This window comes from Micromonospora salmantinae, from assembly GCF_022230905.1.
GTDB lineage: Bacteria > Actinomycetota > Actinomycetes > Mycobacteriales > Micromonosporaceae > Micromonospora > Micromonospora salmantinae.
The window spans coordinates 625,837-682,226 of record NZ_JAKKFG010000045.1; the positions used below are offsets into that span (position 1 = coordinate 625,837).

A 56,390-nucleotide genomic window follows, 5' to 3' on the forward strand; every position below is an offset into this window, starting at 1 on the left:
CGGCGAGCTCACCAACCCGGTGGTGCCCGTCGCCTGATCCGTCTGATGCCCCTGTTTCCGCAGCTCACGGGTGGTTCGGGGGGATCGGATTTGGCCTGCCGGCACCGGGAGGGTAAAGTTCACTCCCGGCGCCGCAAGGGGCCAATGGGGTATGGGGTAATTGGCAGCCCGACTGATTCTGGTTCAGTTAGTCTAGGTTCGAGTCCTGGTACCCCAGCGCTGCTGGAATTCGCGAGAATTTCCAGACGCTGGATTCTGACGGAGTTCGACTCCGCCCCTTCGGGGGCGGAGGGTGGTCTTCGGTAGAGTGCAGCTCCTCCACCGGTAAGGTGGGGGAGCAAAAGTTGTTCTGGCCCCGTCGTCTAGCGGCCCAGGACGCCGCCCTCTCAAGGCGGTAGCGCCGGTTCGAATCCGGTCGGGGCTACAGCGTGCACAGCCCGTCTCACCTCGTGAGGCGGGCTGTTTCGTGTCCGCCGCCGGACCCTCGGGTGAGAGCGCACCCCGCGCTCGTGCCCGGGTGCGGTGCCGCTAGACTACATTCGCACCGCCCGCGAGGGTGGTGAACGGAAAAGTTCTGGCCCCGTCGTCTAGCGGCCCAGGACGCCGCCCTCTCAAGGCGGTAGCGCCGGTTCGAATCCGGTCGGGGCTACAACCAAAGGCTCATCTCGCGACGCGAGATGAGCCTTTCTCGTCCCCACCCACCCCTCGCCTTGGTGATCAAGAGCTTTGCGTCACGACACGCGGCAGGCGGTGACGCAAAGCTCTTGATCACCGGGAGCGGTCGGGTTGGGGCGGGAGGGCGCGGCGCGGGCAGGGTGGGAGGACGGGGGAGGGGCAGGGGTTGGGCAGGGGTGGGGGTTAGAGGCCGGATAGGCGTTGGCCGGCTCTTACTACGGCCATGGCGTGGCGTTCGCCGGGGCGGCGGCCCAGGCGCTCGATCGGGCCGGAGATGCTGACCGAGGCGATGACCCGGCCGGTGCGGTCGCGGATCGGGGCGGAGACGCTCGCCACACCGGCCTCCCGCTCGGCGACGCTCTGCGCCCACCCGCGTCGGCGTACCTCGGCGAGGGTGCGGCCGGTGAACTTGCTGCGCGGCAGCAGCGGCATCACCGCCTCCGGCGGCTCCCAGGCGAGCAGGATCTGGGCTGCGGAGCCGGCGGTCATCGGCAGTACCGAGCCGACCGGGACGGTGTCCCGTAGACCGCTGGCGCGTTCCGCCGCCGCCACGCAGATCCGCTCGTCGGCGCGGCGCAGATAGAGCTGTGCGCTCTCACCGGTGGCGTCGCGCAGCGCGGCCAGCAGCGGCTCGGCGGCGGTCAGGAGAACGTCCGGCGCGGCGTTGGCCAACTCGCCCAGGCGAGGGCCGGGCCGCCATCTGCCCTGGGTGTCACGCACCAGCATTCGGTGGATCTCCAGGGCCTGGGCCAGGCGATGTGCTGTGGCCCGGGGCAGCTTGGTGCGTTCGACGAGTTCGGCCAGGCTGGCGCCGTCCACGCAGGCGGCCAGGATGACCACCGCCTTGTCGAGAACGCCGACACCGCTCATACTGTGTCCCACAAGCCGAAACTTACCTCCCAGAATTTAGGATGTCCAGATGGTGGGAGTCACTCCTGAGCCGAGGACCCTGGCCGAGAAGGTCTGGGACGCGCACGTCGTACGGTCCGCCGCTGGTGAGCCGGACCTGCTCTTCATCGACCTGCACCTGCTGCACGAGGTGACCAGCCCGCAGGCCTTCGACGGGCTGCGGCTCGCCGGGCGCCGGGTGCGTCGTACCGACCTGACCCTCGCGACCGAGGACCACAACACCCCGACCGGGTACGCCGACCCGGCGTTCCGCCTCCGCCGTGGTGACCTGCTCACCATCGCGGACCCCACGTCGCGTACGCAGATCGAGACGTTGCGCCGCAACTGCGCCGAGTTCGGCGTGCGGCTGCACCCGCTCGGCGACGACAACCAGGGCATCGTGCACGTGATCGGCCCGCAGCTCGGTCTCACCCAGCCGGGCCTGACGATCGTCTGTGGCGACTCGCACACCGCCACCCACGGCGCCTTCGGCGCGCTCGCCTTCGGCATCGGCACCAGCGAGGTGGAGCACGTGCTGGCCACCCAGACGCTGCCGCAGAGCCGGCCGAAGACGATGGCCGTGAACGTCACCGGCCGGCTCGCGCCCGGCGTGACCGCCAAGGACCTGGTGCTCGCGCTGATCACGCAGGTCGGCACGGGTGGGGGTCGCGGGCACATCGTCGAGTACCGCGGCGAGGCTATCCGCGCCCTCTCCATGGAGGGGCGGATGACCATCGCCAACATGTCCATCGAGTGGGGCGCCAAGGCCGGCATGATCGCGCCGGACGAGACCACCTTCGCGTACCTCAAGGGTCGACCGAACGCGCCGCAGGGCGCGGACTGGGACGCGGCGGTGACGTGGTGGCGGACGCTGCCCACCGACGAGGGCGCGCGCTTCGACGCCGAGGTGACCCTGGACGCCAGCCAGATCACCCCGTTCGTCACCTGGGGCACCAACCCCGGGCAGGGTGCGCCGCTGAGCGCCCCGGTGCCGGACCCTGAGGAGTTCACCACCGACTCGGAGCGCACCGCCGCCCGCCGGGCCCTGGAGTACATGGACCTGCGCCCCGGCACCCCGCTACGGGAGCTGCCCATCGACGTGGTCTTCGTGGGGTCCTGCACGAACGGCCGCCTGGAGGACCTACGGGCCGCCGCCGACGTGCTGCGTGGCCACCGGGTCGCCGACGGCGTCCGCATGCTCGTGGTGCCCGGCTCCGCCGCCGTGCGCGAGGCCGCCGAGGCCGAGGGGCTGGACAAGGTCTTCGCCGACGCCGGGGCCGAGTGGCGGTTCGCCGGCTGCTCCATGTGTCTGGGGATGAACCCCGACACGCTGAAGCCGGGCGAGCGCTCCGCCTCCACCTCGAACCGCAACTTCGAGGGCCGTCAGGGCCGGGGCGGGCGTACCCACCTGGTCTCCCCGCCGGTGGCCGCCGCCACCGCAGTGGTCGGCCGGCTGGCCGCCCCCGCCGACCTGTAGAAGGGACCGACGAGATGGACAAGTTCACCACCCACACCGGCACCGCCGTGCCGCTGCGCCGGTCCAACGTGGACACCGATCAGATCATCCCCGCCGTGTACCTCAAGCGGGTGACGCGGACGGGCTTCGCCGACGGGCTGTTCAGCGCCTGGCGGGAAGATCCGGCATTCGTACTCAACGATGAAAACTATTCTGGGGCGTCGATCCTCATCGCCGGCCCGGAGTTCGGCACCGGCTCCTCCCGGGAGCACGCCGTCTGGGCGCTACGGGACTGGGGCTTCCGTGCCGTGGTGGCCCCGCGCTTCGGTGACATCTTCCGCGGCAACGCCCTCAAGGAAGGTCTGTTGCCGGTCGAGTTGGAATTGAAAGCCGTCGAAGAGTTGTGGGACCTGGTCGAGGCGGATCCCACCACTGCGCTGACCGTCGACCTGACCGCCCGCCAGCTCAGGGCGGGGGACGCGAGCTGGTCGTTCCCGCTGGACGACTTCAGCCGTTGGCGGCTCCTGGAAGGCCTCGACGACATTGGACTCACCCTCCGCCACGCCGGCGACATCGACTCCTACGAGGCGCGCAGACTGCCGTTCCTGCCCTCGGTTGCATAGCCGTTAGGCCGCCCGCGCAGCGGATTTCACCCCCATCGGTCCATCCGGTGGGGGTGAATCCGTTACGACACAAGGGCTTTTTTCTACCGAATGTTTGTGTCCCGGCAGCACAGGGCATACCGTGCGCGCAGAATGGCTCGCGACGAGTCAGTTGCACAATCGGGAGGAAGTCGTGAACAAGGCCGAGCTCATCGAGGCGCTCGCCGTTCGCCTGGGGGACCGGAAGATGGCGACGGCCGCGCTCGACGCGGTCCTCACCGAGGTCCAGGCGGCGGTCACCAAGGGCGAGAAGGTGGCGATCACCGGATTCGGAGCATTCGAAAAGCGTGTGCGTGGCGCGCGAACAGCGCGCAACCCGCGTACCGGCGAGGCGGTGAAGGTCAAGAAGACGTCAGTCCCGACCTTCCGCCCCGGCGCCGGGTTCAAGGAGATGGTGGCCAGCGGCAAGGTGCCGAAGGCCACGGTGGCGACGAAGAAGACCGCCACCAGCACCGCCACGGCCAAGGCGGCGGGCACGAAGGCGACCGGCACCAAGGCGGCCACCGCCAAGGCGGCGGGCACCAAGACGACCACGGCGAAGGCGGCCAGCAAGAAGACCGCCCCGGCCAAGGCGAGCAAGACCGCCACGGCGACCAAGACGGCCGCCAGCAAGAAGACCGCCCCGGCCAAGGCGAGCAAGACCACCACGGCGACCAAGACGGCCGCCAGCAAGAAGACCACCGCGGCGAAGAAGACCACCGCCGCGACCCGGTCGACCGCGGCGAAGAAGACCACCGCGGCGGCGAGCAAGAGCACGGCGGCCAAGAAGGCGCCGGCGAAGAAGGCTCCGGCCAAGAAGGCGGCCAGCAAGCGCTGACCGACCCGTACCGCAAGGGCGTCCACCAGTGGGTGGGCGCCCTTTCGGCGTACCGGGACGGATTTTCGGCGTACGGCGACCCGTTGACCCTGTTGGTTCGCTCGCGCAGAATCGCCGTGCCGGCCACCCCTGGGCCGGCCCGTCGACGGGAAATGGGGCGCCGGTGCGCTACCGCCAGCTCACCACCGGCACGCTCGTGCTGGGCGTGGTCCTCCTCATCGACGTGCTGCGGGTCTGGCTGCCCGGCATCATCACCATCTTCGGTCAGGCGGCGTCCACCCCGGCCGAGCTGATGGGGGCGTTCGCCCTCGGCTGGTTCGTGCTCGCGATGGGCGCACCCGCCGTGGTCCGCCGAGTCGGAGCCCGCCCGGTCACTGTCGTCGCCGCTGTCGCGCTCGCCGTCGCCCGGCTCGCGCTCACCGCCGCTCCCGGCGGGCGTACGCAGCTCTGGTTGGCCACCGCCGGGTTGCTCGCCGGGCTGGTCTGGCTGGTCGGCGTCGCCACCGTCACCGACCGCCCGGTCCCGGGGCTGGCGCTGGGGTTCGCTGTCAACGCGGCAGTGCACGCGGGGCTGGACACCGTCGACCTGGTCTGGCGGGGTGACTGGGTGGCCTGGCTGCTCAGCGCCGTCGCGGTGGCGGTGTTCCTGGTCGGCACGGCGCGATCCGGCCGGCGCGGTGGTGCAGGTGACGCCCTCGCTGGCCCCGCTGACGCCCCTGTCGGCCCCGCTGACGCCGCTGCCGGCCCTGGTGGTGGCCGAGCCTGGCTGCTGGCCGGTCCGGCGCTGCTGCTGGCCGGAATGGTGGCGCTCTCCCCGGCGCTGGCCCGGACCGGGATGTCGTACCTGGTCGCCGGGGACGGGGTGGCTCGTTCGCCGCTGTTCGGCCTGGCGCCGGTGCCGGTGGCGGTCGCCGGGTTCCTGTGCGCCGCGTTGACCCGGCCACCGGTTGGGTGGGGCCGGGCGTACGGTCCGGTGGCGCTGCTCGGCGGCGCCGTGCTGTTCGCCCTCGACCGGGGCGACCTGCTCGTGCCGGCCATCCTCCTCGCCGCGGTCGGCCTCGGCGCCTGCCTCGCGCTGACCGACGACGCCAGCCAGCCAACCAGCGACACCGCCAGCACCAGCGCCTCCCGACGGGGGCACGCGGTCGCCGCCGGGATGCTCGTCTTCGCGCTGGGAGCGGTCGGCTACTACTCGGCCTACGACCTCGGCTACCCCAACGCGGCGGTGCCGGTGGTGGTGGCCGTGCTGATCGCCGCCGTGGCGTTCACCGCCCGCCCCGTCGTCCACCGGCTTCCCGGGCCGTTTCCGCCGCTCCGGGCCGCCGCCGCGGTCACCGCGCTGGCCCTGCTGGCCCCGGTGCTCGCCGACGAGGTGCCGGTGGCCAGCAACCGGGACGGCCCACCGGAACGGTTGACGGTGGTGGCGTACAACATCCGGATGGGGTTCGGGCTGGACGGCCGCTTCGACCTGACCGGCCTCGCCCAGGTCGTCGACCGGCAACGGCCCGACGTGGTGCTGCTCAGCGAGGTGGACCGGGCGTGGTTGCTCAACGGCGGGCACGACACCCTGGACCTGTTGGCCGACCGGCTCGCCATGCCGTACGTCTTCGGGCCGGCCGCCGACCCGGTCTGGGGTGACGCGGTGCTCAGCCGTTGGCCGGTACGCGATCCGCGAACCCTGCCGCTGGCCGCCGTCGGCGCACCCACCGGAGCGCAGGCCCTCGCCGTCACGCTGGACCTCGGTGACGGTGTCCGTACCGCAGTGGTGAGCACCCACCTGCAACCGCCGCCCGGCAAGGGTCCGGTGGTCCAGGCCCGCGCGGTCGCCGACTTCGCCACCCGGTACGCGGCCGGTCGGCCGTTGGTGGTGGCGGGTGACCTGAACACCGAGCCGGGTGACGAGGCGTTCGCGGAGTTCACCAGGGCCGGCCTGGTCGACGCGCTGGCCGCCGCCCGACCGCTGGCGACCAGCCCGGCGGACGATCCGCGCCAGCAGATCGACCACATCTTCGTCTCGCCCGGCCTGACCCCGAGTGATCCGGTCGCGCCGCGCAGCACCGCCAGCGACCACCTGCCGGTCGCGGTGACAGTGACACTGCCGCCCCGCTGACCAGGCCGCGCCCGTCGAACGTGGGCCCTACAGGCGATCGGCGGCGAGCAGCCGGTCGGCGGCGAAGGCGAGCAGCCAGCCGCCGCCCTTCGGGGTGGTGAAGTCCTCATCGGTGCGGCCGGTCAGGCGCTCCAGGGCGCCCGGCAGGACCTTGCCCTGGCCGCACACCGCCGACTGGCCACCGGTGCCGGCCAGCTCCAGCAGTCGGGCGGCGGTGGCCAGGACCTGCTCGTCGCTCTGCTGGCCGGGTTGTGGCTCGTCCAGGTCGCCGCAGACCTCGATCGGCAGGTCGAGCAACGCGGCGGCCGGGTCGAGTGTCTGCACGCACCGTCTCGGCGACGCCGACACCAGTCGGGCCGGCCGGATCAGGGCGATCAGCTCGGCCAGCGTGCTCGCCTGGGCCCACCCCTCGGCGTCCAGCGGCCGCCCGACGTCCGGGCCGGACCAGGTGGCCCGCTTACCGGCGTGCGCGTGCCGGACCAGCGCGACCGTCGCCGTGACCGACGGCAGCGCGGCGAACGCCGCCAGCACCTCGGCGTCGTGCGGGTAGCTGACCAACCGGATCGCGTCGTCCACAGCGAGCCAGCGAATGTCGTCCACCTCGGTGTCCGGTTGGAAACCGCCGCTGGCCACCGCGAGCATCGACCAGTAGTCGACCAGCTTGGGTTGCCCCTCGCTGCGGTACCGCACCGACGGCAGCCGCACCTGCGGCACGCCCCGCACGTCGGCCTCCTCGGCCACCTCACGGACCGCCGCGGCCAGCGCGCGCTCGCCCGGTTCCAGCTTGCCCTTCGGCAGCGTCCAGTCGCCGTAGCGGGGACGGTGCACCACGCAGACGTGGACGCCGTCGTCGGTCGGCCGCCAGGCCACCCCGCCGGCCGCCCGGATGCCCGTCACGGCAGCCAACTGGTGCGCCGTCGCCGGGTGGCCCGGTGCCAGGCAGCCGGCAGCAGACCCCGCATCCGGCGTACCGACTGGCGTTCCCGCTCGGCCAGCCGTCCGGCGGTGACCGCCAGCTCGTGGTCGTCCGGTCGCTCGGCGGCGATCTCCAACCAGGTGTCCGCCGCCACCGCCGCGTCCTGGTGCTCGCCGAGCACGTCCTGCACCCGGGCGAGCGCGCGGGCCAGCCGCCGTGCGCCCCTGCCGACCGTCGGTGCCACAACGTTTGCCGCGTACCGGGCCTGCTTGGCCTCCTTGCGGACGGCGTGCCAGCGGTCGTCCGGCGACTGCGGGTCGAGCCCGCCGACGCCGCCCGGCCCGGTCAACCGCTGCCAGGGGCGGGCCACCAGCGCGGGTAGCGCCTGCGCGGCGGGCGCTGCCGCCCGGCGGGTGAACCGGGGCGCGCCGGCGGCCAGCACCAGGGAGTCCACCAGGGCCAGGTAGCGCGCGGAGCGCAGCACCTCGTCGATCGCGGTGAGCGCCCGCCCCTGCCGTTCGGCGAGCACCTCGTCGAGCCGGCTCACAGCGCCACTGTCGAGCGGGCTCAGCGGATCGGCGTCGGCGGTACGGCGCAGCCGCGCGCGGAGCACCTCGGCGTCGCGGGCCGCGCCGAGCACGTCGGCCAGCCAGCGCAACTCGCTGCGCAGCGGGCGGGACCAGGTCTTCCGCAGCAACGGTTTGAAGGTGCGCAGATCACTGCGCAGGCGTCGACAGGCCACCCGCATCTGGTGCACGGCGGTGTCACCACCGGCGGCCGGGGCCCGCAGCCGGACCAGCGGGTCGTGCGCCAACAGCCGGCGGATCTCCTTGCGTAGCGCCTCGGTCACCACGTCACCGGCGCTCGGCTCGGCGGTCAGCCCGGCCGGCGCGACCAGATCAGGATCGGCCTGCGCCGTCGCGCCCAGCGCCCGTACGTGCTTCGGCGTGAACGACCCGCCCTGGGCACCAGCCTCGCGCAGCACCCCGCCGACCAGGTCGAGCAGCTTCCGGTCGCCGGCCCTCAGCTCCACCTCCACCTCGCGGAACGTGTCGGTGGTGGCGCCGGCGTCGTCGAGCACTGTCACCCGGTCGTCCACCACCTCGGCCAGGACAGTGCCGGCCCGGTCGCACACCTCGTAGGCGTGCCGCACCGTCCGCACCACCGTCACCGGAGCCAGCGGCGCCCCCCGGTGCAGGACGGTGACGAACTCCACCAGCTCCGCAGGCGGCTGCCCCTTCGGCCCGGGACGGGAGATCTCGTGCCGGACGCCCGGCGTCCCGGTCGGCAGCTTCACCGTCCACGGCAGCTCGTCGCCCCGGCGGTGGCGCAGCGAGGCACCGGCCCGGGCCAGCCGCAGGTCGACAGTGTCGAGGTAGCGGGCGACCAGCGTCACCGGTGGCAGTGCCCGGACCCGACCACCGGCCGGGGCCGTGCCGGCCAGGTCCGGCAGCACGTAGGCGTCGTCCACCTCGTACTTCTGCTCCTCCTCGACCATCAGCTCAGCCTATGCGGTGCGCGGTCAACTGGCCGTGCCACCGACGCGGCGCAGCAGCAGTTCCTGCAGATGGGCTCGGGGGGCGTCGTCACCGCCGGTACGCCGGGTCCAGGTCCCGTCGCCGGCCAGTTCGAACGCGTCCACTTCGGGGCTCATCGCGGCGGTGAGCACATGGTCCAACTCGGCGCGGGCGATCGGGTCGCTCACCCGCACCAGCGCCTCCACCCGCCGGTCCAGGTTGCGGTGCATGAGGTCGGCCGAGCCCATCCAGAACTCGGCCTCACCGTTGTTGCCGAACCGGAAGACCCGGGAGTGTTCCAGGAACCGGCCGAGGATCGAGCGGACCCGGATGTTCTCCGACAACCCCGGCACCCCAGGGCGCAGCGTGCACATGCCCCGGATGAGCAGGTCGACGTGGACGCCGGCCTGGGACGCGCGGTACAGCGCGTCGGTCACCCCCTCGTCGACCAGGGAGTTGACCTTGAACTGGACCAGGCCGGGCATGCCCAGGCGGACGTGCGAGATCTCCCGCTCGATCCGCTCGATGAGGCCGCTGCGGATGCCCTGCGGGGCCACCAGCAACCGCCGGTACGCGGTCTGCCGGCTGTACCCGGTGAGCACGTTGAACAGGTCGGTGAGGTCGGCGCCGATCTCCGGGTCGGCGGTGAGCATGCCGAAGTCCTCGTACAGTCGGGCCGTCTTCGGGTGGTAGTTGCCGGTGCCGATGTGGCAGTAGCGACGGATCTGGTTGCCCTCCTGCCGGACCACCAGTGCGGTCTTGCAGTGCGTCTTCAAGCCGACCAGGCCGTACACCACGTGGCAGCCGGCGCGTTCCAGGGTGCGGGCCCAGCCGATGTTTGCCACCTCGTCGAAGCGGGCCTTCACCTCCACCAGCACCACCACCTGCTTGCCGGCGGCGGCCGCGTCGACGAGCGCGTCGACGATCGGGGAGTCGCCGCTGGTCCGGTAGAGGGTCTGCTTGATGGCCAGCACGTTCGGGTCGGCGGCGGCCTGCTCGATGAAGCGCTGCACGCTGGTGGCGAACGAGTGGTACGGGTGGTGCACCAGGATGTCCCCGTCGCGCAGGGTGGAGAAGACGCTGCGCGGCACCTCGCCCTCGGCGAGCCGGGGATGGGTGGCCGGCACGAACGGCGGGTCCTTCAGGTCCGGCCGGTCCGCCTCGCCGTAGACCTGCCACAGCGCGGACAGGTCCAGCAGGCCGGGCACCCGCAGTACGTCCTGGTCGTCCATGTCCAGCTCGCGGACGAGCAGCTCCAACATGTGGTCGGAGATGGACGCGGCGACCTCCAGGCGGACCGGGGGACCGAACCGCCGACGGGCCAGCTCCCGTTCCAGGGCTTGGAGCAGGTCCTCGTCGCGGTCCTCGTCGACCTCCACCTCGGCGTTGCGGGTGACCCGGAACAGGTGGCACTCGACCACCTGCATGCCGCTGAACAGCTGCCCCAGGTGCACCGAGATCAGGTCCTCCACCGGCAACATCCGGACGCCCGGCTGGTCCCGGTCCACCCGGACGAAGCGGGGGACGTTGTTGGGCACCTTCACCCGGGCGAACAGCTCCGAGCCGCCGTCCGGGTCACGAACCGCGACCGCCAGGTTCAGCGACCGCCCCGAGATGTACGGGAACGGGTGCGCCGGGTCCACCGCGAGCGGGGTCAGCACCGGAAAGATGTGCTCCCGGAAGTAGGTGCGCAGCCGCTCCCGCTCGCCGTCGCCCAGCTCGCCCCAGCGCAGGATGCGGATGCCCTCGTCGGCCAGCCTGGGCAGCACGTCATCGACGAAGCAGGCGGCGTGCCGGGCGCCCAGCGCTGCGGTCCGCTCGGCGATCAGCTCCAACTGCGTACGCAGGGGCAGTCGGTCCCCGCCGCGCACCGGCAGGCCGGCGGAGAGCCGCCGCTTCAGCCCGGCGATGCGCACCATGTAGAACTCGTCGAGATTGCTGGCGAAGATGGCCAGGAACTTGGCTCGCTCCAGCAGCGGGGTGCGCTGGTCCTCGGCCAGGGTGAGCACCCGGGCGTTGAAGTCGAGCCAGGACAGCTCCCGGTTGAGGAACCGGTCCTCCGGCAGCGGCGGGGCCGCCCGGGGCTCGTCGTCGTCCCCCGGTGCGGCACCGGTCGGCAGGTCGTCGGGCAGGACCGGGTGGACGTCACCGGCGGCCGGGCCGTCCGCTTCGATGTTCGGGGCGGGGTCGATGACCTCGTCCAGCCCGGAGGAGGCGGCACCGGGGTCGTCGGCGAGCGTGTCAGCGCGGGCGGCACTGGCACGTTCGGCGCGGGACGGGCGGAAGCGCCCATCGGTGCCGCGCGTACGGGAGCCGTTGCGGAGGTCGGTGGCGGGCGGGTGGGCCGGTTGCTCGCGAGGGGTGCTCACCCGCTCATAATCACCCGATTACGGTAAACGCAAAATGAACTTGGGCTCGCCGGGTCAGATCATCGTCGGCAATGTCACTCGGACAACCTCGCCGTCGGGATCGGTGTCGATGCGAACCCGCTGCCCGAGCCGGAGAAGCCGCAGCCCGGAGGCGTCGAAGGCCCGGGCGGGGAAACGCATCTCGGTGCCGTCGTCGAGCAGCAGGACACCGCTGCGCGTCGCCGCGTCGTAGCTGGCCACCGTGCCTTGCATGCTGGCACCGTACACCCGGCGGTTGGCCCCGTGGCACCAGCTCAGCCCACCGGGCGGCTCAGCCTGCGGCGCGGGCGGGCCGACCGGCGGCCACCAGTGCGGCAGTGCGCGGCCCGAGCCCGAGCCGGGCGGCGGCGGCCAGGTCCGCGGCGGTGTCCACGTCCCGGCGCAGGCTGGGCCAGTCGCCGTCGAGCGGCAGCGCACCACTCGCCGCGTGCGCGACCGCCGAGCCCACCCCGAAACGCGGATCCAGCGGTACACCCGGCCCGGCGGTGAGCAGCACAGTGCCCCCGCCGGGCGCGTCCGGCAGGAACCGGCGTACCCCCTGTCGACCGTTCTGCGCCGCGAGCAGCGCGCCGGCCAACTCGGCCGGACGCAGCGCCGGCACATCCGCGGTGATCCCGGCCACCCATTCGCCGGCGGCAGTGGCCGCCGCCCCGTGCCGGAACGCGGCGTTCAGGCCGGCGTCCGGCTCGTCCGGCAGCACCCGCGCGCCGGCGGCCCGCGCCGCCGCCGCCACCCGGGCGTCGTCGGTCACCACCAGGGCCTCGGCGACCGCCGGGCAGGCCAGCACCGCGCGGAGCGTGTCGGCCGCCAGGGCCAGCGCCAACTCCTCGTGCGGTACGCCGGGCAGCGCGCCCCGCAGCCGGCTCTTGCCCACGGCCAGCCGCTTAACCGGCACCACCACGGCCCACCTCGGCTGAGTCACGTCCGCAATCCTGCCAGCCGGACGGCGGGCCCCTCGCTGGCCGTACCGGGGGCGAGCAGGCATGATTTCCGCTGCGGGCGTCGCGGGCGGGATGTCGCGGCGGGGTTGGGGCGCGAAGAGGAGGCACAGTGGCACGGCGGAGGCTGGGGTTCTGGCAACGGTTCGCCGTGTGGCTGGTGAAGCCGGTGATGACCGTCTGGACCCGGCGTACCTGGCGTGGTCAGGAGCATCTCCACGGCGACGGCGGCATGATCATCGTGGCGAACCACATCTCCCACGCCGACCCGCTGGTGTCGGCGCACTTCATCTACGACTCCGGGCGTTGGCCGCAGTACCTGGGCAAGGCCAGCGTGTTCCGGGTGCCGGTGGTCGGCTGGATCCTGCACCGGTGCCGACAGATCCCGGTCGAGCGGGGCAGCGTGGACGCCGTCCGCTCACTGGACGCACTGGTCGCCGCGCTCGACGAGGGCGGCGCGGTCGTGATCTACCCTGAGGGCACCACCACGCGACAGCCGGAGCTCTGGCCGATGAAGGCCAAGACCGGTGCGGCCCGGCTGGCCCTGGCCACCGGCGCCCCGGTCGTACCGGTGGTGATGTGGGGGCCGGAACGGATCTTCGACCCGCGGACGACCCGTGTCAGCCTGCGACCCCGGATTCCGGTGACCGTTGCCGCCGGGGAGCCGATCGACCTGAGCCGGTGGGCGGACGCCGAGCCGACCCGGGCCACCCTCGAGGAGATGACGGACACCATCATGTTGCGGCTGCGGGACATGCTCGCCGAGATCCGTGGCGGTACCCCGCCGCCACTGTGGGAGCGACCGGCCCGGTCCTCCGTCGGCCGCGAGCAGCGGGACGACGCGGCATGAGCGGTCACGTCGCGGTGCTCGGTGCCGGTTCCTGGGGCACCGCGTTCGCCAAGATCCTCGCGGACGCGGGGCGGGACGTGACGGTGTGGGCCCGCCGGGCGCCGGTCGCCGAGAGCATCCGGACCGAACGCCGGAATCCGGAGTACCTGCCCGACCTGCTGCTTCCGGCCCGCGTCACCGCCACCGCCGACGCCGCCGAGGCGATCACCGGCGCCGAGGTGGTGGTGTTGGCGGTGCCGTCGCAGACCCTGCGCGGCAACCTCGCCGAATGGGCCGGGCACCTGCACCCGGACTCCACCCTGGTGTCGCTGATGAAGGGCATCGAACTGGGCACCACCAAGCGGATGAGCGAGGTCATCGTGGAGACCGCCGGGGTCGCCGCCGACCGGGTGGTCGTCGTGTCCGGCCCGAACCTGGCCCCGGAGATCGCCGCCGAGCAGCCCGCCGCGACAGTGGTCGCCGGGACGAACAGCGCCCGCGCCACGCTCGTCCAGTCGTCGATCCGGACGCCGTACCTGCGCCCCTACACCAACGACGACGTGATCGGCTGTGAGCTGGGCGGGGCGGTCAAGAACGTGATCGCCCTGTCGTACGGCATCGCCACCGCGATGGGTTTCGGCGACAACACCCGGGCCATGCTGATGACCCGTGGGCTGGCCGAGACGGCCCGACTGGGCGTGGCGCTCGGCGCGGACCCGATCACCTTCGCCGGCCTCGCCGGCATGGGCGACCTGGTCGCGTCCTGCTCGTCCCCGCTGGCCCGCAACCGCACCTTCGGCGAGCACCTGGGCCGGGGCGAGACCCTGGAGCAGGCGCAGACCGCCACCCGGCAGACCGCCGAGGGCGTGAAGAGCTGCCTGGCGATCCGCGACCTGGCCCGGGCGCACGGCGTGGAGATGCCGATCACCGAGCACGTCGAGCGGATCTGCCACGAGGGGATGGACCCGCGCCTCGCCGTGGAGACCCTGATGAGCCGCACCGCGAAACCCGAGTCGTACGAGTGAGGAACCCGATGAGCGAGTGGGGGGACGGCACCCGCTGCGTACGTGCCGGCCTGCCCGAGCCGGCACCGGGGGACCCGTTCCTACCCGGCCCGGTCTTCGCCGCGCCGTACCACCTCGACCCGTTCGAGGGTCAGGGCACGTCGCCGAACGGCTACGGTCGCCCCGACAACCCGACCCGCCGGCTGCTGGAGGCGGCGGTGGGCGAGCTGGAGGGCGGTGACTGCCGCGTCTTCGCGACCGGTCAGGCGGCCATCACCGGCCTGCTGCTCACCCTGCTGCGGCCGGGGGACACAGTGGTGCTCCCCACCGACGGATACTTCCCGGTCCGGGCGTTCGCCACCGGTGTGCTGGAGGCGATCGGCGTCCGGGTGCTGTTCGCGCCGACCGTCGGGCCGTACCCGTCGTTCGAGGGCGTCCGGCTGGTGCTGGTGGAGACGCCCGCCAACCCGGGCCTCGACGTGGTCGACGTGGCGGCCCTGGCCGAGCGGGCGCACGCCGCCGGCGCGCTGCTCGCTGTGGACAACACCACCGCCACCCCGCTCGGACAGCGTCCGTTGGATCTCGGTGCCGACCTGGTGGTCGCCTCCGGCACGAAGGCGCTCACCGGCCACTCCGACCTGCTGCTGGGCTACCTGGCCAGCCGGTCCACCGAGCTGATCGACGCGGTGACGACCTGGCGTACCACCACCGGGGCGGTTCCGGGCGCGTTCGACGCCTGGCTGGCCCACCGGTCACTGGCCACTCTCGACCTGCGGCTGGCGCGGCAGAGCGCGAACGCCGCCGCTGTCGTCGACCTGCTCGCCGGCCGGTCGGACGTGACCGGCCTGCGGTGGCCGGGGCGGCCGGACGACCCGGCGTACCCGGTGGCCTCGGCGCAGATGCGCCGGATACCGGGGGTGCTCTCGTTCGACCTGGGCGACGCCGACCGGGTGGGCCGATTCGTCGAGGCCGCCAAGCTGGTGGCGGCGGCGACCTCCTTCGGTGGCCTGCACACCACGGCGGACCGGCGGGCGCAGTGGGGCGACGACACCGCTCCCGGCTTCGTCCGGCTCTCCTGCGGCGCGGAGGACACCGCCGACCTGGTGGCCGACATCGCCGCCGCGTTGGATGTGGCGGGACCGGTCTGACGTCTCCCATGGCGCTTCCTTTTCCCACCGACCGGGCCGCCCTGGTGGGTCGGTTGCGGGCCGCCGGTTGCGTCTACGCCGAGGACGAGGCCGAGCTGCTGGTGGCCGCCGCGCGCAGCCCTGCGGCGTTGGCCGACCTGACCGACCGTCGGGTGGCCGGCGAACCGTTGGAGTACCTGCTCGGGTGGGCGGAGTTCTGCGGCCTGCGGATAGCCGTCGACGGGGGCGTCTTCGTGCCCCGGGCCCGGACCGCTCTGCTGGTCGAGGTGGCGGCCGAACTGACCGGCGCGGCACCGGCCGTGGTCGACCTGTGCTGCGGCTCCGGGGCCACCACCGTCGCGCTGGCGCACCGGCTCGCGCCGCGCTGGCTGGCCGCCGCCGACATCGATCCGGCGGCCGTGGCGTGTGCGCGCCGCAACGTCGTCGGGTTGGACGCCGAGGTGTACGAGGGCGACCTCTTCGCGCCGCTGCCCCGGCAGTGGTGGGGTCGACTGGACCTGGTGGTCGCCAACGCCCCGTACGTGCCGACCGACGCGGTCGCGCTGATGCCGCCGGAGGCGCGGCTGCACGAGGCCCCGGTGGCGCTCGACGGCGGCCCGGACGGGCTCTCCGTGTTGCGCCGGGTCGGTGCCGACGCCGCCGGGTGGCTGACCCCCGGCGGCCACCTGGTGGTCGAAGCCGGCACCACCCAGGTCGACACGCTCTGCAAAGCGTTCAGCGCGGCCGGCCTGGTACCCACGGTGCGCCACGACGAGGACCTGGACGCCACAGCGGTCATCGCCCGCCGCCCCTGACCCACCCCCACCCCCACCCCGCCCCACCCGCGCGATCTTGCAATTTCGGTTGTCCGGATGAGTGGGATGCACCTTGTGTCGGGACAGCAAGTGCAAGATCGCCGGGAGGGTGAGGGTCGCCCGGGCATGGCGGGGGAGGGGGGTTGGCACTAGCCTCGGCTCACACTCATGACGGCGGGAGGCGGTTTCGGTGGGCAGCGCAGGGGTGCCGGTGGTCGTCGGGCTGGACAACGGCGGCACCAGCAACAACGCCACAGTGCTGACGGTGGACGGCCGCTTCCTGGTGGACGGGCTGTTGGAGATCCCCAGCGAGGTGCGGGCCGGGCCGGAGGCGGCGATCGAGGCGTTGGCCCTGGCGCTGGACGGTGCCCTGGCGCATACCGGCGTGCCGCGCGACCTGGTCCAGGCGGTCGGGCTGGACACTCCCGGCCCGGCCAGCGCCGACGGCGTCATCTCGTCGCGGGGCTCCACCAACTTTTCCCAGCCGGCCTGGCGCGGCTTCGACGTGCGAGGGGCGCTGGAGCGACGGCTCGGGCTGCCGGTGATCTATCACAACGACGGCAACGCTGCCGCGCTCTACGCCCACCATGTCTACTTCGGCGCCGACGCGATGAACCGCTCCTCGGTGTCCCTGATCGTCGGCACCGGCCTCGGCGGCGGCGTGGTCGAGAGCGGTCGGGTGATCGCCGGCGCGGCCGGGATGGCGGGGGAGTTGGGCCACGTGCACATCCCGCTGAGCGGGCTGCTCGGCCCGGGTCAGCCGGAGCCCACCTGCGCCTGCGGCTTCACCGGAGATGTCGAGAGCGTCGCCTCGCTGACCGGCATCGAACGCAATCTGCTGCCGTACTGGCTGACCCGGTACCCCGACCACCCGCTCGCGGCCGAGTCGGTGGCCCGGGCGGCCAAGCTGGTCCGGGGGTACGGCGAGCGCGGGGACGCCCTCGCGCGGGGTCTCTTCACCCAGCAGGCGATGGCGCTGGGGCGGCTGTTCACCGTCGCCGCGAACTTCACCGACCCGCACGCGTACTTCGTCGGCGGCGGAGTGGTGGAGGCGGCACCGGAGTTCCGCGACTGGTTCCTGGCGACGGTCCGCGAGCACACAGTGCTCCGCGAGGAGCAGGCGGCGGTCGCCACCTTCGCCCTGGTGCCGGATCGGGACATGGCCGGTGCCCGAGGCGTCGCGATCGCCGCGCTGGAGGCGCTACGCGCCGTTCCGGAGCCCCGTCCGCTGGTTGCCTGAGCCGGCGCGGGCCTCGGCCCGCACCGGCTCGGCACCTCTGGTCAGCGCTGGGGTGGCGCCTGGGCGAAGGCGGCCCAGGCCGCCGTTGGGAACAGCAGGGCCGGGCCGGCCGGGTCCTTGGAGTCGCGTACGGCAACGAGCCGCGGGATCGCGGCCACCTCCACGCAGGCGCCTTCGTCGCCGCTGCGGCTGCTCTTGCGCCACCGCGCCGTGGCCAAGGCCGCTGTGATCATCGGGGTCATCGGTCCTACCGTCCCTTCAGGACTGACAGGAGCATCTCGCGGCTGTCCGCCGGGCTGAGCGCCACGCTTCGGAGATGCTCCATGATCTTGGTGCAGGTACGCGTCTCGCCGGCGCGGTCGAGGATCATCTGACCCGCGACGGTCTCCACCGACGCGATGATCGGGTCCTCCGGGTCGGCGAACTCGAGGATGTGCAGGGAACCCCGGGTGCCCCGGTGGTAGCCGGCGGAGAGCGGGATCACCTGGACGCTGATGTTCGGCAGCTCGGCCATCTTGACCAGGTGCCGTAGTTGCCCGTTCATCACCGACTGGTCACCGACCGGCCGGAGCAGCGCGCCCTCGTCGATGATCGCGTCGAGGATGGGCGGCTGGGCGGCGGTGAGCCGCTGTTGTCGGTCGAGCCGGATCTTGACCCGTTGCTCCACCAGGTCGTCGCCGAGGGTGTGCGGCCCGCCGCGCATCACGCCACGGATGTAGTCCGCGGTCTGCAACAGGCCGGGCACCACCGAGGGCTCGAAGTTGGCGATGGCTGTCGCCTCGGCCTCCAGCGCGATGAAGTCGATGGTGCGCGGATCCAGCAGGTAGGAGTACGACACCCACCAGCCGGGCTTGCGGGCGTCCTTGGCGAGCTGCACCGCCGCGGCCACCTCCTCGGCACTCACCCCGTACGACGTGAGCAGGGCGCGCACGGTGGCCGGGCTGATCAGGGTCTGGGCGTTCTCGTAGCGGGACAGGGTGCTGCGGGTGCTGTTGATTTCATCCGCCGCGGTCTCCAGCGTCAGCCCGGCGGCTTCCCGGTGGTGGCGCAGGGCGATGCCGAGCCGGCGGGCGCGGGCGGTCTTCGGAGCCATGCATCGATGGTCGCATACATTTGCGGGAACGTCTGCATGAGAGAACGTCGATGGGAGTTGCATTCACGCCTATACACGTGTCAATCTGTTATCGCGTCCTCACCGCCGGTTGTCGTGGCGACGGTGGTGGTGAGCGACCGGAGGGGATGGGGCGCGCGGCGATCGGGTTTCTCCCCCGTACCCGATCGTCGCGTGCCGCCCCTCCACCCGGCCTGCCGGAAGGAGACGACGTGCGAACCCGCCCGGAGCCCTCCGCCGTACCTTCGGGCGGAGTGCGATGACCCGTTTCCTCGTGGTGCTCACCGACGTGCGTCCCGTCGAGGGCGTCAACCGCAACGAGCGGGTCGCGCCGGAACGGCGCCGGCAGGTCGTCGGCGCCAGCAGCCGGGAGGCCGCCGACCGCATCGCCGGAGCGTTCATGGCGCTGGGCATGGTGCGGGCCGGCCGGCAGCGGGTGAAGGTCATCGCGGTCGGCCGCCGGCACTCCCGGGACTGAGGCGCCCCAGGTCAGCGGGCCGCGACGCCGCCACCGTCCGATCACGCACCGTATATCCTCTCCTGACCGATTGCCGTGTCGTGCCGCGGCTCGCCGGGTATCGCCGCGCCCCTCGGCCACGCACAGTAAGGTCAACCGGGTGAGCGCCACCGGCGAGCACGACCAGCCGCAGTCGCGTACGAAGAGGTGACCGGAGTGACCACCCCAGGCAAGACCCGCGTGGCGATCGTCTTCGGCGGCCGCAGCCCGGAGCACGGCATCTCCTGCGTCAGCGCCGGCAGCGTGTTCGGCGCACTCGACCCGGACGAGTTCGAGGTGGTGCCGGTGGGCATCACCCGGGCCGGCCAGTGGGTGCTGACCAACGGAGACCCCGCCCAGCTCGCGATCAACGCCCGTCAGCTGCCGGAGATCACCGCGGACTCGGGTGACGACATCGTGCTGCGCGCCGACCCCACCGGCAACGGACTGATGGTGCTCGACCCGACCGAGGGTCCCCGGGCGCTGGCCGACGTGGACGTGGTCTTCCCGGTGCTGCACGGCACCTACGGCGAGGACGGCACCATCCAGGGAATGCTGGAGATGGCCGGCATTCCGTACGTCGGGGCGAACGTGTTCGCCTCCGCGGCCGCCATGGACAAGGAGTTCACCAAGAAGCTCTGTGCCGTCGAGGGCATCCCGGTCGGCACGTACGCCGTGCTGCGCAACGGCATGACGCTCAGCGAGCAGGACAAGGAGCGGCTCGGCCTGCCGGTCTTCGTCAAGCCGTCCCGGGCCGGGTCGTCGTTCGGCGTCAGCAAGGTCACCGACTGGGCCGAGCTGGACGCGGCGGTCGCCGCCGCCCGGCAGTTCGACCCGAAGGTCATCATCGAGGCCGCGATCGTCGGCCGCGAGATCGAGTGCGGTGTGCTGGAGGGCGAGGCCGGCGGCACCCCCGAGGCGTCCGTGTTGGCCGAGGTGCGGGTCGTCGCCGACCACGACTTCTACGACTTCGAGGCGAAGTACCTCGACGACTCCTGCGAGTACGACATCCCCGCCAACCTGCCGGAGAAGGTGACCCGCCAGGTGCAGGAGTACGCGGTCCGCGCGTTCACCGCGCTGGACTGCGCCGGTCTGGCCCGGGCCGACTTCTTCGTCACTCCCGAACTGGACGTCTACCTCAACGAGATCAACACGATGCCCGGCTTCACCCCGACGTCGATGTTCCCGCGGATGTGGGCGGCCTCCGGCCTGGAGTACCCGAAGCTGGTCAACCGGCTGATCCGTACCGCCCAGCGGCGCGGCGTCGGCCTGCACTGAACCGTCCGAACCCCGCCCGCGTCGGTCAGCCGGCGCGGGCGGAGTCGGTTCGGGTTCAGCGCTGGCAGCCGGACGGGATCGCGCCGCCGGAGGGCACGCTCGCCACGATCGTGCTGGAGATCGTCGGCAACCACTGCAACGGCTGCTCGTACGAGCGCGGGACGCGCACGGTGATCAACGTCTCCCGGTCGACAGTCGAGAGGACCGCCGCGTCGGCCTGCTCGGCCAGGTGCCAGCAGACCCGGTTGACCGTCCAGACCTCGTCGGTGCTCGGAAAGGCCGGCTCGGTGCCCCCGCAGGCAACGGTTAGCGCGGGGTCGCCGTAGGCGGCGTTCTGCTCCGGGCCGGCGGTGACCGGCCGCTGGGCCAGGTCGCGGATGCTCGCCGGAAGCTGGGAGAGCAGGGCCCGGCAGACCGTGGCCGGCCGGGCGGCCAGCGCCGGGGCGGCCATCTCCACCGGGGTGGTGGACTGCACCCGGGCGGTGGTCGCGGAGGGCGTCGGCGCGGCGGCCGGCGTGTCCGGGCTGAGCTTGCTGAAGGCCAGCACGGCCACCAGCAGCGTGATCGGCAGCGCGATCAACGTGGCCAGCAGGGCGGCGCCACGCATGGTCCGATCGCGGCCGGCCGGCGCGGCGGCGGCCGGATCGGTCGACTCGCGGTTACCGTCAGCCGGCTCGGACGTCCCGTCGGCCGCGTCGCGTGCCCCGTCGTCGTCCAGAGCCGAGGAGGAGGTCGTCATCTCGTCCACTTACAGCCGCACCACCGAACACGTGAGGGTGCGGGTGATGCCGGGCACCATCTGCACCTTGCTGACGATGAGTTTGCCGAGCTCGTCGACGGTGTTCGCCTCGGTGAGGACGACCACGTCGTACGGCCCGGTGACGGCGTCGACGCGTACCACGCCGGGGATGTCCGCGATGAGACCCGCCACGTCACGTGCGCGGCCGACCTCGGTCTGGATGAGGATGTACGCCTGTACCACGACTCGACCTCCGTCCGTCGCCGCCCGGGAGCGGCCCGAAGGGTGAAAGTACCTTACGGACCAGGTCCGATCCCTATCGGTGGTCAAGGAGCAGCGGTGAGCGAGCACGGCGGAGCCGGGCAGCACGGGCGGAACGCCAGCGGCGGCGTCGGCGTGTCCGGGATCGGGGAGTTCGGGCTGATCGGGAAGATCACCGCCCGGCTGTCGTACGGGCCGACGACCCTGCTCGGGCCGGGCGACGACGCGGCGGTGGTGGCCGCGCCGGACGGCCGGGTGGCGGCCTCCACCGACGTGCTGGTCGACGGGCGGCACTTCCGCCGGGACTGGTCCTCGGCCCGCGACGTCGGGCACCGGGCGGCAGCCGCCAACCTGGCGGACATCGCGGCGATGGGTGCCACGCCGACCGCCCTGCTGGTCGCTCTCTGCATGCCGGCGGACCTGGACACCGCCTGGGCGGAGGAGTTGGCCGACGGGCTCTCGGCGGAGGCGGCGACTGTCGGCGCGAGCGTGGTCGGCGGGGACATGTCGGCCAGTCCCACCCTGACCGTCGCGGTCACCGCGCTGGGCGACCTGGCGGGCCGTCCGCCCGTGTTGCGCTCGGGCGCCCGACCGGGGGACGTGCTCGCTCTGGCCGGGCGTACCGGGTTCGCGGCAGCCGGGCTGACCGTGCTGACCCGGGGCTTCCGTACCCCTCGGCTGTTGGTCGAGGCGTACCGGCGGCCGCAGGTGCCCTACCAGGCCGGCCCGCAGGCCGCCCAACTCGGCGCCACCTCGATGATCGACGTGTCGGACGGGCTCCTCGCCGACCTCGGGCACGTCTCGGCGGCCAGCGGGGTGGCGATCGACGTACGCCGCGACGGGTTCGAGGTGCCCCGGCAGATGGCCGACGCGGCGCAGGCACTCGGCGTCGACCCGTACACCTGGATCCTCGCCGGTGGCGACGACCACGCGTTGGCCGCGACCTTCCCCCCGGCGGTGGTGCTGCCACCGGGCTGGCGGCCGATCGGTCTGGTCACCGACGGTGCCGGCGTGACTGTCGACGGCGTCGCCCACGACGGCCCGGCCGGCTGGGACCACTTCCGGTGAGGCCCGCGCGCGGCCGTATCCTGGATACCGTGAGTGAGATCGAGATCCGGGCGGTGCGGTTCGACGCACCGGTGGCGCAGCACCTGATCCGCGCCGCACTGGCCGACCTCGGTGCCCGCTACGGCGGCACCGGCGACGACACCCCGGTGGACGCGGCCGAGTTCGAGCCGCCCGACGGCGCGTTCCTGGTGGCCTACCTGGCCGGCGAGCCGGTCGGCTGCGGTGGCTGGCGCAGCCACGGGGCGGACACCGCGGAGCTGAAGCGGATGTACACGGCCCCGGCGGCACGGGGGCGGGGGGTCGCCCGCGCGGTGCTGGCGGCCGTCGAGCGCTCCGCCCGCGAGCACTGCCGCAAGCGAGTGGTCCTGGAATGCGGCGACAAGCAGCCCGAGGCGATCGCCATGTACGGCTCCGCCGGGTACGAGCGGATCCCGAACTTCGGCTTCTACAAGGACGCGGAGGGCTGCGTCTCCTTCGGCCGCACCCTCTGACCTGTGGATCAGCCCTTGCCGGGCCCGACCGGCCGGTGTGCCAGGTCACGGTGGGCCCGGCCGGGCCTGCGCGCCAGACGTTGACGGGCCGGCGTGCGGCGTCGCCCGCGGACACGACTAAGCCGGCGGACCCTCGGGGTCCGCCGGCTGAGCCGAACGAAAAGGTGGGTGCTACCGCGTCAGGCGCGGGTGACCTTGCCGGCCTTGATGCACGAGGTGCAGACCTTCAACTTCTTGGTGTTGCCGCCACCGGCCGGGGTACGCACCGACTGGATGTTCGGGTTCCAGCGGCGGTTGGTCCGCCGGTGCGAGTGGGACACGTTGTGGCCGAAGCCCGGTCCCTTGCCACAGACGTCGCACACGCTAGCCACGGGATACTCCTGGGATTGATACGTTCATGAGGTCGCCGGCAGGTGCTGCCCGGGCAACCTGGTCAGGTTACCCGATGACTCGCCGACCCGGCCAACCGGCCTGGTCCGGCGCTCGCCCGTGCCCCGGCTCACACCTGGTCGTGGGCCCGTCCGCCCAACGGTGGGCCGGCCCGGCGGCAAGGGTACCGGAGGCGCTCGTTCCCGCCGCGGCCAGCGCCGGCCCGGGCCGGCGAGGACACGCCGGACGAGTCCGACGGGTGTCGGTGCGCGCCAGTAGGCTTCTGCCCGTGCTGGACACCCTCGACGCCGCCGCGGTCCGCCGCTGGTGCGCGAGCGGGCTGGCCGCACTGAAGCGCCACCAGGGCGAGATCGACCAGCTCAACGTCTATCCGGTGCCCGACGGCGACACCGGCACCAACCTGGTGCTCACCCTCACCTCGGCGCAGCAGGCCCTCGCGATGGATCTGGACACTCTCCCCGACAGCGGGCCGACGGCGCACGGGCACGCGCTGCGGCTGATGGCCCAGGGCGCGCTGCTCGGCGCGCGGGGCAACTCCGGGGTGATCCTCTCGCAGATCCTGCGTGGTTTCGCCGACCAGGTCGCCGGGGTGCCGACGGTGCGTGGCCGGGAGCTGGCCGCCGCGCTGCGCTCCGGCACCGCCGCCGCGTACACAGCGGTCTCCCGGCCGGTCGAGGGCACAGTGCTCACAGTGGTCGCGGCGGCCGCCGCCGCGGCCGAGGGCGCGGACAGCGACGACCTGCCGACGGTGGCCGGCGTCGCGGCCCGGGCGGCGGCCGAGGCGCTCGCCCGCACCCCGGAACAGCTGCCGGCGCTGGCCCGCGCGGGCGTGGTCGACGCCGGTGGCCGAGGGCTCTGCGTGCTGCTCGACGCCCTGGTCGAGGTGCTGACCGGGGAGCGCACGGTCCGGCCCGCGCCGACGCCGCGCTCCGCCCGCCCGGCGGCCACCGTCGCCCGCGAGACCGGTTCGGATGAGTACGCGTACGAGGTGCAGTTCCTGCTCGACGCCCGAGCCGAGGCCGTCGCCGGGTTGCGGCGGGCGCTCGACGCCCTGGGAGATTCGCTGGTCGTCGTCGGCGACGGGCGTGAACCGGAAGGCACCTGGAACGTGCACGTGCACGTCAACGACGTGGGCGCGGCGGTCGAGGCAGGTGTCGCCGCCGGCCGCCCGTACCGCATCTCGGTGACCCGTTTCGCCGACCACTCGGAGTCGCCCTCCGGCCCGGTGGTGGCCGGCCGGGCCGCGGTGGTGGTGGCCACCGGCGGCGGCATCGCCGACCTGTTCGCCGCGGAGGGCGCCACCGTCGTGCCGGGCAACCCGTCCACGGGCGAGCTGCTGGATGCCGTCCGCAGCACCGGTGCGGCCCGGGTGGTGGTGCTGCCCAACGACGCCAACACCGAGGCGGTGGCGAGCGCGGCCGCCCGCGAGGCCCATCGGCACGGCATCAAGGTGAGCGTGGTGCCGACCCGATCGCCGGTGCAGGCCCTCGCAGCCCTCGCGGTCCGCGACGGTGACCGCCGTTTCGAGGACGACGTCATCGCGATGGCCGAGGCGGCTGGCGCCTGCCGGTACGCCGAGGTCTGCCATGCCAGCCGGGAGGCGCTGACAGTGGCCGGCCCGTGCCGCCCCGGTGACGTGCTGGCGCTGGTGGAGGGGGAGGTGCACCTGATCGGCACCGACCTCACCGACACCTGCGCCGCAGTGGTCGACCGGATGCTCGGTGGTGGCGGCGAGATGGTCACCCTGCTGGCCGGGGTGGACGCTCCGGCCGGGCTCACCGACGCCGTCCGCGCGCACGTCGCGCGACGCTGGCCGTTCGTCGAGGTGCACGCGTACCCGGGCGGCCAGCCGTTTTATCCGCTCCTGGTAGGGATCGAATGAGCGAACCAGCCACTGTGGACACTCCGCTGAAGAAGCTGGTCGGGGACAAGACAGCCAAGGCGCTGGCCTCGCACCTCGACCTGCACACCGCGGGTGACCTGGTCTACCACTTTCCGCGTCGCTACGACGAGCGTGGTGAGCACACCGACATCCGCTCACTGGACGTCGGTGAGCAGGTCACAGTGCTGGCCCAGGTGCAGCGCACCGCGGTGCGCCCGATGCGTCAGCGGCGGGGCAACCTGCTGGAGGTGACCGTCGGCGACGGCTCCGGCGGGGTGCTGACGTTGACCTTCTTCGGCAACCAGGCATGGCGCGAGCGCGAGTTGCGCCCGGGCCGGTGGGGTCTGTTCGCCGGCAAGGTCACCGAGTTTCGGGGAAAACGGCAGCTCAACGGCCCGGAGTACGTCCTGCTCGGCGAGGGTGGCGACGGCGAGGCGGCGGTCAGCGACGACATCGAGGAGTTCGCCGGGGCGCTGATCCCGGTCTACCCGGCCGCCGCGGCCGTGCCGACCTGGGTGATCGCGCGCTGCGTGCGCGTCGTACTGGACACGTTCACCCCGCCGGACGATCCACTGCCGAGCGCAGTGCGGGCCAGCCGCAAGCTGGTCGGGCTGGGCACCGCGCTGACCGAGATCCACCGGCCGTCCAGCAAGGAGGCGCTGCACCAGGCGCGGCGGCGCCTCAAGTGGGACGAGGCCTTCGCCGTCCAGGTGACCCTTGTGCAGCGCAAGCACCGGGCGGCCGACTGGCCGGCCCGGCCCCGCCCGGCGCGCCCGGGCGGGCTGTTGGAGGCCTTCGACGCCCGACTCCCGTACGAGCTGACGGCCGGTCAGCATGAGGTGGGCGTGGAGATCGCGGCGGACCTGGCCACTCCGCACCCCATGCACCGGCTGTTGCAGGGCGAGGTGGGCTCGGGCAAGACGGTGGTGGCGCTGCGGGCGATGCTCCAGGTGGTCGACGCGGGCGGGCAGGCCGCGCTGCTGGCGCCCACCGAAGTGCTGGCCGCCCAGCACCACCGCGGCATGCTCGACCTGCTCGGGCCGCTCGGGCGGGCCGGTGAGCTGGGCTCCGCCGAACACGCCACCCGGGTCGAGCTGGTCACCGGCTCGTTGGGCGCGGCGGCCCGCCGCCGGGCGCTCGGCGAGGTGGCCAGCGGTGCCGCCGGCATCGTGCTCGGCACCCACGCCCTGCTGTACGAGGGGGTCGACTTCGCCGACCTCGGCCTGGTGGTTGTCGACGAGCAGCACCGCTTCGGCGTGGAGCAGCGCGACGCCCTGCGGGCCAAGGCCGACCAGCCGCCGCACGTGCTGGTGATGACGGCCACCCCGATCCCGCGCACCGTGGCGATGACCGTCTACGGGGACCTGGAGGTCTCCACGCTCTCCCAGCTGCCCCGGGGGCGGTCGCCGATCGCCTCGCACGTGGTGCCGGCCGCCGAGAAGCCGGCCTATCTGGACCGGGCCTGGCGTCGGCTGCGCGAGGAGGTGACCGCCGGCCACCAGGCGTACGTGGTGTGTCCGCGAATAGGTGACGGGCCGACCAGCGACGAGGAACCGCCACCCGAGGACGACAACGGGCGGCGGCCACCGCTGGCGGTGACCGAGGTGGCTCCGTTGCTGGCCGAGGGCCCGCTGCACGGCCTGCGGATCGGGGTGCTGCACGGTCGCCTGCCGGCCGACGAGAAGGACGCGGTGATGCGTTCCTTCGCGGCCGGTGACCTGGACGTGCTGGTGGCGACGACGGTGATCGAGGTCGGCGTGGACGTGCCTAACGCCACCGTGATGATCGTGCTGGACGCCGAACGGTTCGGTGTCTCCCAACTTCACCAGCTGCGGGGCCGGGTCGGTCGGGGTGCTGCCGCCGGGCTGTGCCTGCTGGTCAGCGAGGCGGCCGAGGGTTCGTCGGCGCGGGAACGGTTGGACGCTGTGGCGTCCACCAGCGACGGTTTCAAGCTCGCCGAACTGGATCTGGAGCAACGCCGTGAGGGCGACGTGCTGGGTGCCACCCAGTCCGGGCACCGTTCGCACCTGCGGTTGCTGTCCCTGCGACGCGACGCCGACCTGATCCGCGACGCCCGCGCCGAGGCGATCACCCTGATCGAGGACGACCCGGAGCTGGCCCGCAGCCCGGCACTGGCCGCCTCGGTGGCCGCACTGGTGGACGAGGACCGCGCGGAGTACCTGGAAAAGGGCTGACGTCACCGTGGCTGCTCGTCGCGCAGCGCCGACGAACGCGGCCAGGCAAGAAACCGCGAGTGCAATATCCCAGACGGTGTAAGTGGCAGATCCGCACACGCCTGCACCAGGTACGCCGACAGGTGGAGCATCAGCGATATCCGCGCGTCCGTGAACTCCTCAATGAGCTGCCGTTTCCTGGTTCTGCACGGCCACGGGACCCCGCAGCCCGCGCAGGTCCACTGCGGCCTGACCGGCTGATGCGTCGACAACAATCTCCACCACCCTCCTGGATCGTTGAAAGGGGAAGAGGTCCCCAGGGTGTTGGCAACCTCTTCCCCCTGGCACCCACCAGCCCGGCGGATCCGCCGCAAGCGAACCGGTGAGGCCCTGCCGCTGAACCTACGAACCGGCCTCGGGCACTCCAACGTCCGTGTGGACACCGGCCCCGACACTTCCAGGACCCTGAAGCGTCCCCTGGTGTCCACTACGGTGGGACGGTATGAGTCACCGCCTCCGCGCGGCCATGCTCCGCGCTCACCTCGACTCGGCCGCCCTCGCCACGGCCGTCGGTGTCGACATCAAGACCGTCACCCGGTGGCTCTCCGGCCGCGTCCCGCACCAGCGCACCCGCCTCGTCGTAGCCGACGCCCTCGGCGAGACCGAAGCAGACCTCTGGCCGCAGACCCGTCCCGACCAGGCACCCGGCGCTGAGGCCACCGCCGAGATCGTCGCCGCCTACGCTCACCGCGCCGACATCCCGCACCATGTCTGGGCCGCGCTGCTCACCGGCGCGACTACTCGAATCGACCTGCTCGGCTACGCCTACCCGTTCCTGCTGGAGTTGCTGCCCAACACGATGCAGCTCATCTCTGACAAGGCCGCCGACGGTGCCCAGGTCCGCCTCGCGTTCGCCGATCCTGACTGCCCGCACGTCGCCGAACGCGATGCCCTCGAACAGATCGGCGGCACGTTACCCGGCCGGATCCGCAACGCCCTCAACTTCTGCGAACCTCTCCACCGCGTGCCCGGCGTGGAGATCGGCCTGCACACCGTGCACCTGTACAACTCGGTGTTCCGCTTCGACCACCAGATGATCGTCACCCCACACCTGTACCGCGCCCGCGGCTATCAGCACCCCGCCCTGCACCTACGTGAACTGTCGCCGCACGGCATCTTCGCCGCTCACGCCGACCAGTTCGAGCAGATCTGGCAGACCACCACCGCCTACCCGAAGGAGACCCGGTGACCGGCCGCCGCGACTACTACCACGACCCGCAAGCGCCGGTCGCCAACAGTCTCGTCCCCGCTGCCGCAGCCATCGTCACCGACCAGCACGGCCGCGTGCTGCTACAGCGGCGCAGCGACTCCGGTAACTGGTCCCTGCCCGGCGGTGCCCTGAACGTCGGTGAAACCCTTCAACAATGCGTCGTTCGTGAGGTGCGGGAGGAGACTGGCCTGGACGTCGAGGTCACCGGCCTACTCGGCATCTACAGCGATCCCGGACACGTCATCGCCTACCCCGACGGCGAAGTCCGCCAAGAGTTCACGATCACCTACCGCGCCCATGTCATCGGCGGCACGATCAGCATCAGCGACGAGTCGACGGACGTCCGCTTCATCGACCCCGCCGACTTCGACCACATCCCCATCCACGACACCGTTCGACTTCGCCTCGATCACTACGTCGAAGGCCGCGACACCCCCTACCTCGGATAGCGCCGATACGTCGGCGCACTGACGACCCCTCTCATGCTTCGGAAGGGTGGGAACTCAACCGGGGCCGCTGACTACTCCCGGATGCTGTCAACGCACAACGACCGAGGGCGCGTCGACCGGATGGTCGACGCGCCCTCGGGTTCAGCGCAGGTCAGGTCAGGCGGTGAAGGTCACCCGACGCCGACGGGCGATGACGAAGAGCACCGCACCCGCGATGAGCAGCGCGATCGCGCCTGCGGCGATGCCGCCGGCAGCCGCACCGGTGACCGGAAGGCCCGGCTCCTCGCCGCCGGCGCCACCGCCACCGCAGTCGCCCTCCGGCGTGTAGACGGCTTCCATCTCCAGGTCCAGCTCCGGCAGCGCGACGAGCGCCGTCTCGGCCTTACCCGCCTTGAAGGTCACCGTCTCCGACGCGCCGGCCGCGACCGTACGGGTCTCGGTCTTGCCGCCGTAGGTGAAGGCCGCCTTGACCGGGAGCCCACCCTCGGGGTTGGTCACGGTGAGGGTGAAGTCCTTGCAGTCGGCCTTGGTGGTGACTGCCGGCAGCGGGCAGTCCTCGGGGCGCTGCCACGAGTACGTGCCGTTCTCGATGACCTTGCCGTCGACCAGCACCTCGATCTTGCCGGCGTTGGCGGGCACCACGATGCTGTTGTCGGCCGTGCCGGCCGGGACGGAGACCTTCTTCGAGAAGCCGTTCTCGCCCTTGACCTCGAACTCGACGGCGTACTTGCTGATCTTGCCGTCGTTGCTCAGCGAGACGGCGACCGATCCGTCGCAGTTGGACGCGAAGGTCGTGGCCGGGGTAACGCAGCTCTTGTCGCCGCCGTTGTACCAGCCCTGCGGGCCGTTGGACCGGTTACCCGGAGCGCCCGCCGAGCCCAGCTTCTTGTTGCCGTAGCGCTCGCCGCCGTCGACCAGCTCGTCGATGACCTCGTCCTTGTCGCCCCAGATCAGGTCGACCTGGGTGTGGCAGTCCGGGATCTCGACGTTCAGCTTGATCTCGGTCTGGGTGCCACCGATCCAGTTGCTGTCCGGCGTGCCGTACACGTATTGCGGAGTGGCGAACTGCGGCCGGGGTGCGAAGTACGACACCAACGTGAACCACTGCTTGCCCTCGCCGCAGAGCGGCAGGTCACCGTCGAGCTTGACGGTCGCGGTGCCCTTCGGGCCGTCGAAGGTGTGGCTGTACTTGGCCTTGTTGACGTCGACGCACTTCGGAGTCGGTGCGCAGGACTTGTCAGCGGCGAGGTTGATGCTGCCGTCGTTGGTTGCTTCCTGGCCGTTCTTCTTCCATTTGCCGAACACCGTGAGCTTGGCGTTGACGGTGTCGCCCGGCACCCGCTGGACGGCCGTGATGGTGCCGGCCTTGGGGATGACATAGCCCTGCAGCGGGACTGCCTTGGTGCCTTCCACGGGCACGGTGACCTCGGTCGAGGGCTCCGCGGTCACCTTCTTCAGCGTCACGGCCTTGCCGCGCTCGCTGTTCTCCACCTTCCACGTGATTACGCGCTCGCCGGAGAGCCGGTCACAGTCGGCGGTGGCGGTGATGGTGGTGTGGTGCGCGCTGGCCGGAGCGGCCACCGCGACTGCCCCGGTGAGGCCGACGAGGGCGGCTCCCAGGATGGCCAGCGGTCGCCGTAGCGACAGCTTGGGACGGATCACGGGTACTCCTGGAGTGCTGAAGCGTCAGGGGTGTGGCACGGGAGCGACAGTGGACGGTCACTGCACGTCCGATAGGAGAGGGGCCCTCCCGCACCGCGGGCCGGTGGGTTGCCGCCGGCACCCGGCAGACCCTAGCGAGATCGCCGCTCGTGATACAGCGCTCAGGATTTGCTAAGACGGATGTTATGAAGTTGAGATCATTGATATACGAGAAGTGATCACGTGATCTTCATGGTGGCACCGACCGTGTCGGCCGCCAGGTCCGCCGCATCGCGTAGCGTCGCGGGCATGAGCAGGAGGAAACGGTGACCCGGATCGTGGCCGGGACGCTCGGTGGCCGGCGGATCGCCGCGCCGCCCGGCGCCGGCACCCGACCCACCTCGGACCGGGTCCGGGAGGCGCTGTTCAGTGCCGTCCAGGCCGAGGTCGATCTCGACGGCGCCCGCTTCGCCGACCTGTACGCCGGCTCCGGCGCGGTCGGCCTGGAGGCGCTCTCCCGAGGTGCCCGGCACGTGTTACTGGTCGAGTCCGACCCGCGGGCGGCCCGGGTGATCCGGGAGAACGTGGCGGCCCTCCGTGCCGGTCCGGCGGCCCGTCTGGTCACCGGCAAGGTGGCGACGGTGCTGGCCGCCGGACCGGACGGCGAGCCGTACGACGTGGTCTTCGCCGACCCGCCGTACGCGCTGCCGGACGAGGAGATCACCGCGCTGTTGGCCGCGCTGGTCGACGGCGGCTGGCTGGCGCCCGACGCGTTGGTGGTGGTGGAGCGGTCCCGCCGCACCAGGGAGTTCGACTGGGTGGAGGGGATCACCGCCGAGCGCAGTCGCCGTTACGGCGAGACCACCCTTTGGTACGGTCGCCGATCATGAGACGTGCGGTGTGCCCCGGTTCGTTCGACCCGGTCACCAACGGACACCTCGACATCATCGGGCGGGCCAGTCGGCTCTTCGATGAGGTGATCGTCGGTGTGCTGGTGAATCAGTCGAAGAGTGGCCTGTTCACCGTCGAGGAGCGCATCGAGATGCTCCGCGAGGTGACCTCGTCGTACGGCAACGTGCGGGTTGAGTCGTTCCGAGGGCTGCTGGTGGACTTCTGCCGGGCCCAGCAGGCCAGTGTGCTGATCAAGGGCCTGCGGGCGGTCAGCGACTTCGACTACGAGCTGCAGATGGCCCAGATGAACATCGGTCTGGCCGGCGTCGAGACGCTTTTCATGCCGACCAACCCGCTCTACTCGTTCCTCTCGTCGAGCCTGGTCAAGGACGTCGCCAAGTGGGGTGGCGACATCTCCGCCCACGTCCCCGACCCGGTCCGCGAAGCCCTCCAGGCCCGCCTGGGCCCCCGCCGCTAAGCCGACCCTGGCTCCCCCTCACCCTCGCGATCTTGCACTTACGGCGCCCGCGTCGCCCCTTTCGCCGTGGTTTGACGCGACCGAAAGTGCAAGATCGGGGCGGTGGGAGCCGGGGGTAACTATGTCGCGACTCGCCGGGTTGGGGTGAGTGGGGCGGCGGTGGGGCCGGCACGACATGATTGGTGGCGCGGGGAACGGCCGTAGCCCGCATCATGGAGGTCGGCCGACGAACGACAGGAGTGAGGTAGCCGGTGGACCCGCTCGATCGCATCGACGAACTGATCGCCATCCTGGAGCAGGCCCGCTCCGTCCCGATGTCGCGCAACAACTGCATGGTCGACCGGGGTGAGATGATCGCTGCCCTCGATGAGATGCGTGCTGATCTCCCCGCCGACCTGCGTCGCGCCGCCGCGCTCCTGGAGGAGCGCGACAAGATCATGGAAGCCGGCAAGCGCGAGGCGGACCGGATCATCAGCGAGGGTGAGGCAGAACACGCCCGCCTGGTCTCGGTGAACGAGATCACCGTGTCGGCCGAGCACGAGGGCGCCCGGATCATCGGCGAGGCCCGCGCCGAGGCGCAGCGCCTGCGTGAGGAGGTCGACGACTACGTCGACACCGCGCTGGCCAACTTCGAGCAGTTCCTCACCAGGGCACTGGCCTCGATAGAGCGCGGCCGGGACAAGATGCACGCGCTGCGGGAGATCGGCACCTTCGCTGGGGATGAGGCGGAACGCCCGCTACCCTTCTGAGCGGCACCTCACCAGCCGACTTCTCAGGCGGGCGTCGCCCCCGGTTCGACGGTCCGGCGGTCGCCCAGGTAACCTTTTTTGTCGGCCTCTCACCGGCCGGAGTCTAACTATGCCCAAGCACTCGCCATCGACACTCAACCCCAGGTCGCCGCTGGTCCTCGACACGAGGGACCTGCCGCGTCGCCCTGGCGCGTTGCGTGAGGTCCAGCGGGTCGTGCCGGCACCGGCGGACCTCGGTGTGGAGTTGATCGGCGTGCCGGAGGGCGCGGACCTCGACCTCGATCTGAGGTTGCAGTCGGTGTCCGAGGGCGTGCTCGTCTCCGGGACCATCACCGGTCCCGTCCGGGGCGAGTGCGGCCGTTGCCTGCGCGAGATCAACGACTCGATGGGCGTGACGATCCAGGAGCTGTACGCGTACGAGGACAGCACCACGGACGCCACGACCGACGAGGACGAGGTGGGCCGGATGCAGGGCGATCTGATCGACCTGGAGCCGGCGCTGCGGGACGCGTTGGTGCTCACGCTGCCGACCAACCCGCTCTGCCGGGAGGACTGCCCAGGACTGTGCCCCGAATGCGGGGCGCACTGGGACGATCTGCCGGCCGACCACAGTCACCAGCAGATCGACCCGCGTTGGGCGGGCCTGTCGCAACTGACCGTTACAGAGGAGTAAGAACCGTGGCCGTCCCGAAGCGCAAGATGTCGCGCAGCAACACCCGGTCTCGCCGGGCGAACTGGAAGGCGACAGTGGTCGCGACCGTTGCGTGCCCGCAGTGCAAGTCCCCGAAGCTGCCGCACGCTGCCTGCTCCGTCTGCGGCACCTACAACGGCCGCCAGGTTCTCGAGGTCTGACCTGGACGCCGAGTGACGCCCCCGACCCCAGGTCGGGCGGCGCGCGCATCCTGGCATTCGCCCGGTGCTCCGGCTCCCTCCGACGCCGGCCGGACCGATCCGGCCGGCGTTCCGGTGGAGCCGGGCGCCGCGCGGATCGCCGTTGACCTCCTCGGCGGGGACGACGCTCCCGCCGTCGTGGTTGACGGCGCTCTGCGGGCCATGCGCGCCGACCCTGACCTGCATCTGCTTCTCGTCGGTCCGACCGAGGTCGCCGACGAGCTGATTGCTGCCCTCGATCCGGCGCAACGCGCCCGGATCACGGTGCGGCCCGTTCGTGATGTCGTCGGCATGGCCGACCATCCCAGCGCCGCCCGCTCCGAGAGCACCGTCCGGGCCGCGGTCACCGCCGTCCGGGACGGGACGGCCGACGCCGTGGTCTCCGCCGGCGCCACCGGTGCCACAGTCACCGCTGCCGTGCTCGGCCTCGGCCGCTCGCCGGAGATCCGCCAACCCGCGCTGGCCGCCACCCTGCCCGCCGTGGCGGGGCCCGTCGTGTTGCTCGACGTCGGCGGCTCCCTGGAACCCCGCCCGGCCACCCTCGCCCGTCACGCAGTGCTCGGCGCCGCGTACGCGGCGGTGGCCCACTCGATCGCCGCACCCCGCGTCGGGCTGCTCTCGGTCGGCACCGAGGCCGGCAAGGGCGACCGGGTCCGCCGCGCCACCGACCCCCTGCTCGCCGTCGAACCGCTGCCCGGCGGGGCGCGCTACGTCGGCCTGGTCGAGGGGTACGACGTGGCCCTCGGCACGCGCGCCGATGTGGTGGTCACCGACGGCTTCACCGGTAACGTGCTGCTCAAGGCCATTGAGGGCGCGTACGCGATGGCCGGCGGCCCACCTGCCCAGGGCGGCGCGCCCCGCGCGGCGGCCCTGCTGGGCGTCGCGGGGACGGTGGTCGTCTGTCACGGGTCCGCCCGCGCCGACGACGTCGCCTCCGGCATAGCTCTCGCCGCCCACCTGTGGCGGCGGCGCGCCACCGATCTGGTCTCCGCGTTGCTCGACCGCGACGCCGCGACGGGTCGCACCGACCGCTCCACCGACACCGAGGTACGCACATGAGCAACGACAAGCGGCGGCGGGCGTCCGTCGGTCACCTGGAAGCCGCCTTCGGAGTGAGCCTGGAACCCGAGCTGCTCCAGCGCGCGTTGACCCACCGGTCGTACGCGTATGAGAACGGCGGGCTGCCGACCAACGAGCGGCTGGAGTTCCTCGGCGACTCGGTGCTCGGCGTGGTGATCACCACGGCGCTCTTCCACAACCACCCTGATCTGCCTGAGGGGCAGTTGGCCAAGCTGCGGGCCAGCGTGGTCAACATGCGGGCGCTCGCCGACGTGGCCCGCGGTCTGGGCCCGGACGGGCTGGGCGCGTACCTGCTGCTCGGCAAGGGTGAGGAGACGACCGGTGGCCGGGACAAGGCGAGCATCCTCGCCGACACGCTGGAGGCGCTCCTCGGCGCGATCTACCTCCAGTACGGCCTGGACACCACGGGGATCGTCATCCACCGGCTCTTCGACCCGCTGATGGCCGAGTCGGCTGGTCGCGGGGCCGCCCTGGACTGGAAGACCAGCCTCCAGGAGTTGACGGCGGCGCTCGGTCTCGGCGTCCCGGAGTACCGGATCGAGGGCACCGGCCCGGATCATCTCAAGACGTTCACCGCCTGGGTGGTGGTGGCCGGCATCCGGTACGGCGGCGCCGAGGGGCGCAGTAAGAAGGAGGCCGAGCAGCGGGCCGCCGAGGCAGCCTGGCGGACGCTCGCCGAGCAGAACGGTCAGAACGGCGACGACGGCAAGGATGGTCGGGCCGGCGACGAGGGCCAGGGTGGTCGGGCCGGCGACGATCGTCAGGACCAACCGATCGGTCGGGACGACTCGGCCGACCGGGACGAGCCGTTCGGGCCGCTGGAGCGCGCCGAGCGGGCGGCTCAGGCCGAGCAGGCCGACCACCTGGCGCAGGCGCTGCCGGCCGGGGGCGCCGACGGTCACGAGACGGGTCGGCCGCGTGCCTGAGCTGCCCGAGGTGGAGACCGTCCGGCAGGGCGTGGCCCAGTGGGTCGTCGGCCGTCGGATCGCCTCGGTCGAGGTTCGTCATCCGCGTGCGGTCCGCCGGCACGCTCCCGGCGACGTGCACTTCGCCGACGTGCTCGCTGGCCGGACGGTGCTGGACGCCCGCCGTCGCGGCAAGTACCTGTGGCTGCCACTGGACAGCGGTGACGCGATCGTCGGGCACCTCGGCATGTCGGGTCAGCTGCTGCTCCAGCCACCCGGGACGACGGACGAGACCCACCTTCGGGTCCGGTTCCGGTTCAGCGACGACGGCCCGGAGCTGCGCTTCGTCGACCAGCGCACGTTCGGCGGGCTCTCGGTGAGCGAGGGCGGCGCCGAGTTGCCCGACGAGATCGCGCACATCGCCCGCGACCCGATGGACCCGGATTTCTCCGACGAGGCGTTCGTCGCGGCGCTGCGCCGCCGGCACACCGAGGTGAAGCGGGCACTGCTCGACCAGACCCTGATCTCCGGAGTGGGCAACATCTACGCCGACGAGGCGCTCTGGCGCGCCAAGCTGCACGGCGGCCGACCCACCGACGCGCTGACCGGCCCGGCCGCGCAGCGCCTGCTCGGCCACGTCCGCGACGTGCTCGCCGAGGCCATCAGCGAGGGCGGCACCAGCTTCGACGCCCTCTACGTGAACGTCAACGGCGAGAGCGGCTACTTCGACCGTGCGCTCAACGCGTACGGCCGCGAGGGCGAGCCGTGCCGGCGGTGTGGCGCGCCGATCCGCCGTGAGGCGTTCATGAACCGGTCCTCGTACAGCTGCCCGCACTGTCAGCCACGCCCCCGGGGTTCCCTTCGGGGATGACCCGGAGCCAGCTCGGGGGTAACGCCGGCGGGTCGCGGCGGGTCACTCCGGGGTGGACCCCGGTGTACGTCCGGATCGGGGTTCGACCCCGGCGAACGCACCCCCGCGCCCGGTCTGCTGGTTCCAGGGTGGGCCCAGGTCGATCCCCGATGTGACCGCCTCGTCACGCACCTAGCGTCAGCACCGTTGACAGGGGGTTGACGTGACAGGGGGACCCGAGATGGGGAGAAGACCGGTGACGGTGCGGCTGGCGCGGTGGAGCGCCGAGCACCCGTGGCGGGCGATCGCACTGTGGGCCGTGTTCGTGGCGGTGTGCTTCGTGGGCGGCAGCGCCGCCGGGCTCAACGAGGCCACCAGCGGTGACCAGGCGATCGGCGAGGCGGGGCGGGCCAGCCTCATCGTGGACGCCGGTGACTTCGGCGACCCGGCCGTGGACAACGTCCTCATCACCTCCCGGGGTGGCGCGTTGGACCCGGCGGCGGCGAAGTCGGCGGCCGACGATGCGGCGGCCCGGCTGCGTACGGTCGCCGGGGTGGCCGGGGTCGGCCAGCCGGTCACCGCGCGGGACGGCTCAGCGCTGCTGCTGCCGATCACCATGTCGGGTGACCCGGAGACGGCCTCGGAGCGGGTGCAGCCGTTGCGCGACGCCACCGCCACGGTGCAGGCCGCGCATCCCGGGCTGCGCGTCGAGCAGGTCGGCGGACCGTCGATCGGCCAGGCCCTCGACGACACCCTGGGTAAGGACTTCAAGCGCGCCGAGCTGCTCAGTCTCCCGGTCACCCTGGCGATCCTGATCATCGCGTTCGGCGCGCTGATCGCGGCGAGCGTGCCGGTGCTGCTGGCACTCTCCTCGGTGGCCGCCGCGATGGGTCTGTCCACTCTCGCCTCGCATCTGGTGCCGGCCACCGACACGACGGCGCCGGTGATCCTGCTGATCGGCATGGCGGTCGGCGTCGACTACTCGCTCTTCTACATCCGTCGGGAGCGGGAGGAACGCGCCAAGGGTCGGTCCGGTCTGGACGCGGTGGAGATCGCCGCGGAGACCTCCGGGCACGCCGTGGTGGTCTCCGGCGTCGCGGTGATCATCTCGATGGCCGGGCTGCTGCTCGCCGGCGACGTGGTCTTCTCGTCCCTCGCCATCGGCTCGATCCTCGTGGTGGCCGTCGCGGTGACCGGTTCACTGACCGTCCTGCCCGCCCTGCTGGCCCGGCTCGGCCGTTGGGTGGACCGGCCCCGGGTGCCGCTGCTCTGGCGACTGACCGCACCGCGTACCGGCCGGCACGGCGAGCCCCGTGCGCCCCGGCTGTGGCCGGCGGTGCTCCGGCCCGCGCTGCGCGCGCCGGTGGCGACGCTTGTCATCTCGGTCGGGCTGCTGCTCGCGCTGGCCGCGCCGGCGCTCGGCATGAAGCTGAAGTTCCCCGGCATGGAGGACCTGCCCCGCACGACTCCGGCGATGCAGGCGTACGACCGGCTCACCGCCGCGTTCCCGAGCGCCGGGACCAATCACGTGGTGGCTGTCCGGGCGCCCGCCGACCAGGCCGGCCGGGTACGCGCCGCCCTCACCGGCCTGTCCACCCGGGCGGCCGGCGATCCGCTGTTCGCCCCGGCCGAGGCGGACGGCCCGAAGATCGAGGTGTCGGCCGACCGGCGGGTCTCGGTGCTGGACGTCCCCACCCCGTACGCCAGTCGGGACGACCGGTCGGTGCAGTCGTTGGAAAAGCTGCGCGGGGACCTGGTCCCGGCCGAGCTGCGGGGCATTCCCGGCATCGAGTACGCGGTGGGCGGGGGCGTGGCCGACAGCGAGGACTACGCCCAGCACGTCCGGGACAAGTTACCGCTGGTCATGGGCTTCGTGCTGGTGCTGACCTTCCTCGTCATGACGTTCACCTTCCGGTCGGTGGTGATCGCGGCCAGTTCGATCGCGCTGAACCTGCTCTCCGCCGGTGCCGCGTACGGCCTGCTGGTGCTGATCTTCCAGGGCGAGTGGGCGCAGGGACTGCTCGGCTTCACGTCGATGGGTGCGATCGTGTCCTGGCTGCCGCTGTTCCTGTTCGTGGTGCTCTTCGGCCTCTCGATGGACTACCACGTCTTCGTGGTCAGTCGGATCCGCGAGGGCATCCGGTCCGGCCTGTCCAACCGCGACGCCGTGTCGTACGGGATCACCTCGTCGGCCGGGGTGGTGACCAGCGCGGCGATCGTGATGGTCGGGGTCTTTTCGATCTTCGCCACGCTGAGCACGATCGACATGAAGCAACTCGGCATCGGTCTGGCGGCGGCGATCCTGCTGGACGCCACCATCATCCGGGGAGTGGTGCTGCCGGCGTTGATGACCATGCTCGGCGACGCCAACTGGTGGGCCCCGCGCTTCCTGCGTCCCCGCCCAACGCCCGCGCCCACCGACCCGCCAGCCCCCGCCCCAGAGCTGGTCCCGGTCCCCTAACCACCCGAACCCCCTCCGCCCTCCTGCCTGCCGATCTTGCACTTTCTGTCGCGACGTAGCGGGGTCAACCCGGCAAATCGGGAACCGAAAGTGCAAGATCGCGGGGACGGGGTCAGGGGAGGGGGCAGGGTTCCCGGGAGGCGTCCAGCATGCGGTTCTTGCGGATCGACGCGAAGCCGTAGCCGACGGTGGTGACACAGAAGTCGTCGGTCGAGCCGGTGTACTCGACGTGGAAGACCGGCTTGCCGACGTCGCTGAACGGCAGCAGTTTGGCGCACTGGGCCAGCCGGACGCACTCCTCGTTGACCGCGAAGTCGAAGTCCGGGGCCAGCGCGGCGAGTTGCGGCACGTCGTTGACCAGCCCGGGGGAGAGGCTCAGCGAGCGGGCCAGCTCGGCGAGCCGGCGGTTGAACAGCAGTTGGTCGTCGAAGTCGAGCGGAAAGCCGGTGCGTGCCGTGTACCCGTCGGCGTCGAAGAGTGCCACCGCGCCGAAGCCCTTGCCCCGGCAGAGCCGGAACCGGTCGGCCAGCACCGGCCGGAGCGCGTCCCAACTCCGGACGTCCAGCCACCGGCTGTCGGGTCGACGCCCGCCGGCGCCCCGGACGACGTCCGGAAACCGGCTGGCGTCCGGGTCGTCGGAGCGGACCGATCCCACGTTCACCTGGCAGATCAACCGGCGGTCCCGGGAGCGCAGGTCGGCGGTCTGTGCGGCGGTGGTGGCCACCGGGTCGAGGAGGAAGACGTGGGCGTCCACCGCCGGGTCGAGCGGGCCGCTGAGCTGCCACTGCCACTGCCAGTGCCGGGCCTGCGTCGCCGGCCACGCGGTGGGCGCGCCGGGCGGGGTCAGTGCGGGCCGGCACCCGTACGCCGGCACCAGGAGCACGAGAGCGACGCAGGCGGACAGGAGGCGGCGCAGTGGGCGTACGGCGACGCGTCGCCGCGGCCGGATCCGCATCGGCAGCTCCCGGGTCCCGGGCGGCCGGTCGCCGCCCGCACCGGTACGCGGCCCCCACGCTCCGGCCCGACGTACCTCACCGGGTCAACGAGCGCGGGGGCGGGAACGACGCGCGGTCAGCGCGGCGCGGCGAAGACCTGCGTCCAGTACGGCCCGTTGCTGCTGGCGATGCCGACGCCGATCTCGGTGAACGCGCAGTTCAGGATGTTGGCCCGGTGGCCCGAGCTGTTCATCCACGCGTCCATCACCGCGGCCGGGGTCTTCTGGTTCCAGGCCACGTTCTCGCCGTACGTGCGCCAGGCGTAGCCGACCCGGTCCAGCCGGGCGCCGGCGTTGCTGCCGTCGCTGCCGGTGTGCGACATATCCTGGTTGTCGGCCTGGTCCTGGCTGTGCCGCTGGGCGGCCGTCATCAGCTTGTCGTCGATGCTCAGCGCCTTGCAACCGGCCTTGGCCCGCTCGGCGTTGACCAGGTCCACCACCTCGCGGGCCTGGGCGCTGACGGAGCCGCTGGAGCCGTTGGAACCGGTGGAGCCGCCGGTGTTGCTCGGCGCGCTGCTGCGCTCGACGCTGCGGCGCGACGCGGCGGTGCTCCGCGACGCCGCCGGGGTGGGCTTGACGACCTTGCTCGGCGACGGGCTCGGAGACGCCGGGGTGGGGATCGTTGACGGGGAGGGTGCGGCGAGGGTGTCCAGCGCCGGCTCTCCGGTCGGCGCGGCCGACGTGGCGAAGGTGTCGTCGACGGCTGTCGGCTGCGCGGCCCCGTCGTCACCGCCGGGCAGGGTGAGCGCGCCGACGCCGAAGCTCACCACGAGGGTGGCGGCCGCGGCGGCGCCCCCGATCATCAGCGGCCGGCGCCAGCGGCGTGGGGAGCGGTGCCGTCCCTCGCCGGGCCGCCCGGTCTCGGCGGTGCCGCGCCACTCGTCGGTGGTCTCCGGGTCGGTGTCGGTGTGCCAGCCGCCGGCCGTCTCGGTATGCCAGCCGCCGGTGGCGTCCTGGGCCGGGCGGTTGTCGTCCCAGCCGCCGGTCTGGTCTTCCGGCTGCGGGGCCGGCCAGGCGGCGGTGTGGGCGTCGGCGGGCGTCAAGGGGTCGGACTGCCGGCCGCCGCCGGTGGGCTGCTCCCGGTGCCACTCGTCGCCCGGCTGACCGGGCTCGTCGCCGAAGAGGTAGGCCGAGCGGGGCTCCGGGCGGTCGTGCAGCCAGGCCGGCTCGTCGGTCGGTCCCTCGGCGCGCCGGGGGGCGCCGTTCGGGTCCATCGGATCGGTCCAGCCGTACACGCCTATGCCTCCAGGGGTCGGTTGCGGGCCGGGGTGACGCTACGGCGCGCCTACGACCTGCGGCAACGTGGCTAAGAAAGAGTTAAGGGGAAGTCGGACGCCAGGGTGCGGACTTCCGTGAATCCGGGCGTACAGTAAAGGCGTCCGGACAGAGAGTGTCCGTGCCTTGCGGCAGCCCCCCGACAAGTGGACAGGTCGACGTAGAGATGATCTACGGCCTGCGAGAACTTGACGAAGGAGGGGTTTGCGGCTCAATATATAGGTGTCGCCAGTCGCGCCCGGTCATGCCCAGATACAGCCTGGAATGACAGCCGCGTACAAATGGGCGCGCGTTGGCCGGCCTTTCCGGCAGCGCATATCAAGGAGTCAGCATGGCGAAGGCCCTCTACGGCCACGTAGGTGCAGCGCCCGACCGGCGTCTGCTCGACGAGGTCACCCGACTGCGTGCCAGGGTTCAGGCACTGGAGTTCGAGATCACGCGTCTGCGTGCCGACAATGATCGGCTCGCGGCGGCTGCGGCGGAGGCGGACGATCTGCTCCGTCTGGCCGAGCCGGCGCTGACCTGATCTTCAGGTCGTAAAAACTGAATCGCACCATCGCAAAAATGCGCGCCGACACCTCTGTGCCGGCGCGTAACACTGTCCGGGGGTCTTTTCGGCGCCGACGATTCATGATCTTGCGGCAGATCGTGCGGGAAGCACGCCGCACAGTTACCGAAAAGCGCGTCGGCGGATAAGCCGATCATGAAAGGCGCTTGTCTTTCTCGCGGTCTCCCGGACAACAGCGCGCCCACTGTCGACGCGACGCGGGGCGGGTCGCGTGCCGGGCCGCTCCGACCGGCGGGTTAGTCTGCGAGTTCACCCAGGTCCCCACAGCCGGCGACGGTACGGCGGCCACCGGACGAGGATCGAGTAGGTGTATCTCAAGAGCCTGACGGTGAAGGGTTTCAAGTCCTTCGCCTCCGCGACGACGTTGAAGCTGGAGCCCGGGATCACCTGTGTGGTGGGCCCGAACGGCTCGGGCAAGTCCAACGTCGTCGACGCCATCGCCTGGGTCCTCGGCGAGCAGGGCGCCAAGGCCCTCCGCGGCGGCAAGATGGAGGACGTCATCTTCGCCGGCACCGCCGGCCGGGCGCCGCTGGGTCGCGCCGAGGTCACCCTCACCATCGACAACACCGACGGCGCGCTGCCGATCGAGTACACCGAGGTCTCCATCACCCGCCGGATGTTCCGCTCCGGCGAGAGCGAGTACGAGATCAACGGCAACTCGTGCCGGTTGCTCGACATCCAGGAGCTGCTCTCCGACTCCGGCATTGGCCGGGAGATGCACATCATCGTGGGGCAGGGCCGCCTCGACGGCATGCTGCACGCCAAGCCGGAGGACCGCCGGGCGTTCATCGAGGAGGCGGCCGGCGTCCTCAAGCACCGCAAGCGCAAGGAAAAGGCGCTGCGCAAGCTCGACGCGATGCAGGTGAATCTCAATCGCCTGACCGACCTGACGGCCGAACTGCGTCGTCAGCTCAAGCCGTTGGGCCGGCAGGCCGAGGTGGCCCGGCGCGCCGCCGCCATCCAGGCCAACCTGCGCGACGCCCGGCTTCGGCTGCTCGCCGACGACCTCGCCACCCTGCGGACCACCCTCGACCGGGAGATCGCCGACGAGACCGCGCTGCGCGAGCGGCGCGAGCAGATCGAGGGTGAGCACGCCGAGGTGCAGGGCCGGCTCGGCGAGTTGGAGGCCGCCCTCGCGGAGGACGCGCCGCTGCTCGCCGCCGCCCAGGACACCTGGTACAAGCTCTCCGCCCTCCAGGAACGCTTCCGCTCGATCGAGCAGTTGGCCCGGGAACGGCTGCGGCACCTCAGCGCCACCGGCGACGACGAGCGGCCCGGCCGCGATCCGGACCAGCTGGAGGCCGAGGCGGAACGCGTCCGCGAGCAGGAGGAGGAGCTACGCGGCGCGCTCACCGACGACCAGATCCGACTCGCCGAGGCGGTCGAGCACCGCCAGGAGTTGGAGCGGCAGTTGGCCGCCGCCGAGCGTGAGCTGGTCGCCGCGGCCAAGGCCATCGCCGACCGGCGCGAGGGGATGGCCCGGCTCACCGGCCAGGTCAACTCCGCCCGGGCCCGGACCACCAGCGCCGGCGAGGAGATCGAACGCCTCGCCATCGCGCACGCCGACGCGCTGGGCCGCGCCGAGCAGGCGCAGGCCGACCTGGACGCGGTCGCCGCCCAGTCCACCGAGGCCGACCGGGACAACGCGGACCTGGACGCCCGGCACGCCGAGGCGGTCGCCGTGCAGGAACGGGCCCAGGCCACCGTCCGATCGCTGTCCGACGCCGAGCGGGCGGCGGAGAAGGACGCGGCCACCTGGAAGGCCCGCGAGGAGGCGCTCGCCCTGGGGCTGCGGCGCAAGGACGGCGCCGGGGCGCTGCTCGCCCGCGCCGGGGACGTGCCCGGTCTGCTCGGCAGCCTCGCCGGGTTGCTCACCGTCGCGCCCGGTCACGAGGCCGCGCTGGCCGCCGCGCTCGGCGGGCTCGCCGACGCGGTCGCCGTCAGCGGGGTGGACGAGGCCGTCGAGGCGATGCGGCTGTTGAAGATCTCCGACGCCGGCCGGGCCGGCCTGCTGGTCGGCAGTCCGGCCGGTCCCGGTATGACCGGCTCCGCCGACGCGCTGCGCCCGAAGCTGCCGGACGACGCCCGGTGGGCGCCCGACCTGGTGGAGTGCAGCGCCGAGCTGCGTCCGGCGGTGCACCGGGCCCTGCGGGACGTGGCGCTCGTCGACGATCTCGCCGCCGCCGCCGAGCTGGTCGCCAGCAACCCCGAGCTGCGGGCGGTCACCCCGGACGGTGACGTGGTCGGGGCGTACGCGGCGGCGGGCGGGTCGGCCAAGGCCCCCAGCTACATCGAGGTGCAGGCAGCCGTCGAGGAGGCCCGCGCCAACCGGGTCACCGCCGAACGCGCTGGCCTGGAGCTGCGTGATCAGTTGGTCGAGGCGCACGCCGAGGTGGCGGCAGCCAAGGAGGCCGTGCAGCACGCCGCCGCCGAGAAGCGCGAGGCGGAGAGCCACCGCAACGCCGCCGCTCGCCGGCTGGCCGAGCTGGGCGCGGCGGCCCGTTCCGCGAAGGCCGAGACCGACCGGCTCGGCGACTCCCGCTCCCGCGCCGAGGCCGCCCGGCAACGGGACCTCACGGCGCTCGCCGAGCTGGAGGAGCGGCTACGGCTGGCCGAGGAGACCCCGGTCGACGCCGAGCCCTCGACCGAGGAGCGGGATCAGCTGGCGGCCATGGTGCCGCAGGCCCGGCAGAACGAGATGGAGGTCCGGCTCGCCGTGCGTACCGCCGAGGAGCGGGTCTCCTCGATCGCCGGCCGGGCCGACTCGCTCGCGCGGCAGGCCGCCGCGGAGCGGGCCGCCCGGGAACGCGCGGCGGCCCGCCGGGCCGCCCGCGCCCGGGGCGCGGGCATCGCCCGGTCCGTCGCCGGTGGCGCCCGGGAGGCGCTGACCCGGCTGACCACCTCGATCGCGACGGCAGCGGAGCACCGTGACGCGGTCGCCCTCGAGCGCGCCGCACGGGAGGCGGAGCTTCAGGAGGTACGCGGTGCCGCCAAGCGGCTCGGCGCGGAGTTGGAGCGGCTGACCAGCCAGGTGCACCGCGACGAGGTGGCCCGCGCGGAGCAGCGGCTGCGCATCGAGCAGTTGGAGGCGAAGGCCGCCGAGGACTTCGGGCTGGACGTGGAGACGCTGGTCGCCGAGTACGGTCCGACTCAGCCCGTTCCGCCGACCCAGGTGGACGTCGCGGCGGCCGAACGTGACGGTCTGCCGGTGCCCGAGCCGGTGCGCTACGAGCGGCCGGTGCAGGAGAAGCGGGCCGCCAAGGCGGAACGCGAACTCGCCCTGCTCGGCAAGGTCAACCCACTCGCGCTGGAGGAGTTCGCCGCGCTGGAGGAGCGTTTCAAGTTCCTCTCCGAGCAGTTGGAGGACCTCAAGGCCACCCGTCGGGACCTGCTCACAGTGGTCAAGGACGTGGACGAGCGGATCCTGGAGGTCTTCGCCAGCGCCTTCGAGGACACCGCCCGGGAGTTCGAGCAGGTGTTCACAGTCCTCTTCCCCGGTGGCGAGGGACGGCTGATCCTCACCGAACCGGACGACCTGCTCACCACCGGCGTCGAGGTGGAGGCCCGCCCGCCGGGCAAGAAGATCAAGCGGCTGTCACTGCTCTCCGGTGGCGAGCGGTCGCTGACCGCGGTGGCCATGTTGGTGGCGATCTTCCGCGCCCGGCCCAGCCCGTTCTACATCATGGACGAGGTGGAGGCGGCCCTGGACGACGTCAACCTGGGCCGGCTGATCACGTTGCTGGCACAGTTGCGCGAGAAGAGTCAGCTGATCGTCATCACGCACCAGAAGCGGACGATGGAGATCGCCGACGCGCTCTACGGCGTGACCATGCGCAGTGGGGTCACTCAGGTGATCAGCCAACGGCTCAACCGGGCCGACGAGGACGACCAGCGGCACGGCCGCGGCGAGGAGAACGGGTAGTGGCTCGGGAACGCGCGACGGCGCTCCTGCTGGACTTCGACGGCGTACTGCGCCGGTGGGACCCGGCGGTGGCTGCCGTTGTCGAGCGGGAGTACGGCCTCTCCGAGGGCGTGCTCGGTGAGATCGCCATGCAGTGGGGGCGGCTCCAGCCGGTGCTCACCGGCCAGGTCAACCACGCCGAGTGGATGAACAGCGTGGCGGACGCCCTCGCCGAGTCGGTGGGCAGCCCGGAACGGGCCCGCGCCGCTGTGGAGCAGTGGCAGAGCTACCGGGGAGAGGTCGACCAGGAGGTGCTGGCGTTCGTTCGGGAGGTCCGTGCGGCGGGCGTCCGGGTCGGGCTGGGCACCAACGCCACCGACCTGCTCGACGCCGACCTGGCCGCGCTCGGCCTGGTCGGCGAGCTGGACGTGGTGGTCAACTCCTCGGTCATCGGCGTGCACAAGCCGGCTCCGGAATACTTCAAGGCCGCCTGCGTGGCCCTGGCCACCCCGCCGGCCCGGGTCCTCTGCGTCGACGACGAGGACTGGGCCGTGCGGGGTGCCCGGGCCGCCGGGCTGTCGGCGCACCGGTGGGGCGGCCACGCCGACCTGCGTTACCTGCGGGCGGCCCTGGACTACTGAGCGTTCGTCACTCGCCGGTGACGCCGTCGATGCGTTCCCGGATCAGGTCGGCGTGGCCGTTGTGCCGGGCGTACTCCTCGATCATGTGCACGTACACCCAGCGCAGGTTGAAGGTGCGCTTCTTCGCGCCGACCTCGGTGAACGTCTCGTCGAGCGAGTGGCCGGCGGCGGCCTCGCGGGCCAGCGCCACCTCGCGGTGGAAGATGGCGAAGTCGGCAGCGGCGTCGGCGGCGCTGACGTCGTGGTCGGCGTCCGGGTTCTCCGGGGTGAAGTACGGGTAGTCGACAGGCTCGCCGGCGAAGTTCTCCCGGAACCACCAGGCCTCCACCTCGGCCAGGTGCCGGACGAGGCCGAGCAGGGTCAGCCCGGACGGTTCCACGCTCGGCGTCCGCAACTGCTCCTCGGTCAGGCCGGCGCACTTGAGTAGCAGCGTCTGTCGGTGGTAGTCGAGCCAGCCGTCGAGCATGGTGCGCTCGTCGCCGACGTACGGTTCGGGGGTCCGGGTGATCTCCGGCGCGATCCAGGTCATGCCGCGCATCCTGCCCGGCACCTCGGACATACCGCGACGGGTTATCAGGGCACCACGACTACCGGCCAGCGGCCGGCGCGGACCAGCCGGGTGGCGACCGAGCCGACCAGCCGGTGTCCGGCCTGCTCGGAGGCGCCGACGACCACCATGTCGGCCTGGAACTCGTCGGCCGCCGCGCACAGCTCGCCGTACGCGTCGCCGCGCCGCACCAGCAGGGTCACCGGAATGCCCCACTGCTCGGCCCCACGCCGGCACTCCCGGCGCAGCTCGTCGGCCAACTCGTCGTGGGTGCGCTGGACCGCGCCGGCGTCCATGCCGGGCACCAGGGCGGTCAGCCCGCTCGGCGAGCTGACGAAGACCACCACCAGCGCGGCGCCCTGCCGACGGGCCAGGCCGGCGGCGTAGGAGCCGGCCCGCTCGGAGGTCCGGGTGCCGTCGATGCCCACCATGATCACCCGAGGGCCGTCCGTCCCGCGCTCGAAGGGCAGCGGTCGGGTCCGGGGCCCGTACTCCTCACGGTCCGGTGCTCCCACGCCCATGGCTCTACCTCACCTCTGCTCGCCGGTACGGATCACGGGTGCGCCAGCGCCGGCGGCGACTGTCGATTCCCGCTCGACCTGGTCGGAAACCGGGTCGCCGTTGTGCTGGCGCAGCGGCACCTCCTTGATGAAGGCCACCGCGATCAGCGCGATCAGCGCGAACGGGGCGGCAGCCAGGAAGATGTCACCGGCACCGTGGCCGTACGCGCTCTCCACCACCGCCCGCAGCGGGCCGGGCAGGGTGTGCACGTCGGGCAGGGCACCGCCGCTGCCCGAGCTGGAGGCGGGGATGCCGAGTTGGGCCAGGCCGTCGGCGGTGTAGTCCTTGACCTTGTGGGCGAGCACCGCGCCGAGGGCGGAGACGCCGATCGCGCCACCCAGGCTGCGGAAGAACGCCACCACCGAGCTGGCCGCGCCGAGTTCGTGCGGGCCGACGGTGTTCTGCACGGCGAGGACCAGGTTCTGCATGGTCATGCCCAGGCCGACGCCGATCAGCAGCATGTAGACGCTGAGCAGTGTGAAGCTGGTGTCGGCGCGCAGGGTGCCCATCAGCGCGAAGCCGACGGTGAGCAACGCCGACCCGATCACCAGGTACCGCTTCCAGCGGCCGGTCTTGCTGATGACCCGCCCGATGACGGTGGAGGCGACCAGCAGGCCGAGGATCATCGGCAGGGTCATCAGGCCGGACATGGTGGGGCTCTGCCCGCGGCTGATCTGGAAGTACTGGCCCAGGAAGATCGACGCGCCGAACATGCCCACACCGACCGCGATGCTGGCGACGACGGCGAGGGTGATGGTGCGGTTGCGGAACAGCCGTGGCGGGATCATCGGCTCGGCGGCCCGGGTCTCGACCCGGATCGCCAACGCGCCGAGGACCAGCGCGCCGACGACCATGACGGCGGTCTGCCAGGAGGCCCAGGCGAACTGGTCGCCGGCGAGCGAGACCCAGATCAGCAGCACCGAGACGGCCGCGGTGATCAGGGTGGCGCCCCACCAGTCGATCTCGGCCTTCCGCTTGACCACCGGCAGGTGCAGGGTCTTCTGGAGCACGATCAACGCGAGGATGGCGAACGGCACGCCGACGTAGAAGCACCAACGCCAGCCGAGCCAGGAGGTGTCCACGATCACGCCGCCGATCAGCGGGCCACCGATGGTGCCGACGGCCATCACGGCCCCGAGGTAGCCGCTGTAGCGGCCGCGCTCGCGGGGCGCGATCATCGTGGCCATGATCACCTGGGCCAGCGCGGTGAGACCGCCGGCGCCGACGCCCTGGAGCACCCGGCAGGCGATCAGCTCACCGGTGCCCTGGGCGAGGCCGGCCAGCACCGAGCCCAGCACGTAGATCCCCAGGGCGAGCTGGACCAGTGTCTTCTTACTGGTCAGGTCGGCCATCTTGCCCCAGATGGGGGTGGTCGCTGTGGTCGCGAGCAGGGCCGAGGTCACCACCCAGGTGTACGCGGACTGGCCGCCGTGCAGTTCGGTGATGATCCGCGGCAGCGCGTTCGAGATGACGGTGGAGGACAGGATCGCGACGAACAGGCCCAGCAGTAGGCCGGAGAGTGCTTCCAGGATCTGCCGGTGGGTCATGGTCACGGCGGTCGCCTGGGGAGGCACTGTCGCCTGGCTCATCGTGTGTTGCCTCCGAGCGGAGTCGATGTGGAACGGCGGGGCTGGTACGCACGGGCCGCCTGTGAGTTGCCTGAGGCAACGGTATGCCTTGGTTGCCTGAAGCAACAACTTGTCGGACCGGTGCCCTATTCCCCCGCGTTGGGAGCTACTGCCAGGAGTCGTTGAACCGGCCGAGCAGCCGGGCGAACTCCTCGACGTCCCGCTCCGGCCAGCCGTCCAGAGCGCGCAGGAACTCGCCCAGCCGGGCCGCGCGGGCCACGTCGAACCGGCGCTGCCCCTCGTCGGTGAGGCTGATCTGCGCGGCCCGCCGGTCACTCGGATCAGGGTCGCGGTGCACCAGGCCGAGGACTTCCAGGGCGTTGATCTGCCGGCTCAGCGTCCCCTTGCCCACGCCCAGCCGCGCCGCCAACTCGGTCAACCGGATCGACCCGCTACGCCGCAACCAGAGCAGCAACCCGTAGGTGTTCGGCTCCAGGTTCGGGTGCACCTCCCGGGCGATCTCCCAGGAGACCGCCCGGCCGCGGCGCAGCAGAGCGGTCAACTCGTGCTCAACCGCCCGGATCGGCTCCGGCAGGTGCTCGTCCACGGCGTAGAGACTACGGCGCGGCCGGCTCGCCGTCGCCGGAGAGTCGACGCCGCATCACCGGGCGTAGATGCCCGTCCTTGGTGGTGCCCTCGATGACCACGTCGGCCCCGCGCCCGTGATGGGTAAGGGTGGCGACGGCGTTGCCGAAGTACGGGCCGGCCAGCTTGCGCCAGCGCACCCCCGGCCGGCGTACGCCCGCCGAACGGGCCAGCGCCCGGGTGGCCCCGGCCGGACCGGGCGACCAGCCCAGCCGCATCAACGGACGGATGCCCGCCGGGACCTGGTTGTGGATCGGCGAACAGGTGAGCTGGTGCACCGGAGTGACCACCGCCGGATCCGCGAACCGGGCCCGCGCCACGTACGAGTGGTGCACGTCACCGGAGAGCACGCTGATCGACGCCGGTGGGGCGTACGCCGGGCCGGCCCCGATCCGCGCGCCGGACTGTCGCGGCGTGCCGGTGCCGATGCGGGCGAACGTCTCCGCGAGCGCCTCGAAGGACCGCCGGAACGCCGCCCAGTGCTCCAGGTCCAGGGCGCGGCGCAGCTTCTCCGCCCCGCGCGCCACCCACGGTCGGCGTGAGTCCGCCAGTTTCTCGTTCCACGCCTCGATGTGGTGGATGCCCTGCGGCAGCAGCCAGGGCAGCGAGGCGCCCACCACCAGGTGGTCGTAGACCCCGTGCGCCTGGTCCAGGAACCAGGCCCACTCGCCGGGCGGCAGCATCGCCCGGCTGTTGGGCTCGAGCACCCGGCTGCACCGGTTGTCCAGCATGACCAGCCGGGTCCGGCCCAGGTCCAGTACGTAGCTCCACTGATACTGCACCGCGCGCCAGCGCTCGGTGTCGTGCGCCAGGTCGGACTCCTGGTCGACCCGGTGGCCGAACTCGCGCAGCACGCTGGTGGCGTCCTCGGCGGCGGCGACCTTCGCGAAGACCGGATCGGCGACGATCTCGTCGGGGGAGAGGTTGCCCAGGTGCTGGTAGACCCAGTAGGAGGCGAGCCCGCTGCCGATCCGCTCCTGCCACCACGGCTGCTCGCGCACCTCGGCCCGCCACGCCGCCGAGGTGTTCCAGTCGTCGATGATCTCGTGATCGTCGAAGATCATCACGCTGGGCACCGTGGAGAGCAGCCAGCGGATCTCCGGATCACGCCAGGACTCCAGGTAGAGCTTGGTGTACTCGTCGAAGCTCACCACCTGGTCGGCCGGAGCGCCCTTCGGTCGCCGCCGCCGTCGCCGCAGCAGCCGGCGCACGGTCGGCGAGGTGACGTCGGCGTAGACCTGGTCACCGAGCAGCACCAGCAGGTCGGGCAGCGGGTTCGACTCCGGGTCGGCCATCAACCGCCGGGCGTACGCGTCCAACGCGTCAGGTGGCAGCTTGCGGGTGGTGGCGTGCTGGGTGGTCTCGCGACACGAGCCGAAGATCAGATTGACCGGCTGGTCCCGATCGTCGGCGGCCCGGGTGCGGATCACGCTCGGCGGGAACCCGCTGCTCGGCACCGGCCAGACGATCTCGTCGTCGACCAGCACCTCGTAGGTGGTCTCGCTGTCCGGGGCAAGACCCTCCACCACCACGAGGGCGTAGTGGTGGTCGTACGCCGAGAAGGTGGGCGCGGTGCCGGTGGCGCCGCTGCCGGTGCGGACGGTGACCACGGCGGGTGCCGCCGTCTCCACCCAGATCGTCGCCCGGGTGTCCACCACTCGCCGCAGAAGTGGGCCGATGAGGAGGTGTGCGGCGGGCATGCGGCCGAGCCTACCGCCGGTCCCCGGCACCGGCCGGGCGCGGTGGCTGAGACTCCGGGCACGGCTCGGGGTGCGGTGGCTGGGACGCCGCCGCCGCCATCTGACAGGATTCCGGCATGGCCGAATATCTCGTCCTCGCTCTGGTCCTGCTCGGTGTGCTGATCGCCGGCACGGTCGGGCTGGTCGTGCCGCGATTGCGGCGGCGGCCTGAGCCCCCGCTGCCACGCACCGAGGTCGACACCAGGGCTGAGGAGGATCTCGCCGGCCCGCCGGTCGAGGCACCGGAGTCCGATCTGTCCACCGGCGTCCTGGTCGAGCCGCCGCCGGTGCTCGAACCGCAGGTCGAGGTCCCCGAGCCGACCGCCGGGCGGCTGGTCCGGCTCCGCTCGCGGCTGTCCCGCTCACAGAACGTGTTCGGCAAGAGCCTGCTCGGCCTGCTCGCCCGTGACCACCTCGACGAGGACGTCTGGGAGGAGATCGAGGACAGCCTGATCACCGCCGACGTCGGCGTCGACGCCACCCGCGACATCGTCGACCGGCTCCGCGAGCGCACCCGGGTGCTCGGCACCCGCTCGGCATCCGAGCTGCGGGCACTGCTCGCCGCCGAGCTGGTCAACGCGCTCGACCCGAGCCTGGACCGCTCCTTGCGGACCGCCCCCAAGGACGGCGTGCCGGCGGTCGTCCTGGTCGTCGGCGTCAACGGCGCCGGCAAGACCACCACCTGCGGCAAGATCGCCCGGGTGCTGGTGGCCGACGGTCGCAGCGTGCTGCTCGGCGCGGCGGACACCTTCCGGGCCGCCGCGGCCGACCAACTGGAGACCTGGGGTTCGCGCGTCGGAGCGGAGACCGTGCGGGGGCCCGAGGCCGCCGACCCGGCCAGCGTCGCGTTCGACGCCGTCAAGCGCGGCATCGACACCGGCGTGGACACAGTTCTCATCGACACCGCCGGCCGCCTGCAGAACAAGGTCGGCCTGATGGACGAGCTGGGCAAGGTCAAGCGCGTGGTGGAGAAGCAGGGCCCGATCGACGAGACACTGCTCATCCTGGACGCCACCACCGGGCAGAACGGCCTGGAGCAGGCCCGGGTCTTCACCGAGGTGGTCAACGTGACAGGGGTGGTGCTGACCAAGCTCGACGGCACCGCCAAGGGCGGCATCGTGATCGCCGTGCAGCGCAAGCTCGGCATCCCCGTGAAGCTGGTCGGCCTCGGCGAAGGCAAGGACGACCTGGCCCCGTTCGACCCGGCGCAGTTCGTCGACGCGTTGCTGGGGACCGAGGCCACCGGCCGGGACGCGTAGTCTCGGGTGACCACTGACGATCGCGCGTACGCGGGCTGGCGCGACCCCGGCCATCCTTCGCAGCGCCTCGGGAGGCCGTACGTGACCTCGCAGGAGATCCCGCTGCACGGCGGCAACGTGAGCACCGTTGTCCGCGTGGGTGACACGGTTCGGCGCAACGCCGGGCCGTGGACCCCGTCCGTGCACGCGCTGCTGCGCCACCTTGAGTACGTGGGGTTCACCGGCGCTCCGCGGGCGCTCGGGATGGACGAGCGCAACCGTGAGGTGCTGTCGTACCTGGAGGGGGAGTGCGGAGAATATCCGCTCGCCCCGCACTGGGTGACCGACGAGGCCCTGGTCACCGTCGCCACCATGCTGCGCATGTTCCACGACGCGCAGTACGGCTTCACTCCTCCGCAGGCGGCGGTCTGGCGCTCGTTCGGGCCCCCACCACCGGACACCGAGGTGATCTGCCACCACGACGCCGCGCCGCACAACGTGATCTGGCGTCCGGACGGCACCCTCGGGCTGATCGACTTCGACCTCGCCTCACCCGGAGCACGGATCTACGACGTGGCGTACGCGGCCTGGACCTGGGTGCCGATCTTCGCGGACCGGGACTCGATCACGCTGGGCTGGAAGCACCCGGACCGGCCCCGCCGCCTCCGGCTCTTCGCCGACGCGTACGGGCTGATCCCCCGGGACCGGCACCGGCTGATCCGGACCATCCGCAAACGGATCGTGGACCACGTCGAGGGGATCCGGCGGATGGCCGCCGCCGGCGAGCCGGCGTTCGTCCGGATCGTGCACAAGGGCCATCTGCGTCGACCGATGCGCGATCTGCGGCTGCTCGACTACGAGCGGCACACCCTGGAGAACGCCCTCCGCTGAGCGCCGGTCGGGCGATGCTCGGGCGGGCCCGTCAAGCGCACCGGTCGATGGCGTTGACCGGTCAGCCATCGACGATCGCCGTCCGGCCGATCCACAGTCGTCCATGCTGATGACTGTGCGGAGTTCGTGACACGTCCGAAACAACCCGTCACGAAACGGAAACCCGCACGGGACCCAAAGTGAAACAGCCGGCCGCGAAGCTTCCGCGCAACCGGCCTACGGGCGACGCTGCCCCGGAAAGCCGCGAAGGAGGACTTCACCTTTAGGAGGCCAGCGTGCCTGAAGCACCGACGATCGACGGCGCCAATACCACGTGGCTGCTGGTTTCGACCGCGCTCGTGCTGCTCATGACCCCCGGACTGGCGCTGTTCTACGGCGGCCTCAACCGGGCCAAGGGCGTACTCAACATGATGATGATGAGCTTCTCGGCTATCGGGCTCATCTCTATTCTGTGGTGGTTCTACGGATTCAGCGTCGCCTTCGGGACCGACGTGAACGGCTTCTGGGGCGACCCGGGCGCGTACCTCGGCACCAAGACCTTCCTCGCCGAAACCGACCTGTGGGGTGCCACGGCGGAGAACCCCAGCGGCATCGGCGTCCCGCTCTACGTGTTCATGGCCTTCCAGATGGTCTTCGCGGTGATCACCGTCGCGCTGATCAGCGGTGCCATCGCCGACCGGGCCAAGTTCGCCGGCTGGCTGCTGTTCGCCTTCGGCTGGGCCACCCTGGTCTACTTCCCGGTCGCCCACTGGGTGTGGGGCGGCGGCATCATCGGCGGCGACATCCACGCACTGGACTTCGCCGGTGGCACCGCGGTGCACATCAACGCCGGTGCGGCGGCCCTGGCCGTGGTCCTGGTCCTCGGTAAGCGGCTCGGTTGGCCGCGTGAGGGCATGAAGCCGCACAACATCCCGCTTGTCGCGCTCGGTGCCGGACTGCTGTGGTTCGGCTGGTTCGGGTTCAACGCCGGCTCCGAGCTGACCGTCGACTCGGTCGCCGGCCTCGCCTTCATCAACACCCAGCTCGCCACGGCGGCGGCGGTGCTCGGCTGGATCGCTGTCGAGTGGGTCAAGACCCGGAAGCCGACGATGGTCGGTGCCTCGTCCGGTGCTATCGCCGGCCTGGTCGCCATCACCCCGGCCTGTGGCTTCATCGCACCGTGGGCGTCCGTCCTGCTCGGCATCGTCGCCGGCGCGGTGTGTGCGCTCGCCGTCAGCCTCAAGTACAAGCTCGGCTACGACGACTCGCTCGACGTGGTCGGCGTGCACTTCGTCGGTGGTTGGATCGGGTCGCTCTGGCTCGGCCTCTTCGCCACCAACTCGGTCAACGCCGCGATCACCGACGTGGTGGGCGCCTCCGACGGCCTCTTCTACGGCGGCGGCGCGACCCAGCTCGGGCGGCAGGCCCTCGCCGGCCTGATCGTCACCGCCTGGTCGTTCGGCATCGCCTGGGTGCTCGCCTTCGTCATCGAGAAGACGATCGGCTTCCGCGTCACTGGCGAGGCGGAGGTCGAGGGCATCGACATCGCCGAGCACGCCGAGAGCAGCTACGACCTGTCCCCGGCCGGCGGCGGCACGGGCAGCGCGTTCGCGATGGCCGGCATCGGCACCCCCGGTGGCGGCGCGACGAGTGGTGCCAAGCCGGAGGCGGAGCCCGCCGAGCCGGTCAGCGAAAAGGTCGCCGGTTAACGTTCCTGGGATGGAGGGGTTGGACATGAAGCTGGTGACCGCAGTCATCAAGCCGTACCAGCTGGACGCGGTGAAGGAGGCCCTGCACGCCCTCGGGGTGGCCGGGCTGACCGTCAGCGAGGTTCAGGGGTACGGGCGGCAGAAGGGGCACACCGAGGTCTACCGGGGTGCCGAGTACACGGTCGAGTTCCTGCCCAAGATCAGGGTCGAGGTGCTCACCGACGAGATCGACGTCGACAAGGTGGTGGACGCCATCGTCGGAGCGGCCCGCACGGGCAAGATCGGTGACGGCAAGGTCTGGGTCACCGGTGTCGAAGAGGTCGTCCGGGTACGTACCGGCGAACGCGGCCTCGACGCACTCTGACCTCGGCCTCGACTGACATGACCTCGTTGATCAAGAAGAACGCGTCAGGACCCGCCGACGACGGCGACGCGAACCTCTTGATCAACGAGGTCGTCGGCGTTCCCGGGGGGATCGGGGAAGCGGCCCGGCGGGGGCGGGCTGCCGCGTACGACTCGTTCTTGCGGGGGTTGCTGCCTGCGCGGGACGGGGTGGCGCTGCTGGCCGTCGGGGGCTTGGGTCGGCGGCAGTGTGCTCCGTACAGCGACCTCGACCTGGTGCTGCTGCACGCCGGGGTGCCCGGCACTGACGAGTTGGCCGCCTCGGTCTGGTACCCGATCTGGGACGCGGGCCTGCGGCTCGACCATTCGGTACGCACCGTCGCCGAGGCGCTCTCGGTGGCCCAGGACGACGTCAAGGTCGCCCTCGGGCTGCTCGACGCCCGGCTGGTCGTGGGGGACCAGGCGCTGGCCGACGGGCTGATCCGCACCGCCGCCGATCACTGGCGGCGTACCGCCGTCCGGCACCTGCCCGGCCTGCGGGAGGTCACCGAAGCCCGTTGGCAGGCCCACGGCGAGCTGGCGTTCCTGCTGGAGGGTGACCTCAAGGAGGCCGCCGGTGGTCTGCGTGACGTGGGGCTGCTGGGGGCGATCGCCGCCGCCGGCATCACCGACGCGCTGCGCCCTGCCGTACGCGCCGCCCACCTGCGCCTGTTGGACACCCGCGACGCGCTGCACCAGCAGGTCGGCCGACGGGTCGACCGGCTGGTCGCCCAGGAGCGCGACGGAGTGGCCACCCTGCTCAATCTGGAAGACGGCGACGCGTTGCTGCGTCGGG

At 72.0% G+C, this 56,390-nt stretch carries 54 protein-coding genes, 3 tRNA genes and 1 pseudogene (2 of these 58 only partly in view); 38 read left to right on the plus strand and 20 right to left on the minus strand.

Annotation, left to right across the window (positions count from 1 at the left end):
- From PSH03_RS31865 to PSH03_RS31880, 4 genes are all read left to right on the plus strand, one after another.
- On the plus strand, positions 1-37 hold the end of the coding sequence (locus tag PSH03_RS31865; RefSeq protein WP_238691281.1) for a fumarylacetoacetate hydrolase family protein. Its footprint begins 767 nt before the window's first position; the window shows 37 of its 804 coding nt (coding positions 768-804); the start codon falls outside the window, past its left edge; the stop codon is at positions 35-37.
- 108 nt (positions 38-145) lie between these two features.
- A tRNA-Gln gene (locus tag PSH03_RS31870) sits at positions 146-217 on the plus strand.
- A 134-nt stretch (positions 218-351) separates the two neighbouring features.
- Positions 352-424, plus strand: a tRNA-Glu gene (locus tag PSH03_RS31875).
- Between the two features lie 152 nt (positions 425-576).
- Positions 577-649: transfer RNA gene (locus PSH03_RS31880), tRNA-Glu, on the plus strand.
- Positions 650-858: 209 nt separating this feature from the next.
- On the opposite strand, the gene PSH03_RS31885 is transcribed toward PSH03_RS31880, so the two are convergent.
- Positions 859-1,545 (minus strand): IclR family transcriptional regulator, encoded by a 687-nt coding sequence (locus PSH03_RS31885; protein ID WP_007456408.1) that lies wholly within the window; start codon positions 1,543-1,545, stop codon positions 859-861.
- A 49-nt stretch (positions 1,546-1,594) separates the two neighbouring features.
- Here PSH03_RS31885 and leuC point away from each other — a divergent pair, with 49 nt between their 5' ends.
- From leuC to PSH03_RS31905, 4 genes are all read left to right on the plus strand, one after another.
- Positions 1,595-3,040 carry a 3-isopropylmalate dehydratase large subunit gene (gene leuC, locus PSH03_RS31890; protein ID WP_238691282.1) on the plus strand — a complete coding sequence of 482 codons (1,446 nt, stop codon included), beginning with the start codon at positions 1,595-1,597 and terminating at the stop codon, positions 3,038-3,040.
- Between the two features lie 14 nt (positions 3,041-3,054).
- Complete coding sequence (leuD, locus tag PSH03_RS31895) at positions 3,055-3,642, plus strand: 3-isopropylmalate dehydratase small subunit (RefSeq protein WP_238691283.1); 588 nt, start codon at positions 3,055-3,057, stop codon at positions 3,640-3,642.
- A 172-nt stretch (positions 3,643-3,814) separates the two neighbouring features.
- Positions 3,815-4,498 carry an HU family DNA-binding protein gene (locus tag PSH03_RS31900; protein WP_238691284.1) on the plus strand — a complete coding sequence of 228 codons (684 nt, stop codon included), beginning with the start codon at positions 3,815-3,817 and terminating at the stop codon, positions 4,496-4,498.
- 163 nt (positions 4,499-4,661) lie between these two features.
- Positions 4,662-6,608, plus strand: coding sequence for an endonuclease/exonuclease/phosphatase family protein (locus PSH03_RS31905; protein ID WP_238691285.1), 1,947 nt, complete (start codon positions 4,662-4,664; stop codon positions 6,606-6,608).
- 27 nt (positions 6,609-6,635) lie between these two features.
- On the opposite strand, the gene PSH03_RS31910 is transcribed toward PSH03_RS31905, so the two are convergent.
- The 5 genes from PSH03_RS31910 to cofC form a co-directional block, all read right to left on the minus strand.
- Entirely contained in the window at positions 6,636-7,514 is an 879-nt protein-coding gene (locus PSH03_RS31910; protein ID WP_238691286.1) for an NUDIX hydrolase, read from the minus strand.
- A complete protein-coding gene (locus PSH03_RS31915) occupies positions 7,502-9,022 on the minus strand; it encodes a CYTH and CHAD domain-containing protein (RefSeq protein ID WP_238691287.1) in 1,521 nt (506 codons plus the stop codon). The genes PSH03_RS31910 and PSH03_RS31915 overlap by 13 nt, the downstream gene beginning before the upstream one ends.
- A gap of 24 nt (positions 9,023-9,046) precedes the next feature.
- On the minus strand, positions 9,047-11,173 hold the full coding sequence (locus PSH03_RS31920) for an RNA degradosome polyphosphate kinase (RefSeq protein ID WP_372494951.1): 2,127 nt from the start codon (positions 11,171-11,173) through the stop codon (positions 9,047-9,049).
- A 291-nt stretch (positions 11,174-11,464) separates the two neighbouring features.
- A complete protein-coding gene (locus PSH03_RS31925; protein ID WP_030335323.1) occupies positions 11,465-11,662 on the minus strand; it encodes a cold-shock protein in 198 nt (65 codons plus the stop codon).
- A 58-nt stretch (positions 11,663-11,720) separates the two neighbouring features.
- Positions 11,721-12,371: a 2-phospho-L-lactate guanylyltransferase gene (gene cofC / locus PSH03_RS31930; protein WP_238691288.1), complete on the minus strand. Its 651-nt coding sequence runs from the start codon at positions 12,369-12,371 to the stop codon at positions 11,721-11,723.
- Between the two features lie 128 nt (positions 12,372-12,499).
- Between cofC and PSH03_RS31935 the strand changes: the two genes are divergently transcribed.
- The 5 genes from PSH03_RS31935 (at position 12,500) to PSH03_RS31955 (ending at position 17,402) form a co-directional block, all read left to right on the plus strand.
- Complete coding sequence (locus PSH03_RS31935; protein ID WP_210786416.1) at positions 12,500-13,237, plus strand: lysophospholipid acyltransferase family protein; 738 nt, start codon at positions 12,500-12,502, stop codon at positions 13,235-13,237.
- Positions 13,234-14,241 carry an NAD(P)H-dependent glycerol-3-phosphate dehydrogenase gene (locus PSH03_RS31940; RefSeq protein WP_210786417.1) on the plus strand — a complete coding sequence of 336 codons (1,008 nt, stop codon included), beginning with the start codon at positions 13,234-13,236 and terminating at the stop codon, positions 14,239-14,241. The genes PSH03_RS31935 and PSH03_RS31940 overlap by 4 nt, the downstream gene beginning before the upstream one ends.
- Positions 14,242-14,249: 8 nt before the next feature.
- A complete protein-coding gene (locus tag PSH03_RS31945) occupies positions 14,250-15,368 on the plus strand; it encodes a cystathionine gamma-lyase (RefSeq protein WP_238691289.1) in 1,119 nt (372 codons plus the stop codon).
- 8 nt (positions 15,369-15,376) lie between these two features.
- Complete coding sequence (locus PSH03_RS31950) at positions 15,377-16,162, plus strand: putative protein N(5)-glutamine methyltransferase (protein WP_238691290.1); 786 nt, start codon at positions 15,377-15,379, stop codon at positions 16,160-16,162.
- A gap of 190 nt (positions 16,163-16,352) precedes the next feature.
- Positions 16,353-17,402: an ROK family protein gene (locus tag PSH03_RS31955; protein WP_210784403.1), complete on the plus strand. Its 1,050-nt coding sequence runs from the start codon at positions 16,353-16,355 to the stop codon at positions 17,400-17,402.
- Between the two features lie 41 nt (positions 17,403-17,443).
- Here the strand turns inward: PSH03_RS31955 and PSH03_RS31960 are convergent, their stop codons facing one another.
- Together PSH03_RS31960 and PSH03_RS31965 are read right to left on the minus strand one after the other, a co-directional pair.
- Positions 17,444-17,644 (minus strand): DUF397 domain-containing protein, encoded by a 201-nt coding sequence (locus PSH03_RS31960; RefSeq protein ID WP_210784402.1) that lies wholly within the window; start codon positions 17,642-17,644, stop codon positions 17,444-17,446.
- 5 nt (positions 17,645-17,649) lie between these two features.
- Positions 17,650-18,495: a helix-turn-helix domain-containing protein gene (locus tag PSH03_RS31965; RefSeq protein WP_238691291.1), complete on the minus strand. Its 846-nt coding sequence runs from the start codon at positions 18,493-18,495 to the stop codon at positions 17,650-17,652.
- 277 nt (positions 18,496-18,772) lie between these two features.
- Between PSH03_RS31965 and PSH03_RS31970 the strand changes: the two genes are divergently transcribed.
- Both PSH03_RS31970 and PSH03_RS31975 read left to right on the plus strand, forming a co-directional pair.
- Positions 18,773-18,991, plus strand: a complete 219-nt coding sequence (locus tag PSH03_RS31970; protein ID WP_030335309.1) for a hypothetical protein — start codon at positions 18,773-18,775, stop codon at positions 18,989-18,991.
- A gap of 195 nt (positions 18,992-19,186) precedes the next feature.
- Positions 19,187-20,287, plus strand: coding sequence for a D-alanine--D-alanine ligase family protein (locus tag PSH03_RS31975; protein ID WP_091393084.1), 1,101 nt, complete (start codon positions 19,187-19,189; stop codon positions 20,285-20,287).
- A 55-nt stretch (positions 20,288-20,342) separates the two neighbouring features.
- On the opposite strand, the gene PSH03_RS31980 is transcribed toward PSH03_RS31975, so the two are convergent.
- Positions 20,343-21,026, minus strand: coding sequence for a DUF3515 family protein (locus PSH03_RS31980; RefSeq protein WP_238691292.1), 684 nt, complete (start codon positions 21,024-21,026; stop codon positions 20,343-20,345).
- Between the two features lie 9 nt (positions 21,027-21,035).
- Positions 21,036-21,269, minus strand: coding sequence for an Lrp/AsnC ligand binding domain-containing protein (locus PSH03_RS31985; protein ID WP_030487446.1), 234 nt, complete (start codon positions 21,267-21,269; stop codon positions 21,036-21,038).
- A gap of 96 nt (positions 21,270-21,365) precedes the next feature.
- On the opposite strand from PSH03_RS31985, the gene PSH03_RS31990 reads away from it, so the two are divergent.
- Positions 21,366-22,355, plus strand: coding sequence for a thiamine-phosphate kinase (locus PSH03_RS31990; protein WP_210784399.1), 990 nt, complete (start codon positions 21,366-21,368; stop codon positions 22,353-22,355).
- 29 nt (positions 22,356-22,384) lie between these two features.
- Positions 22,385-22,846 carry a GNAT family N-acetyltransferase gene (locus PSH03_RS31995; RefSeq protein ID WP_210784398.1) on the plus strand — a complete coding sequence of 154 codons (462 nt, stop codon included), beginning with the start codon at positions 22,385-22,387 and terminating at the stop codon, positions 22,844-22,846.
- 179 nt (positions 22,847-23,025) lie between these two features.
- Here PSH03_RS31995 and rpmB read toward each other — a convergent pair whose 3' ends face one another.
- Positions 23,026-23,217 (minus strand): 50S ribosomal protein L28, encoded by a 192-nt coding sequence (rpmB, locus tag PSH03_RS32000; protein WP_011905179.1) that lies wholly within the window; start codon positions 23,215-23,217, stop codon positions 23,026-23,028.
- Positions 23,218-23,504: 287 nt separating this feature from the next.
- Here rpmB and PSH03_RS32005 point away from each other — a divergent pair, with 287 nt between their 5' ends.
- The gene (locus tag PSH03_RS32005) at positions 23,505-25,118 is read left to right on the plus strand and encodes a DAK2 domain-containing protein (RefSeq protein ID WP_210784397.1); all 1,614 of its coding nucleotides are present in this window, start codon (positions 23,505-23,507) and stop codon (positions 25,116-25,118) included.
- Positions 25,115-27,313, plus strand: coding sequence for an ATP-dependent DNA helicase RecG (gene recG, locus PSH03_RS32010; protein WP_238691293.1), 2,199 nt, complete (start codon positions 25,115-25,117; stop codon positions 27,311-27,313). Before PSH03_RS32005 ends, recG begins: the two co-directional genes overlap by 4 nt.
- A 2-nt stretch (positions 27,314-27,315) precedes the next feature.
- Here recG and PSH03_RS32015 read toward each other — a convergent pair whose 3' ends face one another.
- Positions 27,316-27,564 (minus strand): flavin reductase, encoded by a 249-nt coding sequence (locus PSH03_RS32015; RefSeq protein ID WP_238691294.1) that lies wholly within the window; start codon positions 27,562-27,564, stop codon positions 27,316-27,318.
- A 254-nt stretch (positions 27,565-27,818) separates the two neighbouring features.
- Here PSH03_RS32015 and PSH03_RS32020 point away from each other — a divergent pair, with 254 nt between their 5' ends.
- Both PSH03_RS32020 and PSH03_RS32025 read left to right on the plus strand, forming a co-directional pair.
- The gene (locus tag PSH03_RS32020; protein WP_238691347.1) at positions 27,819-28,541 is read left to right on the plus strand and encodes an XRE family transcriptional regulator; all 723 of its coding nucleotides are present in this window, start codon (positions 27,819-27,821) and stop codon (positions 28,539-28,541) included.
- Entirely contained in the window at positions 28,538-29,011 is a 474-nt protein-coding gene (locus PSH03_RS32025; protein ID WP_238691295.1) for an NUDIX domain-containing protein, read from the plus strand. Before PSH03_RS32020 ends, PSH03_RS32025 begins: the two co-directional genes overlap by 4 nt.
- A 156-nt stretch (positions 29,012-29,167) precedes the next feature.
- Here the strand turns inward: PSH03_RS32025 and PSH03_RS32030 are convergent, their stop codons facing one another.
- Complete coding sequence (locus PSH03_RS32030) at positions 29,168-30,673, minus strand: cell wall anchor protein (protein ID WP_238691296.1); 1,506 nt, start codon at positions 30,671-30,673, stop codon at positions 29,168-29,170.
- Between the two features lie 305 nt (positions 30,674-30,978).
- Between PSH03_RS32030 and rsmD the strand changes: the two genes are divergently transcribed.
- The 9 genes and pseudogenes from rsmD (at position 30,979) to PSH03_RS32075 (ending at position 38,957) form a co-directional block, all read left to right on the plus strand.
- Positions 30,979-31,542, plus strand: coding sequence for a 16S rRNA (guanine(966)-N(2))-methyltransferase RsmD (gene rsmD / locus PSH03_RS32035; protein WP_210784394.1), 564 nt, complete (start codon positions 30,979-30,981; stop codon positions 31,540-31,542).
- Positions 31,539-32,021 (plus strand): pantetheine-phosphate adenylyltransferase, encoded by a 483-nt coding sequence (coaD, locus tag PSH03_RS32040; RefSeq protein WP_030335289.1) that lies wholly within the window; start codon positions 31,539-31,541, stop codon positions 32,019-32,021. The genes rsmD and coaD overlap by 4 nt, the downstream gene beginning before the upstream one ends.
- 251 nt (positions 32,022-32,272) lie before the next feature.
- Entirely contained in the window at positions 32,273-32,770 is a 498-nt protein-coding gene (locus tag PSH03_RS32045; RefSeq protein WP_030335287.1) for an SPFH domain-containing protein, read from the plus strand.
- Between the two features lie 109 nt (positions 32,771-32,879).
- Complete coding sequence (locus tag PSH03_RS32050) at positions 32,880-33,443, plus strand: YceD family protein (RefSeq protein ID WP_110562455.1); 564 nt, start codon at positions 32,880-32,882, stop codon at positions 33,441-33,443.
- A gap of 5 nt (positions 33,444-33,448) precedes the next feature.
- The gene (gene rpmF, locus PSH03_RS32055) at positions 33,449-33,622 is read left to right on the plus strand and encodes a 50S ribosomal protein L32 (RefSeq protein ID WP_030335284.1); all 174 of its coding nucleotides are present in this window, start codon (positions 33,449-33,451) and stop codon (positions 33,620-33,622) included.
- 114 nt (positions 33,623-33,736) lie between these two features.
- Positions 33,737-34,720, plus strand: coding sequence for a phosphate acyltransferase (locus PSH03_RS32060; RefSeq protein WP_210784406.1), 984 nt, complete (start codon positions 33,737-33,739; stop codon positions 34,718-34,720).
- Positions 34,717-35,466: pseudogene (rnc, locus tag PSH03_RS32065) on the plus strand (ribonuclease III); the annotation flags it as partial. The gene PSH03_RS32060 and the pseudogene rnc, both read left to right, overlap by 4 nt.
- 193 nt (positions 35,467-35,659) lie before the next feature.
- On the plus strand, positions 35,660-36,517 hold the full coding sequence (gene mutM / locus PSH03_RS32070) for a bifunctional DNA-formamidopyrimidine glycosylase/DNA-(apurinic or apyrimidinic site) lyase (RefSeq protein WP_238691297.1): 858 nt from the start codon (positions 35,660-35,662) through the stop codon (positions 36,515-36,517).
- A 220-nt stretch (positions 36,518-36,737) separates the two neighbouring features.
- Positions 36,738-38,957 (plus strand): MMPL family transporter, encoded by a 2,220-nt coding sequence (locus tag PSH03_RS32075; RefSeq protein ID WP_238691298.1) that lies wholly within the window; start codon positions 36,738-36,740, stop codon positions 38,955-38,957.
- Between the two features lie 112 nt (positions 38,958-39,069).
- On the opposite strand, the gene PSH03_RS32080 is transcribed toward PSH03_RS32075, so the two are convergent.
- Entirely contained in the window at positions 39,070-39,912 is an 843-nt protein-coding gene (locus PSH03_RS32080) for an endo alpha-1,4 polygalactosaminidase (protein ID WP_210784391.1), read from the minus strand.
- Between the two features lie 116 nt (positions 39,913-40,028).
- On the minus strand, positions 40,029-41,186 hold the full coding sequence (locus tag PSH03_RS32085) for a CAP domain-containing protein (protein WP_210784390.1): 1,158 nt from the start codon (positions 41,184-41,186) through the stop codon (positions 40,029-40,031).
- A gap of 371 nt (positions 41,187-41,557) precedes the next feature.
- Between PSH03_RS32085 and PSH03_RS32090 the strand changes: the two genes are divergently transcribed.
- The 3 genes from PSH03_RS32090 (at position 41,558) to PSH03_RS32100 (ending at position 46,336) form a co-directional block, all read left to right on the plus strand.
- Positions 41,558-41,752, plus strand: coding sequence for a hypothetical protein (locus tag PSH03_RS32090; protein WP_007456482.1), 195 nt, complete (start codon positions 41,558-41,560; stop codon positions 41,750-41,752).
- Positions 41,753-42,101: 349 nt separating this feature from the next.
- Positions 42,102-45,716 (plus strand): chromosome segregation protein SMC, encoded by a 3,615-nt coding sequence (gene smc, locus PSH03_RS32095; RefSeq protein WP_238691299.1) that lies wholly within the window; start codon positions 42,102-42,104, stop codon positions 45,714-45,716.
- On the plus strand, positions 45,716-46,336 hold the full coding sequence (locus PSH03_RS32100; RefSeq protein ID WP_210784388.1) for an HAD family hydrolase: 621 nt from the start codon (positions 45,716-45,718) through the stop codon (positions 46,334-46,336). The genes smc and PSH03_RS32100 overlap by 1 nt, the downstream gene beginning before the upstream one ends.
- A 7-nt stretch (positions 46,337-46,343) precedes the next feature.
- Here the strand turns inward: PSH03_RS32100 and PSH03_RS32105 are convergent, their stop codons facing one another.
- The 5 genes from PSH03_RS32105 to PSH03_RS32125 all read right to left on the minus strand — a co-directional run bounded on the left by PSH03_RS32105 (position 46,344) and on the right by PSH03_RS32125 (position 51,357).
- Positions 46,344-46,865, minus strand: coding sequence for a DinB family protein (locus PSH03_RS32105; protein ID WP_238691300.1), 522 nt, complete (start codon positions 46,863-46,865; stop codon positions 46,344-46,346).
- Positions 46,866-46,909: 44 nt separating this feature from the next.
- A complete protein-coding gene (locus PSH03_RS32110) occupies positions 46,910-47,404 on the minus strand; it encodes a universal stress protein (protein ID WP_238684606.1) in 495 nt (164 codons plus the stop codon).
- A 9-nt stretch (positions 47,405-47,413) separates the two neighbouring features.
- Positions 47,414-48,991: an MDR family MFS transporter gene (locus tag PSH03_RS32115; RefSeq protein WP_502361705.1), complete on the minus strand. Its 1,578-nt coding sequence runs from the start codon at positions 48,989-48,991 to the stop codon at positions 47,414-47,416.
- 187 nt (positions 48,992-49,178) lie between these two features.
- Positions 49,179-49,619 (minus strand): MarR family winged helix-turn-helix transcriptional regulator, encoded by a 441-nt coding sequence (locus PSH03_RS32120; RefSeq protein ID WP_238681244.1) that lies wholly within the window; start codon positions 49,617-49,619, stop codon positions 49,179-49,181.
- Positions 49,620-49,629: 10 nt separating this feature from the next.
- Positions 49,630-51,357: an alkaline phosphatase D family protein gene (locus PSH03_RS32125; protein ID WP_210784385.1), complete on the minus strand. Its 1,728-nt coding sequence runs from the start codon at positions 51,355-51,357 to the stop codon at positions 49,630-49,632.
- Positions 51,358-51,473: 116 nt separating this feature from the next.
- Between PSH03_RS32125 and ftsY the strand changes: the two genes are divergently transcribed.
- The 5 genes from ftsY to PSH03_RS32150 form a co-directional block, all read left to right on the plus strand.
- Positions 51,474-52,655: a signal recognition particle-docking protein FtsY gene (ftsY, locus tag PSH03_RS32130; RefSeq protein ID WP_112603473.1), complete on the plus strand. Its 1,182-nt coding sequence runs from the start codon at positions 51,474-51,476 to the stop codon at positions 52,653-52,655.
- 6 nt (positions 52,656-52,661) lie between these two features.
- Entirely contained in the window at positions 52,662-53,525 is an 864-nt protein-coding gene (locus tag PSH03_RS32135) for a phosphotransferase (protein WP_181518597.1), read from the plus strand.
- Between the two features lie 275 nt (positions 53,526-53,800).
- Complete coding sequence (locus PSH03_RS32140) at positions 53,801-55,213, plus strand: ammonium transporter (RefSeq protein ID WP_210784384.1); 1,413 nt, start codon at positions 53,801-53,803, stop codon at positions 55,211-55,213.
- A gap of 25 nt (positions 55,214-55,238) precedes the next feature.
- On the plus strand, positions 55,239-55,577 hold the full coding sequence (locus tag PSH03_RS32145; protein WP_172862163.1) for a P-II family nitrogen regulator: 339 nt from the start codon (positions 55,239-55,241) through the stop codon (positions 55,575-55,577).
- A gap of 17 nt (positions 55,578-55,594) precedes the next feature.
- A protein-coding gene (locus PSH03_RS32150) for a [protein-PII] uridylyltransferase (RefSeq protein WP_238691301.1) crosses the window boundary here: on the plus strand, positions 55,595-56,390 show its 5' portion. It continues 1,481 nt past the right edge of the window; 796 of the gene's 2,277 nt are visible here — the first part of the coding sequence; it begins with the start codon at positions 55,595-55,597; the stop codon falls past the right edge of the window.

What these genes read in the sequence shown, in the direction of transcription:
- PSH03_RS31885 (WP_007456408.1), bottom strand. Translation starts at nt 1,545, where the DNA reads ATGAGCGGTGTCGGCGTTCTCGACAAGGCGGTGGTCATCCTGGCCGCC.
- leuC (WP_238691282.1), top strand. Translation starts at nt 1,595, where the DNA reads ATGGTGGGAGTCACTCCTGAGCCGAGGACCCTGGCCGAGAAGGTCTGG.
- leuD (WP_238691283.1), top strand. Translation starts at nt 3,055, where the DNA reads ATGGACAAGTTCACCACCCACACCGGCACCGCCGTGCCGCTGCGCCGG.
- PSH03_RS31915 (WP_238691287.1), bottom strand. Translation starts at nt 9,022, where the DNA reads ATGGTCGAGGAGGAGCAGAAGTACGAGGTGGACGACGCCTACGTGCTG.
- PSH03_RS31925 (WP_030335323.1), bottom strand. Translation starts at nt 11,662, where the DNA reads ATGCAAGGCACGGTGGCCAGCTACGACGCGGCGACGCGCAGCGGTGTC.
- PSH03_RS31940 (WP_210786417.1), top strand. Translation starts at nt 13,234, where the DNA reads ATGAGCGGTCACGTCGCGGTGCTCGGTGCCGGTTCCTGGGGCACCGCG.
- PSH03_RS31945 (WP_238691289.1), top strand. Translation starts at nt 14,250, where the DNA reads ATGAGCGAGTGGGGGGACGGCACCCGCTGCGTACGTGCCGGCCTGCCC.
- PSH03_RS31950 (WP_238691290.1), top strand. Translation starts at nt 15,377, where the DNA reads ATGGCGCTTCCTTTTCCCACCGACCGGGCCGCCCTGGTGGGTCGGTTG.
- PSH03_RS31960 (WP_210784402.1), bottom strand. Translation starts at nt 17,644, where the DNA reads ATGACCCCGATGATCACAGCGGCCTTGGCCACGGCGCGGTGGCGCAAG.
- PSH03_RS31965 (WP_238691291.1), bottom strand. Translation starts at nt 18,495, where the DNA reads ATGGCTCCGAAGACCGCCCGCGCCCGCCGGCTCGGCATCGCCCTGCGC.
- PSH03_RS31970 (WP_030335309.1), top strand. Translation starts at nt 18,773, where the DNA reads ATGACCCGTTTCCTCGTGGTGCTCACCGACGTGCGTCCCGTCGAGGGC.
- PSH03_RS31980 (WP_238691292.1), bottom strand. Translation starts at nt 21,026, where the DNA reads ATGACGACCTCCTCCTCGGCTCTGGACGACGACGGGGCACGCGACGCG.
- recG (WP_238691293.1), top strand. Translation starts at nt 25,115, where the DNA reads ATGAGCGAACCAGCCACTGTGGACACTCCGCTGAAGAAGCTGGTCGGG.
- PSH03_RS32020 (WP_238691347.1), top strand. Translation starts at nt 27,819, where the DNA reads ATGCTCCGCGCTCACCTCGACTCGGCCGCCCTCGCCACGGCCGTCGGT.
- coaD (WP_030335289.1), top strand. Translation starts at nt 31,539, where the DNA reads ATGAGACGTGCGGTGTGCCCCGGTTCGTTCGACCCGGTCACCAACGGA.
- PSH03_RS32050 (WP_110562455.1), top strand. Translation starts at nt 32,880, where the DNA reads ATGCCCAAGCACTCGCCATCGACACTCAACCCCAGGTCGCCGCTGGTC.
- PSH03_RS32075 (WP_238691298.1), top strand. Translation starts at nt 36,738, where the DNA reads ATGGGGAGAAGACCGGTGACGGTGCGGCTGGCGCGGTGGAGCGCCGAG.
- PSH03_RS32080 (WP_210784391.1), bottom strand. Translation starts at nt 39,912, where the DNA reads ATGCGGATCCGGCCGCGGCGACGCGTCGCCGTACGCCCACTGCGCCGC.
- PSH03_RS32090 (WP_007456482.1), top strand. Translation starts at nt 41,558, where the DNA reads ATGGCGAAGGCCCTCTACGGCCACGTAGGTGCAGCGCCCGACCGGCGT.
- PSH03_RS32105 (WP_238691300.1), bottom strand. Translation starts at nt 46,865, where the DNA reads ATGACCTGGATCGCGCCGGAGATCACCCGGACCCCCGAACCGTACGTC.
- PSH03_RS32110 (WP_238684606.1), bottom strand. Translation starts at nt 47,404, where the DNA reads ATGGGCGTGGGAGCACCGGACCGTGAGGAGTACGGGCCCCGGACCCGA.
- PSH03_RS32115 (WP_502361705.1), bottom strand. Translation starts at nt 48,991, where the DNA reads ATGACCCACCGGCAGATCCTGGAAGCACTCTCCGGCCTACTGCTGGGC.
- PSH03_RS32125 (WP_210784385.1), bottom strand. Translation starts at nt 51,357, where the DNA reads ATGCCCGCCGCACACCTCCTCATCGGCCCACTTCTGCGGCGAGTGGTG.
- ftsY (WP_112603473.1), top strand. Translation starts at nt 51,474, where the DNA reads ATGGCCGAATATCTCGTCCTCGCTCTGGTCCTGCTCGGTGTGCTGATC.
- PSH03_RS32145 (WP_172862163.1), top strand. Translation starts at nt 55,239, where the DNA reads ATGAAGCTGGTGACCGCAGTCATCAAGCCGTACCAGCTGGACGCGGTG.